The sequence below is a fragment of the Kitasatospora sp. NPDC127116 genome, from assembly GCF_042677365.1.
In the GTDB taxonomy this organism is placed as follows: Bacteria; Actinomycetota; Actinomycetes; order Streptomycetales; family Streptomycetaceae; genus Kitasatospora; species Kitasatospora lactacystinica.
The window spans coordinates 1-41,062 of sequence record NZ_JBHXTL010000093.1 but is presented as its reverse complement, the minus strand read 5'-3'; the positions used below and the strand labels follow the sequence as shown (position 1 = coordinate 41,062).

21 protein-coding genes are annotated in these 41,062 nt (G+C 74.8%); 20 read left to right on the top strand and 1 reads right to left on the bottom strand.

Annotation, left to right across the window (positions count from 1 at the left end):
* Positions 1-348, top strand: a 348-nt coding sequence (locus ACFVHV_RS30390; RefSeq protein WP_380355229.1) for an ABC transporter permease, incomplete at its 5' end; no start/stop codon positions are given.
* Positions 349-496: 148 nt separating this feature from the next.
* Here the strand turns inward: ACFVHV_RS30390 and ACFVHV_RS30385 are convergent.
* Positions 497-1,480, bottom strand: coding sequence for a helix-turn-helix transcriptional regulator (locus ACFVHV_RS30385; protein ID WP_359909584.1), 984 nt, complete (start codon positions 1,478-1,480; stop codon positions 497-499).
* Between the two features lie 333 nt (positions 1,481-1,813).
* Between ACFVHV_RS30385 and ACFVHV_RS30380 the strand changes: the two genes are divergently transcribed.
* The 19 genes from ACFVHV_RS30380 to ACFVHV_RS30290 all read left to right on the top strand — a co-directional run bounded on the left by ACFVHV_RS30380 (position 1,814) and on the right by ACFVHV_RS30290 (position 40,850).
* Positions 1,814-3,109 (top strand): IS256 family transposase, encoded by a 1,296-nt coding sequence (locus tag ACFVHV_RS30380; protein WP_359909581.1) that lies wholly within the window; start codon positions 1,814-1,816, stop codon positions 3,107-3,109.
* A 185-nt stretch (positions 3,110-3,294) separates the two neighbouring features.
* On the top strand, positions 3,295-3,453 hold the full coding sequence (locus tag ACFVHV_RS30375) for a hypothetical protein (protein ID WP_359909578.1): 159 nt from the start codon (positions 3,295-3,297) through the stop codon (positions 3,451-3,453).
* Positions 3,454-3,561: 108 nt separating this feature from the next.
* Positions 3,562-3,774 carry an MbtH family protein gene (locus tag ACFVHV_RS30370; RefSeq protein WP_359909576.1) on the top strand — a complete coding sequence of 71 codons (213 nt, stop codon included), beginning with the start codon at positions 3,562-3,564 and terminating at the stop codon, positions 3,772-3,774.
* A gap of 545 nt (positions 3,775-4,319) precedes the next feature.
* Positions 4,320-14,081: an amino acid adenylation domain-containing protein gene (locus ACFVHV_RS30365; RefSeq protein WP_380355225.1), complete on the top strand. Its 9,762-nt coding sequence runs from the start codon at positions 4,320-4,322 to the stop codon at positions 14,079-14,081.
* A gap of 124 nt (positions 14,082-14,205) precedes the next feature.
* Positions 14,206-21,276: an amino acid adenylation domain-containing protein gene (locus tag ACFVHV_RS30360; protein WP_380355222.1), complete on the top strand. Its 7,071-nt coding sequence runs from the start codon at positions 14,206-14,208 to the stop codon at positions 21,274-21,276.
* Between the two features lie 104 nt (positions 21,277-21,380).
* The gene (locus ACFVHV_RS30355; RefSeq protein ID WP_359909568.1) at positions 21,381-22,427 is read left to right on the top strand and encodes a class I SAM-dependent methyltransferase; all 1,047 of its coding nucleotides are present in this window, start codon (positions 21,381-21,383) and stop codon (positions 22,425-22,427) included.
* Positions 22,427-23,458, top strand: a complete 1,032-nt coding sequence (locus ACFVHV_RS30350) for a pyridoxal phosphate-dependent aminotransferase (RefSeq protein ID WP_380355219.1) — start codon at positions 22,427-22,429, stop codon at positions 23,456-23,458. The genes ACFVHV_RS30355 and ACFVHV_RS30350 overlap by 1 nt, the downstream gene beginning before the upstream one ends.
* Positions 23,459-23,673: 215 nt before the next feature.
* On the top strand, positions 23,674-24,933 hold the full coding sequence (locus tag ACFVHV_RS30345; RefSeq protein ID WP_380355216.1) for an MFS transporter: 1,260 nt from the start codon (positions 23,674-23,676) through the stop codon (positions 24,931-24,933).
* A gap of 149 nt (positions 24,934-25,082) precedes the next feature.
* On the top strand, positions 25,083-26,180 hold the full coding sequence (gene hppD, locus ACFVHV_RS30340; RefSeq protein ID WP_359909560.1) for a 4-hydroxyphenylpyruvate dioxygenase: 1,098 nt from the start codon (positions 25,083-25,085) through the stop codon (positions 26,178-26,180).
* Positions 26,177-27,328, top strand: coding sequence for an alpha-hydroxy acid oxidase (locus tag ACFVHV_RS30335; protein ID WP_380355213.1), 1,152 nt, complete (start codon positions 26,177-26,179; stop codon positions 27,326-27,328). The genes hppD and ACFVHV_RS30335 overlap by 4 nt, the downstream gene beginning before the upstream one ends.
* 65 nt (positions 27,329-27,393) lie before the next feature.
* Positions 27,394-28,623, top strand: coding sequence for a PLP-dependent aminotransferase family protein (locus tag ACFVHV_RS30330; RefSeq protein ID WP_359909586.1), 1,230 nt, complete (start codon positions 27,394-27,396; stop codon positions 28,621-28,623).
* Positions 28,624-28,911: 288 nt separating this feature from the next.
* The gene (locus ACFVHV_RS30325) at positions 28,912-31,482 is read left to right on the top strand and encodes a lantibiotic dehydratase (protein WP_380355210.1); all 2,571 of its coding nucleotides are present in this window, start codon (positions 28,912-28,914) and stop codon (positions 31,480-31,482) included.
* Positions 31,483-31,530: 48 nt separating this feature from the next.
* The gene (locus ACFVHV_RS30320) at positions 31,531-32,925 is read left to right on the top strand and encodes a radical SAM protein (protein ID WP_359909551.1); all 1,395 of its coding nucleotides are present in this window, start codon (positions 31,531-31,533) and stop codon (positions 32,923-32,925) included.
* A 1-nt stretch (position 32,926) separates the two neighbouring features.
* Complete coding sequence (locus tag ACFVHV_RS30315; RefSeq protein ID WP_359909548.1) at positions 32,927-34,021, top strand: arginase family protein; 1,095 nt, start codon at positions 32,927-32,929, stop codon at positions 34,019-34,021.
* Positions 34,018-35,070 carry a hypothetical protein gene (locus ACFVHV_RS30310; protein WP_380355205.1) on the top strand — a complete coding sequence of 351 codons (1,053 nt, stop codon included), beginning with the start codon at positions 34,018-34,020 and terminating at the stop codon, positions 35,068-35,070. Before ACFVHV_RS30315 ends, ACFVHV_RS30310 begins: the two co-directional genes overlap by 4 nt.
* Positions 35,071-35,118: 48 nt before the next feature.
* Positions 35,119-36,054, top strand: a complete 936-nt coding sequence (locus ACFVHV_RS30305) for a PHP domain-containing protein (protein WP_359909542.1) — start codon at positions 35,119-35,121, stop codon at positions 36,052-36,054.
* A 4-nt stretch (positions 36,055-36,058) separates the two neighbouring features.
* A complete protein-coding gene (locus ACFVHV_RS30300) occupies positions 36,059-38,692 on the top strand; it encodes a lantibiotic dehydratase (RefSeq protein ID WP_380355203.1) in 2,634 nt (877 codons plus the stop codon).
* On the top strand, positions 38,689-39,951 hold the full coding sequence (locus ACFVHV_RS30295; RefSeq protein ID WP_380355200.1) for an MFS transporter: 1,263 nt from the start codon (positions 38,689-38,691) through the stop codon (positions 39,949-39,951). The genes ACFVHV_RS30300 and ACFVHV_RS30295 overlap by 4 nt, the downstream gene beginning before the upstream one ends.
* Positions 39,948-40,850, top strand: a complete 903-nt coding sequence (locus ACFVHV_RS30290) for an aminoglycoside phosphotransferase family protein (protein ID WP_359909533.1) — start codon at positions 39,948-39,950, stop codon at positions 40,848-40,850. The genes ACFVHV_RS30295 and ACFVHV_RS30290 overlap by 4 nt, the downstream gene beginning before the upstream one ends.
* Positions 40,851-41,062 lie beyond the last annotated feature (212 nt).

Below are 41,062 nucleotides of genomic sequence, written 5' to 3'. Positions count from 1 at the left end.
CCCCCGCTGTTCCTGCGCGCCGGACGCACCCTCGGCGCCACCGGCCTCAACGGCGCCCGCCACGTCCTGGTCCCCGCCGCCCTGCCCGGCTACCTCGCCGGCCTCAAACAGGGCTGGGCCTTCTCCTGGCGCTCCCTGATGGCCGCCGAACTCGTCGCCTCCTCCCCCGACCTCGGCCGCGGCCTCGGCCGCTACCTGGAGGACCAGCGCGAGTTCTCCGACATGTCCGGCGTCCTCCTCGGCATCATCCTCATCCTCTTCGTCGGCATCGCCATCGAACTCCTCGTCTTCACCCCCGTCGAACGCCGCGTCCTGCGCAACCGCGGCCTCCTCACCACGAGCAAGTGAGGCAGCACCGGGGTCCCCGACCGGGCGGACGGGCCACCGTCCTGCGGCCACCCGACCAAGGGTCCTCCCCCGGCAATCGCCGAGCGGGCCCGGCGGGGATTCCGCCGGGCCCGCTCTTTCGTCTTCTCGTCAGTTCTCCTCTATGCCCTCAGAGTTCGTCGAGCGGCTCGTCGAGGACGCCCTGGCGGGCGATGATGTAGCCGAGGTGGCCACGGCTGCGGCTGCCGAGGAGTTCGCTGGCCTTCTGGATGTGGCTGGAGACCGTCCGGGTGCTCATGCCGAGGCGGGAGGCGATGGCCTCGTCGGTGTAGCCGTTGACCATCAGGCGCAGGACGTTCTGCCGGGTGCGGGCGGTCAGCAGCCGGGGGCGGTGGTGGCCCTGCTGGTAGGTGACGGGTTCGGCGCGCTCCCACATCAGCTCGAAGATCTTGAGCAGGTACTCGACCAGCGGCGGGAGCTGGATGAGCATCGCCGCGGCGGCGCGGTCGGCGCCGGCCGGGATGAAGGCGGTGGAGCGGTCGCAGATGATCACCCGGTCGAAGACCTCGTTCAGGGTGCGCACTTGGGCGCCCTGGGCGGTGACCTGCTCGATGTAGGCCAGCGTCGGGCCGTGCGAGCGCACGGTGTGCTGGTAGAGGGTGCGCTGGCGCACGCCGCGGCCGGCCAGGGCGAGGTCGCGCGGGAGCGCGTCGGCCAGTTGCTCGGTGGCGCGGCCGCCGCCCGGCTGGGCGGTGAGCAGTTCCTCGGAGCAGCCGGCGACGGCCTTCTCCAGCGCGGGGCTGATCTCGTCGCCCGCCAGCAGCCGGATCGGCAACTTGGCCCGCCGCATGACGTCCTTGTAGGCGTGCTCGGCGGCGTGGAAGGAGGTGTGCAGCTCGGCGAGCCGTTCCTGGTGGGCCAGTACGGCGAGTTCGAGCGGCCGGGTCAATCCGGTGACGGCGATGTCGGGCGGGACGGGGGCCAGCCGCTGGCCGGAGCCGGGCAGCGGGCGCAGCAGACCCATCGCGAGCAGGCACTCGGGGGCCTCGCCGGTGGCCTCCCCCTCGACCAGTGCCGTGCGGTAGAACTCGATGCCCCGGTCGCAGAGCTGGGGCGTTCCCCTTTCCATGCTCTTGTCCTGGGTTGGGCACATCTGGGCATCCTTCCGGCTTCGGCATTGCGGTTTCACGAATGCCCGAACCGGCTTCCACCAGGCATCAGAACCGGCAAGATGAGAAGTGACTGCCGTTCGGAAGCCGCCCCCCGGGCTCCGACAGCCGTGAGTGTACGCCCAAAGGGCGCGGAAATCATCGGCTGACGGTAGTCGGGCGTGCACGCAAGCGGGGGAGCCGCCGGGCACGAGTACGACCGCACCCGGCAGCGGTGACCGGGGGATTGCCGGCCCATCGCACCTGACGTCCCGTCGGGGCGTCCGGAGCGGGGCGGTCGGTGAATGGAACGGCCTACAGACGGAAGGCACCCCCAGTTGCGAGCTGACTCCGATCCGGCGACACCGCCCGCCGCCCTCGCCGGCCTGGTGGACCAGCGCCTGGTGCGACAGTTGGCGGAGGCCGCCGCCGCACAGGTCGGCTCCGGCGCCGTCCGGTTGCTGGGCGACGGCGGGATCCTCCAGGCCTTCGCCAAGCAGTTGATCGAGGGCGCCCTGGAGCTCGAACTCCAGGAGCATCTGCGCGGTTCCGGCACCGGCACGGGCACCAACGGCCGCAACGGCGCCCGGGCCAGACGGCTGCTCACCGAGATCGGTCCGGTCGAGGTGCGGGTGCCCCGGGACCGCGAGGGCAGTTTCGCCCCGAAGTCCGTCCTCCCCCGGGCCCGGCGGCTGCCCGGGCTCGACCGGCTGGTGATCTCGCTGACCGCGCGCGGCCTCAGTTCGGGCGAACTGGTGGCGCACCTGGCCGAGGTGTACGGCGTGGAGCTCAGCCGGGAGACCGTCTCGGCCATCACCGACCAGGTGCTCGACGAGCTCGCCGAGCGGCGCGGGCGGCGGCTCGACCCGGTCTACCCGGTGGTCTTCGTGGACTCGGTGCGCAGCGGCCGCTCGGGCGGTCCGCTGGTGCACCTGGCGCTCGGGATCTCGGTCGAGGGCCGGCGCGAGGTGCTGGGCCTGTGGCCGGCCGCGGACGGGGAGCAGTGGCCCCAGGTGCTGGCCGGGCTGGCCGGGCGCGGGGTGCGGGAGGTCTGGGTGCTGGTCGGCGGCACCGGCGCGGTGCTGGCCGAGGCGGCGGCCGAGCAGTGGCCCCGTACCGTGGTGCACGGTTCGGTGGCCCATCTGCTGCACGGGGCGCTGCGGCACGCGCCCGGCGAGGACTGGAGTGCGCTCTCCCGGGCGCTGCGCGAGACCTGTACGGCGCCGACAGAGGCGGCCGCGCTGGAGCGGCTGTCCCTGGCCGAGCGGGAGTGGGGGCCGAGCCACCGCGAGGTGTTCCGGGCGTGGCGGGCGGCCTGGCCGCTGCTGGCGCCCGGCTTCCGTTTCGGGCCCGAGGCGCGGCGGCTGCTGACGGGCGGGGGCGCGCTGGAGCGGTTGCACGCGCGGCTGCGCCGGATCGAGCAGTCCGCGGGCCGGGTGCAGGACGAACGGGCCGCGCTCAAGCGCGCGTACCTGGCGACGCTCGCCCTGGAGTCGCCGGCCGGGACGGGCCGGCCGTGGGTCGAGGACTGGCCGGCCGTCCGGGAGGAACTGCGCCGGGGCTCACTGAGGCGCGCCGGGGTGCCCGCCTCCGCGCTGCGATGTCCCCCGCGCCATCGGAGTTCCCACCACTGATCTGACAGTGCCGGGTGTGATTTGGATCATGTCTGTCTGTTTTTGACACGATCTGCCCGGGCTTCCGGTTCCCGCATTGCGTGTTCACGATCACAGTCAGAGCTTCCACGCACGTTTGGGCCTTCGGCAGGATGCGTTTCAGAGCGAAGAGGGCAGACCGCCCTCCTCAGGAAGAGGAATTCGCGATGCCAAGCCTTGCCGTCCGCGTCCACAAGATGCTCGGGACACTCGCCGTTCTGCTGGCCGCCGTGGTGGGCCTCCAGCTCCACGCCCAGCCGCACCTGCCCGCCGTCTCCATCGCCGCCGTCGCCGGCCCCAGCGAGGACTCCGGCTGGGGTGCGTGAGCCGCGGCTCCGTTCGACCGCCCCGCTCCGCACCGCCCCGCACAGCTCCGCACCGTTCCGCACAGTTCCGAACAGCTCCAGACAGCTCCGAACAGAGAGGAACCGACGATGGCGAACCCGTTCGAGGATGCCGAGGCCAGCTACCTCGTCCTGGTGAACGACGAGGGCCAGCACTCGCTGTGGCCGGCCTTCAGCCCGGTGCCCGCCGGCTGGCAGCAGGCGTTCGGTGCCGCCGGACGGCAGGACTGCCTCGACTACGTCGAGCAGAACTGGCAGGATCTGCGGCCGAAGAGCCTGATCGCGCACCTGTCCGAGAACTGATCGCGGCCTCCGCGCACCGACCGTCGGACGGCTGAACGACCACACGGCCTCCGCACGGGGATCCCACGCCGAGCAGCCGCTCCCCCGGCCGCACCGCCCCGGCGACGAGCGCAGAGCGCAGAGCACAGAGCACTGAGCACTGAGCACTGAGCACTGAGCACAGCGCGCACCACCCGCTCACCCGGCGCGGTACCGCGCCCGAGCCGCCGCCCGTCCGGCCGCTCCCCCGGCCGTCGGCCCACCGCCCCGCCGGAACCCGCCGACACCGCCCCGCCCCACCACCGCAGCACTCCACCGCCGCGCGGCGCACCCTCACGCCGCCGGCGCGGTCCCGTGTCCGACGTCTACGCGCGTGCACCGAAACGGCCCCGGCACACTCCCACCCTCCGCACCGCCGCGCCGCACGGCCGTCGCACCAAGCACACCCCAGCACCGCGAGACGACCGCAACATCGCTCCGCCGACCCCCGGGCCGACCGCCCCGGGGTCAACCCAGCTCGCCGCTCCCGCCACCGCGGGGGCCAGCCGCACAAGGGAGAGAGTCACATGTCCGGGGTCCAGCAGACGCACAGATCCGAGCAGCGGCCGGAAGCGGCCGAGGTCCTGTGCCGACTGTTCGCGGAGGTGCTCGGCCGGGAGTCGGTCGACCCCGCGGCGGGCTTCTACGACCTGGGCGGCGACCGGCCCGCCGCCGAGCGGCTGCTGGCCCGGGTGCACGCCGAGTTCGGCGTCCGCCTGGCGCTGCCCGTCCTGGCGGACGCCCCCACCCCCACCGCGCTGGCCGGCCGGCTGGCCGAAGGGGCACCCGCCCGACCGACCCTCACCGAGCTGGTCGACGCCCAGGTCGCCCGCACCCCGGACGCCCCCGCCCTGTACGCCGAGGGCACCACCCTCACCTACGCCGAACTGGACGCCCGCGCCAACCGGCTGGCCCGGGTGCTGGCCGCCCGCGGCCTGGGCACCGAGGACGTCGTCGCGCTGGCGCTGCCGAAGTCCCCCGAGGCGGTCGCCGCGATCCTCGCCGTCGCCAAGACCGGCGCCGCCTGGCTGCCCGCCGACCCGGCCTACCCGGCCGAGCGGCTGCGCCACATGCTGACCGACTCCCGCGCCGCCCTGGTGCTCACCACCGCCGGGGCCGCCGGGCAGCTGCCCGCGACCGACGCCCCCCGGCTGCTGCTCGACTCCGCCGAGCACCGGGCCGACCTCGACGCCCGGCCCGGCACGCCGTTCACCGCCGCCGAGCGGGTCCGGCCGGTGAGCGCCCTGAACACCGCGTACGTCATCTACACCTCCGGCTCCACCGGCGTGCCCAAGGGCGTGGCCGTCACCCACACCGGGCTGCCCAGCATGATCGGCACCCAGGTCGCCGCCACCGGGGTCGGCCCCGGCAGTCGGGTGCTCCAGGCGTCCTCGCTCAGCTTCGACGTCTCGGTCTCCGACCTGTCCGTGGCGCTCACCACCGGCGCCGCCCTGGTGCTGCCGCGGGAGCAGAGCCAGCTGGTCGGCGAGCCGCTGGCCGCCCTGATCGACCAGTACGGCGTCACCCACGCCGACATCGCCACCGCGATGATCTCCACCCTGCCCGACCTCCCGATGCCCTCGCTGCGCACCCTGATCGGCGGCGGCGAGGCGGTCTCCCGCGAGCTGGCCGCCCGCTGCGGCCGCGGCCGGCTGATGCTCAACAGCTACGGACCGACCGAGGCCACCGTCATCGTCAGCATGAGCGAGCCGCTGACCGGCGACGAGCTGCCCCCGATCGGCCGGCCCTGCCAGGACGTGCGCATCCACGTGCTGGACGAGCGGCTGCGCCGGGTCGAGCCGGGCACCGTGGGCGAGCTGTACCTCGCCGGCCCGCACCTGGCCCGCGGCTACCTGAACCGCCCCGGCCTGACCGCCGAGCGCTTCGTGGCCGACCCGTACGGCGGGCCCGGCGAGCGGATGTACCGCACCGGCGACCTCGGCAGCTACCGCCCGGACGGCCAGCTGGACTTCCTCGGCCGGGCCGACGACCAGGTGAAGATCCGCGGCTTCCGGGTGGAGCTCGGCGAGATCGAGCAGACCCTCTCCGCCCACCCCGAGGTCCGCCAGGCCGTCGTGCTGGTCCGCGAGGACCGCCCGGGCGAGCGCCGCCTGGTCGGCTACACCGTCGGCGCCGCCGACCCGGCCGAGCTGCGCGCGTACTGCGCCGAGCGGCTGCCCGACCACATGGTGCCCACCGTCGTGGTGCTCGACCGGCTGCCGCTCACGCCCAACGGCAAGGTCGACAAGCGCGCCCTGCCCGCGCCGGTGTTCGGCGCCGGCGAGGAGGACGGCCGCGCCCCCGCCGGGGAGCTGGAGCACACCCTGGTCCGGCTGTTCGGCGAGGTGCTGGGGCTGCCCCGGGTGGGCGTCACCGACTCCTTCTTCGAGCTCGGCGGCGACTCCATCGTGGCCATCCAGCTGGTCTCCCGGGCCCGGCACGCGGGCCTCCAGCTCACCCCGCGCGAGGTGTTCCTCGCCCCGACCGTCGAGGCGCTGGCGCGGATCGCCCGTCCGCTGGAGGGCCCGGTCGTCGTCGAGCCCGCCGGCGCCGGCCTCGGCGAGGTGCCGCCGACGCCCATCGTGCACTGGCTGGCCGCCCAGCACGGCGCGGTCGAGAGCTTCTACCAGTCCACCGTGCTCACCCTGCCCGCCGGCACCCCGCAGGAGCACCTGACCGCCGCCGTCCAGGCCCTGCTCGACCACCACGACCTGTTCCGCGCCCGCACCTCCCCGCTCGCCGAGCGCCCCTGGACGCTGCACGTCCCCGAGGCCGGCGCCGTCCCCGCCGACGCCGTGCTGCGCCGGGTCGAGGGCCCGGCCACCGCCGAGGCGCTGCGCGCCGAGACCGGGGCCGCCCGCGAGCGCCTGTCCCCCGAGGACGGGCGGATGGTCCAGGCCGTGCGCTTCGACGCCGGTCCGCAGGCGCCCTCGCAGCTGCTGCTGGTGATCCACCACCTGGTGGTGGACGGCGTCACCTGGCGCATCGTCGAGGAGGACCTGCTCGGCGCGCTCGCCGCGCTCCGCGAGGGCCGCGCCGTCGAGCTCGCGCCGGTGCCCACCTCCTTCCGCCGCTGGGCCCAGCGGCTCACCGCCGAGGCGAACACCGACCGCCGGGCCGCCGAACTCCCGCTCTGGCAGGCCGCGTTGGCCACCCCGGACCCGCTGCTCGGCGACCGCCCGCTGGACCCGGCCACGGACACCTACGCCACCGAGGGCCTGCTGCGGCTCGTGCTGCCCGCCGAGACCACCCGGGCGCTGCTCACCAAGGTCACCGCCGCCTACCACGCCCAGGTCAACGACGTGCTGCTGACCGGCCTGGCGCTGGCCCTCGGCCACTGGCGCGGCCGGGAGACCACCGGACCCGACGGCGCCGTGCTGGTCACCGTGGAGGGCCACGGCCGCGAGGAGATCGTCGACGGCGTCGACCTGCACCGCACCGCCGGCTGGTTCACCTCCGTCTACCCCGTCCGGCTCGCCCCCGGGGCGCTGGACTGGTCCGAGGTCACCGCGGCCGGCCCCGGGCTCGGCCGGGCCCTCGGCCGGGTGAAGGAGCAGCTGCGCGCCGTGCCGGACAACGGCATCGGCTTCGGCCTGCTGCGCCACCTCAACCCGGACACCGCCGCCGTCCTGGCCGGCTGCGCCGACCCGCAGATCGAGTTCAACTACCTGGGCCGCTTCGCGCCCGAGGGCGTCACCGCCGAGGACGTGCTCGCCGGCACCGAGGCGATGTCCGAGGGCGCCGCGACCGGCCTCGCGCTCGGCCGGGTGCTCGGCCTGGACGCCACCACCGTGGACACCCCGCAGGGCCCGCTGCTGGTCGCCCAGTGGTCCTACGCCACCGGGCTGCTCTCCGAGGAGCGGGTGCGCGCCTTCGCCGAGGCCTGGTTCGCCGCGCTGGGCGCGCTCGCCGAGCACGCCGATCGGCCGGACGCGGGCGGGCACACCCCCTCCGACTTCCCGCTGGTCGCCGTCACCCAGAGCGAGGTGGACGAGCTCGCCGCCCACCACGCCCCCGCCCGCCTGGTCGACGTCTGGCCCACCTCGCCGCTCCAGCAGGGCATGGCCTTCCACTCGGCGTACGACGCCGACGGCGCGGACGTCTACACCTCGGTCGTGACCTTCGACCTCACCGGCCCGGTGGACGCCGACCGCCTGCGCACCGCCGCCGAGGCGCTGCTGACCCGCCAGCCGAACCTCAAGGCCGCGTTCCACCAGCGGCACGACGGCCCGCCCGTGCAGGTCGTCCCGGACGGCGTCGAGCTGCCCTTCACCGTCGTCGACCTGAGCGCCCACGCCGACCCGGCGGCGGAGGCCGCCCGGATCGCCGCCGCCGAGTACGGCCGCCGCTTCGACCTCGACCGCCCCCCGCTGCTGCGCTACACCCTGATCCGGCTCGCGCCCGGGCGCCACCAGCTGATCGCCTCCGCCCACCACATCCTGCTGGACGGCTGGTCCACCCCGCTGTTCGCCGAGGAGCTGTGGGCCCTGTACTTCGAGCAGCCGCTCGCCCCGGCCGCCCCGTACCGCGAGTACCTGCGCTGGATCACCCTGCGCGACGGCGAGGCCGCCCGCGCCGCGTGGGCGCAGGCCCTGGCCGGCGCCGACGAGCCCACCCTGCTCGCCCCCGGCCGCTCCGCCGCCACCCCGCAGCTGCCGCTGCGCCTGCACACCGGGCTCACCCCGGAGACCACCGAGGCCCTCGCCCGCACCGCCCGCCGTTACGGCGTCACCCTCAACACCCTGGTCCAGGCGGCCTGGGGCGTGCTGCTGGCCCGGCTCACCGGGCGCGAGGACGTGCTGTTCGGCACCACCGTCTCCGGCCGGCCGCACGACCTGCCGGGCGTGGAGCGGATGATGGGCCTGCTCATCAACACCGTGCCGGTACGGGTGCGCCTGAACCAGTCCGAGAGCTGGGGCCAGCTGCTGCTGCGCCTCCAGCACGAGCAGTCCGCCCTGCTGGACCACCAGCACCTCAGCCTCACCGAGATCCAGCAACTCGCGGGCATGGGCAGCCTGTTCGACACCGTCACGGTGTACGGCAACTACCCGGACCCGTCCGCCCTGGACGACGCCGACCCGAGCGGCGCCACCCGCGTCCACCTGGTCGAGGACGTCGACAGCGCCCACTACCCGCTGGCGCTCGCCCTCACCCCCGGCGACGGCCTGCAGCTGCGGCTGGACCACCAGCCGGACGCCTTCACCTCCGACGAGGCCCGCGCCCTGCTGGACCGCTTCCTCGCCCTGCTCGACCGGATCGTCGCCGACCCGGCCGAACTCGTCGGCACCGTCGAGGTGTTGACCTCGGCCGAGCGCGCCGAGCTGATCACCGGATGGAGCGGCACCAGCACCCCGCTGCCGGAGGGCTCGCTGCCCGAGCTGTTCGAGGCGCGGGTCGCCGCGACCCCGGACGCGATCGCGCTCACCGCCGAGGACGCCGAGCTGACCTACGCCCAGCTCAACGCCCGGGCCAACGGCCTGGCGCTGCGGCTGGTCGAGGCCGGGGTCGTCCGGGAGACGCCGGTCGCGCTGATGATCGACCGCTCGGCCGCCCAGGTGGTGGCGATCCTGGCGGTGCTCAAGGCCGGCGGCCTCTACGTGCCGCTGGACGACGCCCAGCCGACGGACCGGCTGCGGACCGTCCTCGCGGACGCCGGGGCCGGGCTGGTGCTGGCCGACGCCGCGCACCGCGAGCACCCCGCGCTGGCCGGCCTGACGGTGCTCGACCCGCACGCCGGGGAGCACCCCGAGAACCTCGGACTGCCGCAGTACGCCGACCAGTTGGTGTACGTGATGCACACCTCCGGCTCGACCGGCGTGCCCAAGGGCATCGCCATCACCCACCGCGCGGTGGTGGACCTCGCGCTCGGCGGGCAGTTCACCGGCGGCGGCCACGAGCGGCTGCCGGTGCACGCCCCCTCCGCCTTCGACGCCTCCACCTACGAGATCTGGACCCCGCTGCTCTCCGGCGGCCAGCTGGTGATCGCCCCGGCCGGCCGGCTCGGCATCGCCGAGCTGGCGGCGGTGATCGGCCACGAGCGGACCACCTCCGCCTGGATCAGCGTCGGCCTGTTCAACGTGCTGGCCGCCGAGGCCCCGGAGACCTTCGCCGGGCTGCACGAGGTGTGGACGGGCGGGGACATCGCCTCGCCGGTCGCCATGCGGCGGGTCCTGGACACCTGCCCCGGGCTGCGGCTGGTCAACGTCTACGGGCCGACCGAGACGACCACCTTCGCGACGCACTTCCCGATGACCTCGGCCGCCGAGGTGCCCGCCGTCGTGCCGATCGGCCGGCCGCTGCCCAACAACCGGCTGTACGTGCTGGACGCCGGGCTGCGCCCGGTGCCGGTCGGCGTGGCCGGCGAGCTGTACATCGGCGGCACCGGCATGGCCCGCGGCTACGTCGGGCGCCCCGGCCTGACCTCCGAGCGCTTCACGGCCTGCCCGTTCGGCGAGCCCGGCAGCCGGATGTACCGCACCGGCGACGTGGTGCGCTGGACGCCCGCCGGCGAACTGGAGTTCGTCGGTCGAGCGGACGACCAGGTCAAGCTGCGCGGCTTCCGGATCGAACTCGGCGAGGTGGAGGCCGCGTTCACCGCCCACCCGGCCGTCGGCCAGGTCTGCGTGGCGGTCCGCCAGGACCAGCCGGGCGACAAGCGCCTGGTCGCCTACGTCACCGGCGAGGTGCGGGCCGACGAGCTGCGCGACTTCGTCACCGAGCGGCTGCCCGGCTACATGCTGCCCGCCGCGATCGTCGTCCTCGACGAGCTGCCGGTGAACCCCAACGGCAAGGTGGACCGCAAGGCCCTGCCCGCGCCCGACTACAACGGCGCCGACGGCGGGCGCGAGCCGCGCAACGCCACCGAGCAGGCCCTGTGCGGGCTGTTCGCCGAGGTCCTCGGGCTGGCCCGGATCAGCATCGACGACAACTTCTTCGACCGCGGCGGCCACTCGCTGCTCGCCACCAAGCTGGTCAGCCGCATCCGCGCCGGCCTCGGCGCCGAACTGCCGATCCGCACGCTCTTCGACAACCCGACGGTGGCCCTGCTGGCCGCCGCGCTGCCCGACTCCGCGACGGCCCGTCCGGCCCTGCGGCCGGCCGAGCGCCCCGAGCGCGTGCCGCTCTCCTCCGCCCAGCAACGCCTGTGGTTCATCGAGCAGTTCGAGGGACCGAGCGCGCTCTACAACACCCCCGTCGCGGTCCGGCTCACCGGCGCCGTCGACCTGCCCGCCCTGGAGCGGGCGGTCCGGGACGTGGTGCGGCGGCACGAGGTCATGCGCACCGTCCTCCCGACCGTCGACGGCCAGCCCCACCAGCTCGTCACCGAGGCCGCCGAACTCGCCCTGCGGCACGCCACGGTGGCCGACGAGGCGGAGCTGCGGGCCGCGCTGTCCGCGGCCGGCGAGGAGGTCTTCGACCTCGCCCGCGACCTGCCGGTGCGCGCCACCCTGCTGTCGCTGCCGCACGACGAGCACGTCCTGCTGGTGCTGATGCACCACATCGCCAGCGACGGCTGGTCGGTCGGCCCGCTCTTCCGCGACCTCGCCGAGGCGTACCGGGCCCGGACGGCCGGCACCGAGCCGCAGTGGGAGCCGCTGCCGGTGCAGTACGCCGACTACACCCTCTGGCAGCGCGAGCTGCTCGGCACCGACGAGCGGCCCAGCGCCCTGCTGACCGAGCAACTCTCCTACTGGCAGCGGGCCCTGGCCGACGCCCCGGAGGAGCTGGCGCTCCCCTACGACCGTCCGCGCCCGGCCGTGCCGGGGCACCGCGGCGGCCTGGTGGAGGTCACCGTCGACGCCGAACTGCACAGCGCGCTCGGCGAGTTGGCGGCAGCGCAGCACGCCAGCCTGTTCATGGCGCTGCAGGCCGTGGTCGCCGTCCTCTACACCCGTCTCGGCGCGGGCACCGACCTGCCGATCGGCACCGTGGTGGCCGGGCGCACCGACGAGGCGCTCGACGACCTGGTCGGGTTCTTCGTCAACACCCTGCTGCTGCGCACCGACACCTCCGGCGACCCGAGCTTCCGGGAGCTGCTGGACCGGGTCCGCCGCACCGACCTGGACGCCTACGACCACCAGGACATCCCCTTCGAGCGGCTGGTCGAACAGCTCAACCCCACCCGCACCCCCGCCCGCCACCCGCTCTTCCAGACCCTGGTGGCGCTGGAGGGCCGGGTCACGGTGCCGGACGCCTTCGGCGACCTGGGCTGCGCGGAGCACCCCTTCGAGCTGGACGTGGCCAAGTTCGACCTGTCCTTCCGCTTCACCGAGCAGGGCCCGCAGGCGGGCCTGACGGTGGCGGTCGAGTACGCCGTCGACCTCTTCGACCACGCCACCGTGGCCGCCCTCGGCGAGCGGCTGCTGCGCGTCCTGCGCGCCGCCGTGGCCGCCCCGGACGCGCCGATCGGCGGCATCGAGATCCTCGACCCGGCCGAGCGCGAGCAGCTGCTCACCGGCTGGAACGACACCGCCGCGCCCGTCCCGGACGCGACCCTGCCGGAACTGTTCGAGGCCCGGGCCGCCGCCACCCCCGACGCGCCGGCCGTGGTCTCGCAGGACGGCACCCTCAGCTACGCCGAGCTGGACTCCCGGGCCGAGCACCTGGCGGCCCACCTGGCCGACGCCGGGGTCGGCGCCGAGACGCCGGTGGTCCTGCTGATGGACCGCTCCGCCGACCTGCTGACGGCGATCCTCGCGGTGGCCAAGGCGGGCGGCACCTACGTCCCGCTGGACGACCGCCACCCGGCCGAGCGGCTGCGCGGGATCACCGCCGAGACGGCCGCGGCCCTCGTCCTGGTCGACCCGGCCCACCGCGACCACCCGCTGGCCGCCGACGCCCCCTGCCCCGTCCTGCCGCTCACCGCGGGCTGGTTCGACGGTCCGCGCGAGCGGCGCGCCCACCGGGCCGCGCCCCACCCGGAGCAGCTCGCGTACGTGATGTTCACCTCGGGCTCCACCGGGGAGCCCAAGGGCATCGCGATCAGCCACCGGGACGTGGTGCAGCTCGCCACCGACCCGTGCTGGCGGCACGACGAGGGCCTGCGGGTGCTGTTCCACGCGCCGCACGCCTTCGACGCCTCGACCTACGAGATCTGGGTGCCGCTGCTCTCCGGCGGCCAGGTGGTCGTCGCGCCGCAGGGCGACCTGGACGCGGCCGCCATCCGGGAGCTGGTCCGGGTCCACGCGCTCACCCACGTGCACGTCACCGCCGGTCTCTTCCGGGTCATCGCGGAGGAGGACCCGGACATCTTCGCCGGCGTGCGCGAGGTGCTGACCGGCGGGGACGTGGTCTCCGCCCCGGCCGTGCGCCGGGTGCTGGAGGCCGTCCCGGGCATCGCGGTGCGGGCCCTGTACGGACCGACCGAGACCACCCTGTGCGCCACCCAGTACCCGATGCCCGACGCCGCCGCGGTGCCGAGCACGGTGCCGATCGGGCGTCCGCTGGCCAACACCCGGCTGTACGTGCTGGACGCCGGTCTGCAGCCGGTGCCGGCCGGCGTGGCGGGCGAGCTGTACATCGCCGGGGCCGGCCTGGCCCGCGGCTACGTCGGCCGCCCGGCACTCAGCGCCGAGCGTTTCGTCGCCTGTCCCTTCGACGGGCCGGGCAGCCGCATGTACCGCACCGGCGACCTCGCCCGGTGGACCGCGGAAGGCGTCCTGGAGTTCCTCGGCCGGGCCGACGACCAGGTCAAGATCCGCGGCTTCCGGATCGAACTCGGCGAGGTGGAGGCCGCGTTCACCGCCCACGAGGGCGTCGGCCAGGCGCTCGCGGTGGTCCGCGAGGACCAGCCGGGCGACAAGCGCCTGGTGGTGTACGCCACCGGCAAGGCCACCGACGGCGAACTGCGCGCCTTCGTCGCGGACCGCCTCGCCGGCTACATGCTCCCGGCCGCCGTGGTCGTCCTGGACAGCCTGCCGGTGACGGCCAACGGCAAGGTCGACCGCCGGGCCCTGCCCGCGCCCGAGTACGCCGGGGCGGCCGAGGGCCGCGCCCCGCGCACCGAGCGCGAGCGGGAGCTCTGCGCGCTGTTCGCCGAGGTGCTGGGCGTGCCGACGGTCAGCATCGACGACCGGTTCTTCGACCTCGGCGGCCACTCGCTGCTCGCCACCCGGCTGGTCAGCCGCATCCGCGCCACCCTCGGCGCGGAGCTGCCGATCCGCACCCTGTTCGACGCACCCACGGTGGCGGCCCTCGCCGCCGTCCTGCCCGGCGGCGAAGCGGCGCCGGCACCGAAGAAGGCCCGCCCGGCCCTGCGGCCGATGCGGCGCCCCGGAAGCCAGGCCTGACCGGCGGCGGGACGCGGGCCGCGCCACTGGCGCGGCCCGCCCCGGCCGCACGACCGCTCCGCCCCACCGGACGGAGCAGCCCCACCAGCCACAACAGCCGTACGTCGCCAGTCGGAGGCAGACCTTGATCCCGTTGTCGTTCGCCCAGCAGCGGCTCTGGTTCATCGAACAGTTCGAGGGACCGAGCGCCCTCTACAACACTCCGTTCGCCCTCCGGCTGACCGGCGGGCTCGACGCCGCCGCCCTCGAAGGGGCGCTCGGCGACGTGGTGGACCGGCACGAGGTGCTGCGCACCGTCTTCCCCACCACCGACGGCCAGCCCCACCAGCACATCCTCGCCGAGGGTCGCCCGCCGCTGCACCGGGTGCCGGTCGCCGACGAGGCCGAGCTGCACGCGCTGATGCACGAGGCCGCCGGGCAGGTCTTCGACCTCGCGGCCGACCTGCCGGTCCGGGCCTGGCTGTACGCCCTGCCCGCGCCGGACGAGCACGTCCTGCTGCTGCTGACGCACCACATCGCCAGCGACGGCTGGTCGGTCGGCCCGCTCTTCCGCGACCTCGCCGAGGCGTACCGGGCCCGCCTGGCCGGCACCGGGCCGCAGTGGGAGCCGCTGCCGGTGCAGTACGCCGACTACACCCTCTGGCAGCGCGAGCTGCTCGGCGAGGAGGACGATCCGGAGAGCGTCGTCTCCCTTCAACTCGCCCACTGGCAGCAGGAGTTGTCCGGCCTGCCGGAGGAGCTGGCACTCCCGTACGACCGTCCGCGCCCGGGCCGGCCGAGCCGCCGCGGCGGCGCCGCCGACTTCGAGCTCGACGCCGAACTGCACGGCGCGCTCACCGAGTTGGCCTCGGGTCGGCACGCCAGCCTGTTCATGGCACTGCAGGCCGCGGTCGCCACCCTCTACACCCGTCTCGGCGCCGGCACCGACCTGCCGCTCGGCACCCCCGTCGCCGGCCGCACCGACGAGGCCCTCGACGACCTGGTCGGCTTCTTCGTCAACACCCTGCTGCTGCGCACCGACACCTCCGGCGACCCGAGCTTCCACGAGCTGCTCGACCGGGTCCGGCGCGCCAACCTCGACGCCTACGACCACCAGGACATCCCCTTCGAGCGCCTGGTCGAACACCTCAACCCCACCCGCACCCCCGCCCGCCACCCGCTCTTCCAGACCGTCGTCACCCTGAACGCGGAGCGGGCCGACGACCTCGCCTTCGGCGCCGCGACGGGCACCCCGGTCGAGGTCGGCGAGGCGCAGGCCCAGTTCGACCTCAACTTCAACTTCGTCGAGCGGCTCGCCCCCGACGGCACCTGCCTGGGCGTGCGCGCCGCCGTCGACTACGCCGCCGACCTCTTCGACCACTCCACCGCCGTCTCCCTCGCCGAACGGCTGGTGCGCGTGCTGCGCGCCGCCGCGGCCGCCCCGGACGCGCCGATCGGCGGCATCGAGATCCTCGACCCGGCCGAGCGCGAGCAGCTGCTCACCGGCTGGAACGGGCCGGCCGCGCCGGTCGACGAGCGGAGCCTGCCCCGGCTGTTCGAGGCCCGGGCCGCCGCCACCCCCGACGCCCTCGCCCTGGTCTCCGACACCGAGCGGCTCGACTACACCGAGCTGAACGACCGCGCCAACCGGCTCGCCGCCCTGCTGCTGGAGCGCGGCCTGACCACCGAACAGCCGGTCGCGGTCCTGATGGAGCGCTCCGCCGGACTGCTCACCGCCGTCCTCGCCATCGCCAAGGCCGGCGGCACCTACGTCCCGCTGGACGACCGCTACCCGCTGGACCGCCTCCAGCACATCCTCGCCGACACCCGTACCGGCCTGCTCCTCGTCGACCCCGCCCACCAGGGCCACCCGGTGCTCGCCACCGAGGGCTTCGCCACCGTCGAGGTCACCGCGGCGCTGCTCGCCGAGGCCCCCGCGGCGGGCAACCCGACCGTGCCGGTCCTGCCCGGCCAGCTGGTCTACGTGATGTACACCTCGGGCTCGACCGGGGTGCCCAAGGGCGTCGCCGTCACCCACCGCAACGTGGTCGACCTGCTGGGCAACCCGCACTTCCGCGCCGGGCACCACGAGCGCGTGCTGCTGCACTCGCCCACCGCCTTCGACGCCTCCACCACCGAGATCTGGGCGCCGCTGGTCACCGGCGGGGCGATCGTCCTCGCCGACCCCGGCGAGCTGGACATCCGCCGCCTCGCCGAGACCATCACCACCCACGAGGTGACCCTGGTCCAGGCCCCGTCCGGCCTGCTGCGGCTGATGGCCGACGAGAACCCGGCCGCCTTCCGCAACGTCCGGCAGGTGTGGACCGGCGGCGACGTCGTCCCGCCGGAGTCCGTGCGCCGGCTCCACCGGGCCTGCCCGGACACCGACGTGGTCGCGGTGTACGCGCCCACCGAGACCACCGCCATCAAGACCACCTTCACCATGAGCCCGGGCGGGCCCGTCCCCGCCGTGGTCCCGATCGGTCGCCCGCTGAACAACACCCGGCCGTACGTGCTGGACACCGCGCTGCGGCCGGTGCCGGCCGGCGTGGCCGGCGAGCTGTACCTCGCCGGGGCCGGCCTGGCCCGCGGCTACGTCGGCCGCCCCGGCCTGACCTCCGAGCGCTTCACGGCCTGCCCGTTCGGCGAGCCCGGCAGCCGGATGTACCGCACCGGCGACCTGGTCCGCTGGACCGCCGACGGCGTCCTGGAGTTCCTCGGCCGGGCCGACGACCAGGTGAAGATCCGCGGCTTCCGGATCGAACTCGGCGAGGTGGAGGGCGCGTTCACCGCCCTCCCGGCCGTCGGCCAGGCCTTCGCCGTGGTCCGCGAGGACCAGCCGGGCGACAAGCGCCTGGTGGTGTACGCCACCGGCGAGGGCGATCCCGCCGAGCTGCGCGCCGCCGTCGCCGACAGCCTGCCCAGCTACATGCTCCCGGCCGCCGTGGTCGTCCTCGACGCCCTCCCGGTGACCGCCAACGGCAAGGTCGACCGCCGCGCGCTGCCCGCCCCCGACTGGACCGGGACCGGCGAGGGCCGCGCCCCGCGCACCGACACCGAGCGGGCGCTGTGCGAACTGTTCACCGACGTCCTCGGGTTGGACCGGATCGGGATCGACGACAGCTTCTTCGACCTGGGCGGCCACTCGCTGCTCGCCACCAAGCTGGTCAGCCGCGTCCGTACCGCGCTCGGCGCCGAACTGCCCGTCCGGGCCCTGTTCGACGCCCCCAGCGTGGCCGCGCTGGCCGCCGTCCTGCCCGCCCCGGGCGCCGCCCGTCCGGCCCTGCGGCCGGTCGAGCGGCCCGAGCGCGTCCCGCTCTCCCCGGCGCAGCGACGCCTCTGGTTCATCGACCAGTTCGAGGGCCCGAGCGCGCTCTACAACACCCCGTGCGCGGTCCGGCTGACCGGCCCGGTCGACGCCGACGCGCTCCGCACGGCCCTGGCGGACGTGCTCGACCGCCACGAGGTGCTGCGCACCGTCTACCCGACCACCGACGGGCAGCCGTACCAGCTGCTCCTGGACGCCCCCGAACTCCCGCTGCACACCGTGCCGGTGGACGGCGAGGAGGAGCTCGCGCGGGCGCTGGCCGAGGCCGGGTCGCAGGTCTTCGACCTCGCCCGCGACCTGCCGGTGCGCGCCACCCTGCTCTCGCTGCCCGGCGAGGAGCACGTCCTGCTGGTGCTGATGCACCACATCGCCACCGACGGCTGGTCCGTGGTCCCGCTGCTGCGCGACCTCGCCGAGGCGTACGGGGCCCGCCTCGCCGGCACCGCCCCCGACTGGCGGCCGCTCGCGGTCCAGTACGCCGACTACACCCTGTGGCAGCACGAGCTGCTCGGCACCGACGAGCGGCCCAGCGCCCTGCTGACCGAGCAACTCGCCTACTGGCAGAGCACGTTGGCCGACCTCCCGGAGGAGCTGACGCTCCCCTTCGACCGCCACCGCCCCGCTGCCCCCAGCCGCCGGGGCGCCGCGGTGGAACTCCGGACGGACGCCGCACTGCACGCCTCCCTGGCCGAGTTGGCGCAGCGGAGCCGGGCCAGCGTGTTCATGGTGATGCAGGCCGCGCTGGCCACCACCCTCAGCCGGATCGGCGCGGGCACCGACCTGCCGATCGGCACCGTGGTGGCCGGGCGCACCGACGAGGCGCTGGAGGACCTGGTCGGGTTCTTCGTCAACACCCTGGTGCTGCGCACCGACACCTCCGGCGACCCGAGCTTCCGGGAACTGGTGGAGCGCGTCCGGGTCGCCACCCTGGACGCCTTCGAGCACCAGGACGTGCCCTTCGAGCGGCTGGTCGAGCTGCTCAACCCGGTGCGCTCGACCGCCCGCCACCCGCTGTGCCAGGTGATGCTGACCTCCGGCGGCGAGGCCGGGGGGATCAGCCTCGGCGGCCTGCCCGGCCGGGTCGAGCAACTGGACTCCGACCTCGCCAAGTTCGACCTGACCCTCGCCTTCAGCGAGAGCTTCGACGCGGACGGCGCGCCCGCCGGGCTGGGCCTGACGCTGGAGTACGCCGTCGACCTGTTCGACCGGTCCACCGCCGAGGCGACGGCCGCCCGCTTCGAGCGCGTCCTGCGCGCGGTGCTGGCCGACCCGGAGCAGTCCGTGGGCCGGGTCGAGGTGCTGGCGCCCGAGGAGCGCGAGCAGCTGCTCACCGGCTGGAACGACACCCGGGAGGACCTCCCGCCCGGCACCTTCCCGGCGCTCTTCGAGGCGCGGGCCGCCGCCCGCCCGGACGCCGTCGCGCTCTCCTTCGGCACCGAGCAGGTCACGTACGGCGAACTCAACGAGCGCGCCAACCGCTTCGCCCGGCTGCTGATCGAGCACGGCGCGGGCCCCGAGCGGTTCGTCGCGATCGCCCTGGAACGCTCGATCGAGCTGATCGTCGCCCAGCTCGCCGTGCTCAAGGCCGGCGCGGTCTTCCAGCCGCTGGACCCGCGCTACCCGGCCGACCGGATCGCCTACATGCTGGACGACGCCCGGCCCGCGCTGGTCCTCACCAGCAAGGCGCTGGCCGACGGCCTGCTCGCCGACAGCACCGTCCCGCGGCTGCTGATCGAGGACCTGGACGCCTCCGGCCACCCGGCGCACGACCTCACCGGCACCGCGATCACCCCGCACTCGGCCGCGTACGTCATCTACACCTCGGGCTCCACCGGCCGCCCCAAGGGCGTGGTGGTCACCCACACCGGCCTCGCCGCCATGGTGGAGGGCCAGCGCCGGGGCCTGGCCGTCACCCCCGACAGCCGGGTGCTGCTGTTCGCCTCGCCGTCCTTCGACGCGGCCGTCTGGGAGCTGGGCATGGCCCTGCTCACCGGCGCCCGGGCCGTCCTCGGCGACGCCGACCAACTGCTGCCCGGCCCCTCGCTGACCGACCTGATCGCCGAACAGGGCGTCACCCACCTGACCCTGCCGCCGACCGCGCTCGCCGTGCTGGCCCCGGACGCGCTGCCGCGGGGCGGAACCCTGGTGGTCGCCGGCGAGGCCTGCCCGCCCGACCTGGTCGAGCACTGGTCGGCCCGGCTGCGGATGGTCAACGCCTACGGCCCGACCGAGTCGACCGTCTGCGCCAGCATGAGCAGCCCGCTCAGCGGCCGGACCGCCCCGCCGATGGGCCGGCCCGTGCCGGACACCCGGCTCTACGTCCTGGACGCGGCGCTCCAGCCCGTCCCGGCCGGGGTCGAGGGCGAGCTGTACATCGCGGGCGCCGGCCTGGCCCGCGGCTACCTCAACCGGCCGGGCCAGAGCGCCGAGCGCTTCGTCGCCGACCCGTACGGCACCCCCGGCAGCCGGATGTACCGCTCGGGCGACCTGGTCCGCCGCCAGGCCGACGGCACCCTGGAGTACCTGGGCCGCACCGACCACCAGGTCAAGATCCGCGGCTTCCGGATCGAGCCCGGCGAGATCGAGGCCGTGCTCGCCCGGCACCCCTCCCTCGCCCAGGCGTTCGTGCTGGTCCGGGAGGACCGCCCGGGCGACCGCCGGCTGGTCGGCTACGCCGTCGCCCGCCCCGGGCACGCGGTCGACCAGGCCGCCCTGCGGGCCCACGTCGGCGCGACCCTGCCGGACTACATGGTGCCCTCGGCGATCGTCGCCCTGGACGCCCTGCCGCTGACCGCCAACGGCAAGGTCGACCGCAAGGCCCTGCCGGCCCCCGACACCGCCTGGCTCGGCTCCGGGCGGGCGCCCGCGACGCCCCGGGAGGAACTGCTCTGCGGCCTGTTCGCCGATCTGCTCGGGCTGGAGAAGGTCGGCGTGGACGACAACTTCTTCGAGCTGGGCGGGCACTCGCTGCTGGCCAGCCGGCTGGTCGCGGGCCTGCGCGAACTGGTCGGCGAGGGCGAGGAGATCGGCGTCCGCACACTGTTCGAGGCACCGACCGTCGCCCGGCTGGCCGAGCGGCTCGCCCAGGGCCCGGCCGCCGAGAGCTTCCCCGTCCTGCTGCCGATCCGCACCCGCGGCTCGCGCCCGCCGCTGTTCTGCGTCCACCCGGCCGCCGGCATCAGCTGGGTCTACACCGGCCTGCTGCGCCACCTCGACGCCGAGCAGCCGATCTACGGACTCCAGGCCCCCGGCCTGGCCGACCCGACCGCGCACCCGGCCTCGGTCGAGGAGCTGGCCCGCACCTACCTGGCGCAGATCCGCTCCGTGCGCCCCGAGGGCCCGTACGCCCTGCTCGGCTGGTCCTTCGGCGGGGCCGTCGCCCACGCGATCGCCGCGCTGCTGCGCGAACAGGGCGAGGAGGTCCGGCTGCTGGCCCTGCTGGACGCCTACCCGGGCACCGGCGAGCCGGGGCCCGAGCAGTGGCGGGACGACCCGGCGCAGCTCGCGGTGATCCTCGACTCGCTCGGCCACCCGGCCGGGGAGATCACCGCCTGGCCCGCGGACGAGGACGGCTACGCCGCGCTCGTCCGGGGCGACGAGGGCCCGCTCGCCGGCCTCAGCGGCGCCGGGGTGGCCCGGGTGGTCTCGGTCTTCCAGTCCAACGCCGAGCTGTCCCACGAACTCCCGCTGCCCGGCTACGACGGCGACGCGGTGTTCTTCACCGCCGCCAAGGACCGGCCGGCCGACGCCCCCGACCCGGAGAGCTGGCGCCCGCACCTGGGCGGTCGGCTCGACGTCCACGAGGTGCCGAGCACCCACGGCGCGATGACGGGCTCCGAAGCGCTCGCCGTCATCGGCCCGGTGCTCGCCGCCCACCTGACTCCCTGACCCGCCCGCACCACCGACTCGACACCCCTACCGACCGCAGGCGACCGACCTGCGCACACCACGCGGGCCGCACCCGGCCCGCCCACGGAGAAACGGACACCACCATGACCACTGCGGCCATCCCCGACACCTGGCGTGGCATCACCCCGTCGCCGATCACCTCGACCGACGCCTACAACGGCTTCATCGCCGCCAACGTGATCTTCGCGCTGGACCGGATCGGCCTGCTGGAGACGATCGGGCGCGGCGAGCCGCTCTCGGCCGCCGAGGCCACCGCCCGGGCCGGCGACACCGCCCGCACCGAGGCCGTGCTGCGCGCCGCCGCCGACTACGGCTACCTCAAGGCCGACGGCGACGCCTACCTGCCCACCGAGGCGGGCCTGGAGATCGCCGCCGCGCGCGGCTACTTCACCTGGGCCGTCGGCGGCTACCACGACGTGTTCGGCCGCGCCGGCCACCTGAGCGCCGGCACCCACCGCTACGACCAGGACGTCTTCCGCGACGAGGCGATGGTCGCCCTCGGCTCCGCCCAGTGCGACCAGTCGCTGTTCGCCGCGCAGCTGACCGACGTGCTCAGCGGGATCGACTTCCGCACCATCGCCGACCTGGGCTCCGGCACCTCCGCCCGGGTGCGCCGCGTGGTCTCGCAGCGCGAGGGCACCCGGGGCCTGGGCATCGACATCAGCCGCCCGGCCACCGACATCGCCCGCCGCGACATCATCGAGGCCGGCATGCAGGACCGGGTCACCGCCGTCCGCGCGGACGTCCTGGGCCTGCTCGGCACCCAGATCGACAACGACGCCGAGGCCGCCGAGGTGGCCGAGGTCGACACCGTGATCAGCTTCTTCCTGCTGCACGACCTGCTGGCCGACCCGGCCACCCGCTCCTCGATCTTCACCCGGATGCGGGAGGCCTTCCCGAAGGCCCGCACCTTCGTCCTCGGCGACACCATGCTGCGCGACCCGGGCACCTCCGACGGCGCCCAGCCGGTCTTCTCGGTCGGCTTCGAGCTGGCGCACGCGATGATGGGCGTCCCGCTGCACACCAAGGCCACCTACGAGACCCTCTTCACCGACGCCGGCCTGCGGATCGACCGCGTCGAGGCGCTGGCCACCCCGCACTCCTGGCTCTACGTCCTCCAGGCCGACTGATGGCCGCCCCGTCGACCGCCAGACACCTGCTGGCACAGAACGAGCACCCGTACCCGCCGCTGCCGTCGGTGCTGGCCGCGCTGGCCGAGGCCAGTGCCGACCTGCACCGCTACCCGGACTTCCGGCCGGAGCGGATCGCCGGGATCGTCGCCGACTGGCAGGGCGTCCCGGCCGGCCAGGTCGTGGTCGGCCACGGCTCGGCGGGCGTGGCGCTGGACCTCTTCCACACGGTGGTCGAGCCCGGCGACAACGTGGTGCACTCGGATCCCTGCTTCGACGCGTACCCGCTGTTCTGCGAGATCGCCCGGGCCGAGGCCCGGCCGGTCCCGCTCGGCCCCGACGCCCGGCACGACCTGGCGGCGATGGCCGAGCGGATGGACGAGCGCACCCGGATCGTCGTGCTGTGCAACCCGCACAACCCGACCGGCACGGTCTACTCCTGGGCCGAGCTGACGGAGTTCTTCCGCCGGGTGCCGTCCACCGCGCTGATCCTGCTCGACGAGGCCTACGTCGACTTCGCCCGGGACTGGCAGGCCCCGGAGGTGCCGGCCCGGATCGCCGAGTGGCCGAACCTGGTGGTGCTGCGCACCCTGTCCAAGTCCCACGGCATCGCCGCGCTGCGGATCGGCTACGCGCTGTTGGAGGAGTCGGTGGCCCGGCGGGTGCGGGACCACCAGGTGCCGTACGCGGTGAACCGGCTCCAGGAGGCGGGCCTGCTCGCGGCCGTCGCCGCCGAGGACGAGATGGCGCGCCGGATCGCCGAGATCGCCGCGGAGCGGGAGCGCACCGAGGCCGAACTGCTGCGGCTCGGCTGGACGGTGGCGCCCAGCGTCACCAACTTCCTGTGGGTCGACGCCCCCGGCGACCAGCTCCCGCTGCGCGCGGAGCTGGAGCGCCTGGGCGTCGCCGTCCGGTACTACCCCGGCCGGGGCATCCGGGTCGCCATCGGCGAGAAGGACGCCAACGACGCGGTGATCGAGGGTTTCGCCGCCGTCGCACCGCTCGCCCCGGCCCACCCCGTCGCACCCTGAACCACCCGGCGCCCTGAGCACCCCGCGTGCGTCAGGGCGCACCCCGGGCACCCGGGGCGCCGGCGGGCGCCCCGGCACCGGCGCACCACCGCACGGCCCTGTTCCACCGCACCACCGCACAGCCCCCGCACCACCCCGTTCCACCGCACACCCCCGCGCACCCCCGCACACCCCCGCACACCCCGAAGCGCCGTCGGCGCAGCGAAGGAACCGCCATGCACCCGCTGTTGGCCCGCCCGGAGTTCCGGCGCTACCTCGCCGGGCAGACCCTGTCCGTCCTCGGTGACAGCGCCCTCTCCATCGCCCTCGGCATCTGGGCCAAGGTGCTGACCGGCAGCAACTCCGCCGCCGGTCTGGTGCTGTTCTGCTTCTCCGCGCCCCTGCTGCTGCTGCCGCTCGGCGGCCTGCTCGCCGACCGGGTCCGGCGCAAGCCGCTGCTGGTCGGGGTCAACCTGGCGGTGGCGGTGTCACTGCTGCCGCTGCTGCTGGTCGACGGCCGGGACACGGTCTGGATCATCTACTGCACCGCCACGGTCTGCGGTCTGGCCGGGGCCGTCCTGGCCCCGGCGCAGAGCGCGCTGCTGCGCAGCATCCTGACGGAGCGCCAGGACTTCGGGGCGGCGGCCGGACTGACCCAGAGCGCCCGGGCCGGCACCACGCTGGTGGCGCCGCTGCTCGGCTCCGGGCTCTACGGCTGGTTCGGCGGGCACGTGGTGGCCGTGGCCGACCTCGCCGTGCTGCTGCTGGCGGCACTGAGCTTCCTCACCCTGCGGGTGGCGGAGGTCAAGCCGGAGCCCTCGGGCCTGCGTTGGCGCACCGAGGTGCTGGCGGGCTTCGTCCACCTGCGCGGCTCGGTCGGACTGCGGCCGCTGGTGGTGGCCACCGCCGGCGCCGGCTTCGTGCTGAGCCTGCTCCAGCCGGTGCTGTTCGCGCTGACCCAGCACGGGCTGCACCGCTCGCCGCAGTTCCTCGGCGTCCTGGAGACCACCGAGGCGGTCGGCGCGCTGGTCGGCTCGGTGGTCGGCGGCCTGCTGATCGGCCGGCTCGGACCGCGCCGGACGGTCATGGCGGGATCGGCGGTGTTCGGCCTCGGCATCGTCCTGCTGCTGGCCCCGTCGCTGTACGTGGTGTCGGCCGGCCTGGTGATCGCGGGCGCGGGCATCCCGGCCGCCCTGGTCGGGCTCGCCACCGCCGCCCAGGCGTCCACCCCGCCGCAGCTGATGGGGCGCGCCCAGGCGGCCGTCAACCTCTCGCTCACCGCGCCGCAGGCGCTGGCCGTGGGCGTCGGCTCCGGTCTGGTGGCCGCCCTGGACTTCCGGGTGGTGCTGGGCGTGATGGTGGTCGGCGCGCTGCTCGCGGCCGCCCACCTGATCGGCAAGCCGGAGGCCCCGACGGAGCCGCCGGAGCCCGAGGACGCGTCCGAGGGCGACGGCCCGGCCGAGCCGGAGGACGCCAAGGACCTCCAGCCCACCTGACCGGCCCCGGCCGGCCCACCGGCCCGCCCGCCCGGACTCCGCACCACGTGAACGTCCGCACCACCCGGACACCCGCACCGCCGAGCACGTCCGCCCGCCCGATCGCCCCTCAGCACCCTCCCGTTCCTCCTCACGAGAGAGCTCCTCAGATGACCGACCGTTCCTCGCCCGCCGTCACCCCGATCCCCGTCGAGCTGGACCACGTCGAGTTCTACGTGGCCGACCTGGGCGCCGAGACCGCCAAGCTGACCACGGAGTACGGTTTCGAGCTGCTCGTCCCGCCGACCGAGCGCGGCGACGGCGCCGAGCGCTGCCTGTCCGCGCTGGTCGGCCAGTCCGGCATCCGGCTGCTGATCACCCAGCCGCTGGCCGCCGGCCACCCCGCCACCGGCTACCTGGAGCGCCACGGCGACGGCGTGGGCGCCCTCGGCCTGCGGGTGCCGGACGCCACCGACGCGTTCCGCACGCTGACCGCCCGCGGCGCCGTCGCCCTGCGCGAGCCGCAGGCCGCGGACGGCTGCGTCACCGCGGTGGTCGACGCCTTCGGCGACGTGGTGCACACCCTGGTCGAGCGCGGCCCCGAGGTCCCCGCCGGCCGCATCCCCGGCCTGCCGGACCCGGCCGCGCTCACCGGCGAGGGCGAGGTCGGCCTGCGCTCCGTCGACCACTTCGCGGTCCTGATCCCGTTCGGCGAGCTGCGCAAGACCGAGCACCGCTACCGCGAGGTCTTCGGCTTCCGGACGATCTTCGAGGAGCGGGTCGAGGTCGGCACGCTCGGCATGGACTCGGCCGTCGTGCAGAGCGCCGACCGCAGCGTCACCCTCACCCTGATCGAGCCGCTCACCGCGGACGCGGGCGGCCAGATCGCCTCCTTCCTGGCCGGCCACGGCGGCGCCGGGGTCCAGCACGTCGCCTTCGCCGCCGAGGACGCGGTGCACTCCGTCGCCACCATGGCCGAGCGCGGCGTGCCGTTCCTGCGCACCCCGCAGACCTACTACGACGCGCTGCCCGACCGCCTGACGCCGCTGCGGCACTCCTTCGAGCAGCTGCGCGAGCTGAACCTGCTGGTCGACCAGGACCACGACGGCCAGCTGTTCCAGATCTTCACCCGCTCCCAGCACCCGCGGAACACCTACTTCTTCGAGGTGATCGAGCGCATCCGGGCCCGCAACTTCGGCAGCAACAACATCCGCGCCCTCTACGAGGCCGTGGAGCTGCAGCGCAACGCCGGCGAAGTGGCCGGATGAGCGCGTCCGTCCGAAGCGTTCCACCGGCCGGCCCGGCCGCCGGGCGCCCGGTGCTGTCCGTCGCGGAGTACGCCGACCGGGCCCGGGCCGCGCTCGCGCCCGAGGTCTGGGAGTGGCTGGAGGGCGGCGCGGAACGCGAACTGACCCTCGCCGCCAACCGGGCCGCCTTCGACCGGGTGGGCCTGGTGCCCCGGGTGCTGACCGACGTCAGCACCCGGGACACCGCCGCCACCCTGGTGCGCAGCCGGGCGGCCCTGCCGGTGGCGGTGGCGCCCGTCGCCTACCACCGGCTGTTCCACCCGGAGGGCGAGCTGGCCTCGGCCCGCGCCTGCGCGGCCGCGGGCGTGCCGTTCACCGTCGGCACGCTCAGCAGCGTCGGCTTCGAGGAGCTGGCGGGGACCGGCGCCACGCTCTGGTTCCAGCTGTACTGGCTGCGCGACCGCGGCCGGCTGCTCGACCTGGTCAGGGCCGCCGAGGAGGCCGGCAGCGAGGCGCTGGTGGTCACCGCCGACGTCCCGTACATGGGCCGCCGGCTGCGCGACGCCAGGAACGCCTTCGCGCTGCCCGCCGACGTCCGCGCGGCGCTGCTGGAGGGCGGCGCGGCCGGGCGGGCGCACGAGTCCACCACCGCCGTCTCGGCGGTGGCCGCGCACACCGCCGAACTGCTCTCCCCCGGCGTCACCTGGGCCGACCTCGAATGGCTGCGCGGGGAGACCGAACTGCCGCTGGTGGTCAAGGGCGTGCTCGACCCGGCCGACGCCCGGCGGGCCGCCGGGATCGGCGCCGCGGCCGTGGTGGTCTCCAACCACGGCGGCCGCCAGCTCGACCGGGCCGTGCCCGCGGTGACGGTCCTGCCGGCCGTCGCCGAGGCGCTGGCCGGCGAGGACTGCCAGGTGCTGATGGACAGCGGGGTGCGCGGCGGCTCGGACGTGCTCACCGCGCTGGCCCTCGGCGCCTCCGGGGTCCTGCTCGGGCGCCCGCTGATCTGGGGCCTGGCGGCCGGCGGCGAGGCGGGCTGCACCGAGGTCCTCGACCTGCTCGCCGCCGAGCTGCGGCACGCGCTCGGCCTCGCGGGCTGCGCCGACCTGCGGGCCGCCGCCGAACTGCGCACCACCACCCTGCCCGGCACCACCTGGAGCACCCCGTGACCACCATCGCCGCACCGCACGACCTGCTGCTCGCGGGCCTGCACTCCTCCCTCGCCGACCCGGCGATGACCTCGATGAACCTGCTCAACGAGATCTCCATCCGCTACCCGGAGGCGGTCTCCTTCGCGGCCGGGCGCCCGGCCGAGCAGTTCTTCGAGCTGGACGCCGTCCACCGCCACCTGGACCGCTACCTCGACCACCTGCGCACCGAGCGCGGGCTGAGCGAGGAGGCGGCCCGCCGCCAGGTGCTCCAGTACGGGCGGACCAAGGGGATCATCCACGACCTGATCGCCACCCACCTCGCGACGGACGAGGGCATCGAGGTGCCCGCCGAGTCGATCGTGGTGACGGTGGGCTGCCAGGAGGCGATGTTCCTGGTGCTGCGGGCGCTGCGCCGCGGCCCCGAGGACGTGGTGCTGGCCGTCTCCCCCACCTACGTGGGCCTGACCGGCGCGGCGCTGCTCGCCGACCTGCCGGTGCGGGCGGTGGCCGACGGCCCGGACGGCGTGGACCTCGCCGACCTGCGCCGCCGGCTGGCCGCCGCCCGCGCCGAGGGCCTGCGGCCGCGGGCGCTGTACCTGGTGCCGGACGTGGCCAACCCGAGCGGGGCCAGCCTGCCGCTGGAGCTGCGCCGGGAGCTGCTGGCGCTGGCCGCCGAGGAGGACTTCCTGCTGCTGGAGGACAACCCGTACTGCGTCTTCGCCGGTGACGAGCGGCTGCCCTCGCTCAAGGCGCTGGACACCGAGCGGCGGGTGGTCCACCTCGGCTCCTTCGCCAAGACGGCCCTGCCCGGCGCCCGGGTCGGCTACGTGGTGGCGGACCAGCTGGTGGCGGACGGGCGGGGAGGCACCGAGCTGTTCGCCGACCTGCTCGGCATGATCAAGAGCATGACCACGGTGAACACCTCGCCGATCGCCCAGGCCGTGATCGGCGGCGCGCTGCTGGAGCACGGCCACAGCCTGCGGGCCGCCAACACCGAGGTGGCCGCGCTCTACCGGCGCAACCTCTCGCTGGTGCTGGAGGGCCTGGCCGAGCGCTTCCCGCCCGGCAGCGGGGTGACCTGGAACGAGCCGCGCGGCGGGTTCTTCCTGGTGCTCACGGTGCCGTGCGTGGTGGACGACGCGCTGCTGGAACGCTCGGCCTCGGAGTACGGGGTGATCTGGACCCCGATGTCGCACTTCTATCCGGGCGCGGGCGGGGAGCACCAGCTGCGGCTCTCCGTCAGCCAGGTCGACCCGGCCACGCTCGACCGGGGGCTGGACGGGCTGGCCGCGCTGCTCGCCGCGCAGTCCTGACCCACCCGGAGGGGCGCCCCGCCCGGGGCGCCCCTCCGGCGCGTCCGGCCCCGACGGCTCGTGCCACGACCGGCCCGACACCTGATCCGTCGTCAATTTCCGGACGAATGAGCCCCACTGAAGCCATCCCAATGGCCCAGCCCCGCTGCACGACCTCGGAGTTTCGGCTGTCGACCGGCCAGTTCCGGCCGGAACCCGACGGGTTGACCACATCGTTATTGAAAGACCTCTCGACGTCTGGGTATGGTCACGAACTGTCGTGATCAAGTCAGCCATGAGGGGACGATCATGGACGAACCGAGGCAGCGCCCCGACACCGTGCAACCCGCACAGGGCGGCGGCCGGGGGTGGTCGCTCGCCCCGGTCGCGATGCTGCGCCACGCGGGCTACCCGCTCTCGCTACTGGACCGCGTCGTCGACCGTCCGACCGCCCGGGCCGCCGACACCGTCCTCGCCCTGCAGGACGAAGCCGTAGGACTGGGGCGGGAGTTGAAGGCCGCCCTGCGCGCGGAGCAGGCCGGCACCCGGGGCGACCTCGCCTCCGGCGTCGGCATGCTCCGCCCCTTCCCGCCCGCCGACCTCGCCCGGCTCGAAGCCGAACTCGGCCCCGCCGCCCTGGACTCGGCCAAGCGCTACCAGGATGCGGTGCAGGCCCTGGACGGCCACTGGAAGGCCTTCGAACAGGAGCACGGCACCGCCCTCGCCCGGGCCCGCCGGACCGTCGTGGACCTGTTCCGCGAGCCCTCCCTCCAACAGGTCCTGCTGCTGTCCAACGACGCCCGCTTCGAGGAGTTCACCGCCTGGATCGCCGCCGGCGGCACCGGGTCGGACGGACACGTCAAGCGGATGACCGACCTGCTCGCCATGTACCTCCAGCGGGTCACCACCAAGAACGAGACCCACTCGCACTTCGGCCCCCTCGCCGTCGCCCGGGCGGCCCCCGAGGGCACCGCCGCCACCGGCATCACCTGGTCCACCGGCCCGCTGCGCCGGATCGCCCTGCTCAGCCACTGGGCGGGCGAGGCGATGGCCGAGGTCTTCAGCGCCCGGCCGGAGGCCTTCGAGACGGTGCGCCCCCGCCGGCGCCCGCTCGCCTTCGCCGACGGCCCCCTGGTCCGGCTGTACGCGTTCGAGTCCACCACCGGCATGCCGGACGGCTGGCGCTTCGTCGCGGTGAAGTCCGACACCTTCGACACCCACCGCTCCTGGCTCTGGGAGCACTGCGACGGGGAGCGCACGGTGGCGCGGCTGCGCGCCGCCTGGGCCGAACGCCCGGACCGCCCGGCCGACCTCGACTTCGACCACGTGCTCGCCGAACTCGTCGACCAGGACTGGCTGATCGGACGCTGGGAGATCCCGATCGGGTCCACCGACGTGCTGCGCTCGCTCGCCGGGCACCTCGCCGAGGACTCCCCCGACCTCGCCGTGGTGCGCCGCTTCGAGGACGGGCTGCGCCGCTTCGCCGAGGGCCCGACGGCGCGGCGCGCGGCCCTGCTCGGCGAGCTCAAGGAGGCCTTCGAGGAGGTCACCGGGTCGGCGGCCAACCGCTCCGAGGGCCGGCACTACGCCGACCGGAGCATCCTCTACGAGGAGGCGTACAGCCCGGTCGAGGACGTCGTCCTCGGCCCGGACGTCACCGGGCTGATCGGCCGCGAGCTGTCCGCGGTCTACGACCTGACCCTGCTCGTCCCCCGGCTGCGGATCCGCCGCGAACTGGAGGTCCTGCGGCACTGGACGGCACGGCGCTTCGGCCTCGGCACGCCCGTACCGCTGCCGGACTTCTACGCCGCCTTCTTCGCCGACAAGCCGCGCCTCGCCGCGCGGTGCGAGGAGGTGGACCGGGAGATCGAGGCGCTCGACCGCGAGGTCGTCGCCCTGCTGCTGGACGGCGCCGAGGACGGCCGGCCCGAGAGCGTCGTCGACCGGGCCCGGCTGGAGGAGCTCCTCGCCCGCCACCCGGACACCCCGCCCGCGCTGTGCAACCCGGACGTGATGCTCGCCGCACCGGACGCCGCCGCGATCGCGCGCGGCGACTTCCTCGCCGTCGTCGGCGACTGCCACGCCGTGCGCGAGGCGCTCACCCACTCCAGCTTCGCCCCGATGCTCCAGGCCGAGGCGCCGGAGCTGCTGGACGAGATCCACACCCGGTACCGGGAACTGCTCGACGAGGACGAGGTGCTGGTCGACCTCTCCCGCTCGCACCCCGACAAGACCGGCGCCCAACTCACCTACCCCTGCCCGGACCTGGAGGTGTACGGGCTCTCCCCGAAGGCCCGCGGCGACGTCCTGCGGCCCGACCGGCTGTACCTGGTGGCCACCGCCGACCGGATGGAGCTGCGCGCCCACGGCCTCGCGGGCCGGCTGAAGCTGCTCGCCCCGCTGGCCGGCGGCCCCAGCATCCGCCAGGACCCGCTCTCCCCGTTCGCCTTCCCCCGGCACTTCGGCGGGGTCGGCATCCGCGACCGGGACCGCGACCACGTGCCCCGCATCCGCTGCGGCCGGATCGTGCTGCACCGGGAGCGCTGGCGCATCCCCGCCGAGGCGCTGCGCGGCTGGAGCCCCGGCGTCCACCGGTCCAAGGGCGACGCCCCCGAGTTCGCCGCCGCCCGCAGGCTCTGCCGCGACCTCGGCCTGCCGCGCCACGGCTTCCTGAAGATCCCCGGCGAGCCGAAACCGGTCTACGTCGACTGGGAGTCCCCCCTCATCGTCCGGCAGGTCCTCCGGCTCGCCCGGAGGACGGCCGCCCCCCTGGAGTTCAGCGAAATGCTCCCCGCCCCGGAGCACCTCTGGCTCGACATCGACGGAGAACGTCACACCAGCGAGCTGCGTTGTGCGGTCTTCTCGCGCCGGTCCCACTGAGTGCTCCACGTCGAGGACCCACGCCCTCACCGACCGAAGGCACCGCTCATGACCAAGAGCTGCATCGTCCAGTTGCCCTTCCCCTCCAGCCACGACCCCGACCCGAACCTGTCGCGCTACTACGACGACTACGACCGGCGCTTCCGGGCCCTGCTGCCCGAGTACTTCATCCCGACCGACGGCCTGTGGGAGATGCCGCTGTGGGTCGCCCACCTGACCGCCCTGCTGAACACCGCGGGGCTCGACTCCGTCTTCCGCGACCTGTCCAGGACCCCGGCCGAGCCGGAGGACTGCGCCGAACCGCTGCTGGACGCGACCGCCCCCGGTGACCTGGTCCTGATGTCCCCGCTCGCCCAGAACCTCCGCCTCGCCCTGGAGGTGGCCAAGCGGCTGGAGCACGCCGGCCGGCGCGTCGTCCTCGGCGGGAACATGGCCCCGCTCGCCCCGGACGGCGCCGTGCACGCCGTGCACCGCGGCCAGCTCGACGCCGGCTTCGTGCGCCGCCTCGTCGAACTCGCCTCCGGCTCCGGCGGCAGCCTGGAGAAGCCCCTGCTGCCCGGCCTGGTCTCCGACCGGATCACCTGGGCCCCGGACTACCGCCACCTCGGCGGCTACCACGGCCGGGTGCCGCTGCTGCGGCTCAACGCCAGCCACGGCTGCCTGTACCAGTGCTCGTTCTGCGGCGACGCCTGGAGCAAGCAGCTCACCCTGGTCGCCAAGGACGCGCTCGCCCAGGAAGTGGACGAGCTGACCACCCGGTTCCCCGACACCCGGCTCTTCTACATCGGCGACAAGACCTTCGGCCAGTCCCGCGAGGCCGTCGGCAACCTGCTGGACGTCTTCCGCGACCGCCCCGGCTACCGCTTCATCGTGCAGACCCACGTGATGCAGGTGAAGGAGTGGATCGTCGAGGCCATGCTCGAACTCGGCGTCGTCGCCGTGGAGCTCGGCTTCGAGTCGGCCGACTCGCAGATGCTGAAGCGGCTCAACAAGCTCTCCCGCGGCCTGGACGACTACACTTCGAAGATCCGTCAACTCAGCGACGCCGGGCTGAAGATCGTCCTCAACATGATGGGCGGCCTCGACGAGGAGACGGAGGCCGCGCACGGCCAGACCGTCGCCTGGATGCGGGAGAACGAATCGGCGCTGTGGCTCTTCAACCTGTACAACTTCGTGCCGTACCCGCTCACCCCGGACTTCCCCAGGCTGCGCGAGCGCATCTTCAACTGGGACTTCGCCGACTGGCGGGAGGACGCCCCGGTCGTCTACCAGCCCCGGCACCTGTCACCCGAGGCCAGCTGGGACCTGTTCCAGGAGAAGATCGCCGCCGCGCACGACGTCATCCGGGCCCCGCTGCCCGTCGCCGCGCCCACCCCGCCCGCCGCGCCCACCGCACCCACGGCGCCCGGCGTGCCCGCCGCGTCCGCCGTGCAGGAGGACTGACATGACCGAGCTCCCCGACTTCGAAGCGCTCCGGAACAGCGTCAAGCCCGAGGACTTCGAGCAGGACCCGCTGCCGGGCTGGGCCGGCGTCGGCACCCTGTTCGGCGCCCCCACCACCACCGCCGACCAGGTGGACGTGGGCGAGACGGGCTGGGTGGTGTCCGGCGTGCCCTACGACGCCACCGCCAGCTCCCGCCCGGGCGCCGCGGAGGGGCCGCGGGCGATCCGCCAGGCCAGCCTGGTCTTCTCCAGCTACCTCACCAGCCTCGGCCAGTGGCGGATGCTGGACACCCGCACCGGGCAGACCTTCCGCTACCACGCGCCCAGCGTCGCGGACGCCGGAGACCTGCACATCTACCCGACCGACACGGTGAAGACCTTCCAGGCCGTCGCCGCCGAGAGCCGCCGCCTGAGCTGCAACGCCCCGCGCCTGATCTTCCTCAACGGCGACCACTCCTGCACCTTCCCCACCTTCGCCGGCTTCCGCGCCGGACGGCTCGACCGCGGCGCCGGCCGGGTGGGGTTCATCAACATCGACCACCACTTCGACTTCGGCAACTGGAGCACCCTGCACGGTCCGCTGTACCACGGCTCCAACTCCCGCCGGATCAGCGAGATCCCGGGGATGCGCCCGGAGGACATCGCCTTCGTCGGCGTCGGGGACGTCACCAAGTACGACCAGTTCCGCGGCCTGCTCGACAGCGGCTTCCACGTCGTACCCGGCTCCTCCATCACCCGGGACGGCGCCGCCGCGGCCCTGCGCCCGGTGATCGAGGAGCTCGGCTCGCGCTGCGACACCGTCTACGTCTCCCTCGACATCGACGTGCTCGACAGCGCCGCGGCGACCGGCACCGGACACGTCACCATGGGCGGCATCGGCATCGGCGACCTCCTCGACGTCTACGAGGAGCTGCGGGCGCTGCCCGTCGGCGCCGTCGACATCGCCGAGATCGCGCCCCGCTACGACCCGTCCGGCGGCACCGCGCAGATCGCCGCCCGACTGCTCTTCGAGTTCCTGTTCCGCACCGACGTGGCCCCGGCCGAACTCGCGCCCTGGGCCCCCGGCACCCCCTCCGCACCCCAGGAGCACCGGTGAGATTCACCCCCCACGAAGCGCGGTTCGACTGCACCCCGCTGCTCTCCGACGCCCCCGCCGAGCGCGAGCGGGCACTGGACGCCCTCGCCGCCGAGGCCGTCGAGGTCATCCACCGGACCGGCTGGGCGGTCTTCCGGATCGGCCGGCTGCGGCTCGGGGTCGAGGACAGCCGCCGGCTGTCCACCTCCATCGTCGAACGCGTCCGCACCACGCTGATCGCCCGCGGCGCCCCCGCCCGGATGCGGCTGGAGGTCGACCGGGCGCAGCAGACCTACGTGCCCGAGGGCTGCGCCACCCGGACCCTGCTGCCCCACCACGACGGCCAGCACTGCTCGTACCTGACGCCCAGCCTCCAGGACTTCCCCGACTGGGACCCGGCCCGGCGCACCTACGGCGACTCCGGGTACACCACCACCCCCGCGCACAAGATGTACCAGGGCATCTTCCTGCCCGAGGTCGGCGAGGGGCTGAGCGTCACCACGTACTACGACTGGCTCGGCGTGATCGACGACGTGCTGGAGCGGCGCGGCATCGACCGGGGGCCGGACGCCGCGGCCACCGCGGCGCGCTGGCTCGGCGACAACCTGGCCCGCGGCCTGGAGCGCCAGCCGGAGCACGGCTGCGCCTACCCCTCGGTGGGCGCCATGCTCGGACTGGAGGAGCCGCTCTGGCACGGCCTGTCCTTCCACCACGGCGAGGCCGTGCTGACCAAGGAGGAGCGCCGGCGCTTCCCCGCCGCCGTGCCGCTGGCCCACGGCTGTCCGTGCGGCGAGTGCCGGGGCGAGGCGGCCCGGCTCTTCTGCCACCAGGTGCTCATGGCCACCGGCCTGACCTGGGCGCGGTTCCGCCGCCGCTGGGAGGTGCTCGCCCCGGGCGAGCACTGCGACCTGCTGCTCGGCCACAACCTGACCATGCTGCACGGCGGCCTGGCCGGCGGCGCGGGGCGGATCATCGAGCCGCTCTGCCTGGTCGTGGACGACCCGTCCGGCCCCGAGTACGAGCGCTGGCTGGCCGCCTCCTGGCGGCGCACCCTGCCCGGAGCCCGCTGATGCGGGGGGCCTGCTGATGCGGATCCAGCCGATGCGGGGGACCTGCTGATGCGGGGCGCGCCCGCCACCCTGGCCACCCCGGTCGACCTGCACCTGCACACCCGGCACTCGGACGGCGACGAGGCGCCGGCCGAACTGGCCCGGCGGTGCGTCGAGGCCGGCCTGCGGGTGGCAGCCGTGACGGACCACAACACCCTCGCGGGCGTCGCCGCCTTCGACCGGGCCGCCGGCGGGCGCCTCACCGTGGTACCGGCCTGCGAGATCACCACCAGCTGGCACGGCGAGGAGACCCACTGCCTGGCCTACTTCGTCGACCCCGGCGACGAACCGTTCCGGCAGCGGATCGGGCGCGTCCACGACGCCGAACTGGCCTGGTGGCGCACCTGGACCGACCGGGTGCAGGCCCTCGGGGTGCCGCTCGCCAGGGCCGACGTCGAACGGCGCCTCGGCGGCGACCGGGTCGCCTACGTCAACGACTACCTTGCCCTGCTGCTGGAGGCCGCCGAGGACGACCCCCGGTTCGCGCCGTACCGCGAGGGCGACGACCGCTTCGCCCGCCTCGTCGCCGACTGGTGCCGGCCCGGCCGGCCGCTGCACGTCGAACACCCGGTCAACCCCGACCTGGTGGAGGTGCTGTCCTGGATCGAACAGGCGGGCGGGGTCGCCGTCCTCGCCCACCCCGGCCCGCTCACCGCCGACCTGGACGCCCCGCAGTGCGCGGCGCTGCTGGAGCCGCTGCGCGCGGCCGGCCTGGCCGGGCTGGAGGTGTGGACCAGCTGGCACACCCCGGCCGACAGCGCCCGGCTCGCCGCGGCGGCCGGGCGGCTCGGCCTGGTCGCCACCGCCGGGTCCGACTACCACGGGGTGCGGGTCAAGCCCTGGGCGACCGGCCCCGGCCTGCTGCCCGCGCTCCCCACCGACCCGCTCGCCGTCCTGGACGCCCTGCACGACCGGCGTCCGCCCGTCCACTCGATTCCCAGGTGAGGCTGTGACCACCGTCAACGACCCCCGGACCACCACCGCCGAGCCCGGTGCGCGCGTCGCCTGGCAGCTCGCGCCGGTCGTCGTGCTCCGCCAGGCCGGCTTCCCGATGGAGCTGCTCGCACCCCTGGCGGACCCGGCCGCCGCCGAGGAGGCCCGCGAACTCGTCGCCCACGGGCAGCGGTTGAAGGCGCTGGCCGAGGAGTTCAAGGCCGCCCTGCGCCGGCACCCGGTGCCCGGCGCCGCCCGGCTCTCCTCCCCGGCCGGCTTCCTGCTGCCCGTCCCCGAGCCCGCGCTCGCCGCCGCGGCCGCCGCCGTACCCGCCGAGGCGGCCGCCACCCTGCGCGGCTACCAGGACGCCGCCCGGCACTTCGCCGAGGAGCAGACCCGCTTCGCGGCCCGGCACCAGGACCGCCTCGACCGGGCCGGGGCCGCCGTGGTCGAGGCCTTCGGCGACGAACGCCTGCGGCAGGTCCTGCTGCTCTCCAACGACTCCGCCTACCCCACCTTCGCCGCCTGGCTCGACGGCCACGACGGCACGACCGGCCGGCGCACCCGCAAGATGACCGACCTGCTCACCATGTACCTCCAACGGGTCACCACCAAGAACGAGACCCACTCGCACTTCGGCCCCTTCACCCCCGGCCGCCTCGGCACCGCCCCCGGCATCACCTGGACCGGCGAGCGGGAGCTGGAACGGCACGCGCTGTTCAGCCACTGGGCCGCCGAGAAGCTCGCCCAGAGCGCCGCCGCCGTCCCCGGCCTGCTCGACCACGCCCGGCCCCGGCGCCGCCCGCTGTCCTTCCTGCGCGACGGCCGGATCGACCTGTACGCCTTCACCACCCGCGACGGCCTGGACACCGACTGGGACTTCCAGCACCTCGGCGGGCGGCCGGTGGAACCGTACGAGGCCTGGCTGTGGCAGCACTGCGACGGCGAACGCACCCTGCGCGAACTGCGGCAGGCCTGGCAGGACGAGCTGCCCGGCCCGGTCCCCTTCGACACGGCCCTCGCCGAACTCGCCGACCGCGAATGGGTGGTCGTCGAGTTCGAGATCCCGATCGGCGACCACCGGCCGCTGGCCGCCCTGCGCGAGCAGTTGCTCGCCGCCCCCGCCGAACCGGCCGCCCCGCTGCTCGCCGCGATCGACGGCTTCGAGGCGGACCTGACCCGCTTCGCCCGGCTGCCGCTGCCCGACCGCGCGGCCGCGCTCGCCGCCGGCAAGGCCCGGTTCGAGCAGCTGACCGGCGGCCCCGCCAACCGCAACAGCGGCCTGCACTACGCCGACCGCAGCATCCTGTTCGAGGAGGCCCGCGGCCGGCCCGCCGACCTGACCGTCGGCCCGGACCTCGCCCGCTTCATCACCGACGAACTGTCCATCGTGTACGAGACCGTGCTGGCCGGCCCGCGCCTGCGGATGCGGCGCGAACTGGTCATCCTCACCCGGTGGGTGGCCGAGCGCTTCGGCCCCGGGGTGGAGATCCCGCTGGACGTGCTCTACGCCGAGTTCTTCCGCGACCGGGACGCCATCGCCCGCGAGTGCCTCGCCGTCGAGGCCGAACTCGCCGAACTGGACCGGGCGATCGGCGCCGCCCTGCTCGGCGGGGCCGCGACCGACCCGGACCGCTCCGAGGTCGTGGTGGACCGGGACCGGATGGCGGCCGTCCTCGCCGGCCGGCCCAGCAGCCCGCCGGCCGTCTGCGACCCGGACGTCCTGTTCGCCGCCGCGAGCCGGGAGGACCTGGCCGAGGGCCGGTTCACCGCCGTCATCGGCGACTGCCACGCGGTGCGGGAGGTCATCACCCACACCAGCTTCGGCCCGCTGATCCAGGAGCACACCCCCGAACTGCTCTCCGAGGTGTACCGCGGCTACCAGTCCCTGCTCGCGGACGACGAGGTCCTCGCCAACCTGTCCCGCGGCCACCCCGACAAGTCCTCCACCCAACTCGTCTACCCCTGCCACGACCTGGAGGTCTACGGCCGCTCCGCACAGACCCGCGACCGGGTCCTGCAGCCCTCCCAGCTGTACCTGGTGCTGCGCGGCGACCGGCTGGAACTGCGCGCCCGCGGCGTCGAGGGCCGGCTGCGGCTGATGGCGCCCCCGGCCGGCGGCCCGAGCATCCGGCAGGACCCGCTCTCCCCGTTCGCCTTCCCCCGCCACTTCGGCGGCGCCGGACTGAACGCCCCCCACCTCGCGCACATCCCGCGCATCCGCTGCGGCCGCGTCGTACTGCAGCGCGAGACCTGGCGCATCCCCGCCGAGCGGCTGCGCGACACCACCGCCCTCGGCCGGCCGACCGGCCGGGACGACGCCGCCCGGTTCGTCGCCGCCTGCCGGCTGCGCGCCGAACTCCGGCTGCCCCGGCACGTCTTCGTCAAGGTCCCCGGCGAACCGAAGCCGGTCTACGTCGACTGGGATTCCCCCCTGCTGGTACGGCAGTTGGGCCGGCTGGCCGCCAGGGCCGAAGGCACCCTGGAGATCTCCGAGATGCTGCCCGCCCCCGACCAGCGCTGGCTGGAGGTGGACGGCCACCGGTACACCAGCGAACTGCGCTGCGCCGTCTTCTCTGCGGGGGACGGCGCCGGCGCCTGGGACAGCGCGCCCACCGGGCCGGAATCCCTCCCGGAGCCGCGCGGGTGAGCACCGACACCGCCGTCCGTCCCGCCTCCGGCTACCACCGGGTCATCGGCGCCGCGGCCTCCTCCGCGATCGGCGACGGCATGCGCTTCGCCGCGCTGCCGCTGCTGTCCACCGCGGTGCTGCACGACGCCTTCCAGGTGTCCGCCGTCACCGCCGCGACCACGCTGCCCTGGCTGCTGTTCGCCCTGCCCGCCGGGGCCTACGCCGACCGCTTCGAACGCCGCCTGCTGATGGTCCTCGCCGACCTGCTGCGCGCGGCGGTGCTGGTCCTCACCGTCGTGCTGCTCGCCGCCGACCGGCTGACCTTCTGGCCCCTGCTCACCGCCGCCTTCCTGCTGGGCGTCGGCGAAGTGCTGTTCGACTGCGCGTCCTTCGCCCTGCTGCCGAGCGTCGTCCCCGAGGAACGCCTGGAGTCGGCGAACGGCCGGCTCTTCGCCGTCCAGACGATCGGCCGCGACCTGCTCGGGCAGGTCGTCGGCGGCGTGCTGTTCACCGTGGGCCGGACCGTTCCGCTGCTGATCGACGCGGTCTCCTTCCTGGTCTCCGCGGTGCTGCTGCGCGGCATCCGCGGCCCCGCCCCGGACCCCGAACCCGAACCCGGATCGCTTGCGGAGACGCCCCGCCCCCGCCTGCTGGCGGACATCCGCGAGGGCGTCGCCTTCGTCCTGCGCGATCCACTGCTGCGCGCCCTGACCGTCTCCGCCGGTGTCATCAACGCCGTCTACCTGGGCCAGATCGCCGTCTTCGTCATCCTGGTGCACGACGTGCTGGGGCTTCCGGACTCCGCGTACGGGGCGCTGCTCGCCGCCGGGGCCGTCGGCGGCGTGATCGGCAGCACGGTCGCGAGCCGGCTGACCACGGCGATCGGCCGGGTCCCCGCACTGGTCGGCGGCCTGGCCACGATGGGCGTCGCCGGCCTGGCGGTGGGCGCGACCGACCGGGTGTGGGTGGTGTCCGCCGCCTACTGCGCCACCGGCTTCGCCCTGATGGTCTGGAACGTCGTCGCCGTCTCGCTGCGCCAGACGATCATCCCGGACCGGATGCTCGGCCGGGCCACCGGCGTCTACCGGCTCTTCGCCTGGGGCACGATGCCCCTCGGCGCGCTGGTCTTCGGCCGGGTGAGCGCCTCCGCCGGGCCGCGCGCCGCCTTCGCCCTCGGCGGCGTGGTCACCCTGCTGACCTGCCTGCCGATCGCCTACGCCCTGCTGAAGGACAGCAGGGTGACCGACCGTCGCAAGACTCCCGAGGATGCGCAATGAGCGAGCGTTTCGCCGTACTGGACCGACTGGCCGAACAGTGGGGCCTGAGCGGCCTCGAACTCGTCGGCAAGGGACTGGAGTTCACCGTCTTCCGGGCCCGGGGCCGGGACGGCGCACCGGTCGCCGTACGGCTCGCGCACCGGCGGTTCGACTCCAACGCCAACGACCCGTACGTGGACACCCGCGCCCTGCTCGTCCAGGAGCACGCCATCGCCCGGCACCTCGCCGAGCACGGCCTGCCCGTCGCCCGGGCCCGGGACCTGGTCCTCGCCGACGACCCGAACTCCCCCGACGTGCTGCTCTCCGACTACGTCGACGACGACGGCTCCCCGCTCGACTCCCACGCCCTCGGACAACTCCTCGCCCGGCTCCACCAGGTGCCCCCGCCGCGGCTGCGTCCCGTCGCCGCCGAGGGCGGCAGCACGACCGACGTCCTCACCACCCGGATAGGCCGCCGCTGGGCCGAACTCGCCCGCCGCGTCGACGACCTGCCCGAGCCCCCGGCCGCCGACCTCCTGGCCCGCCACCTCTCCTCCCTCACCGGGACCAGCCTGCTCCACCTCGACGTCCGCAGCTCCAACATCCGCCGCAGCCGGGGCCGCACCACCGCCCTCCTCGACTGGTCGAACGCCCTGCTCGGCACCCCCGCCCTGGAGTTCGGCCGCCTCGCCGAGTACGCCCGCTACCCGGAGAACGACCTCGACCCGGCCGCCCTGCGCGCCGGCTACGCCACCGTCGCCCCCGTCCCCGACGAGGACGACCCCTGCCTCCTCGCCTGCCGCCTGGACGCCGCCCTGATGCTCGCCCTGGTCTTCCTCTCCGAAGCCCCCGACGCCACCCGCGGCCCCACCGCCGCCACCCACGCCCGCGACCTGGCGCTGCGCCTCACCGCCCTGTAGCGGCCGAACGGGGCCCCGAACACCCGGATCACCCGCTCGCACCCGCCTGTCGGGGTCGTCCACGACCACAGCCGCAGTAACGCCGCGCGGTGCACCGACCCCATGGTAGTGGGGGAGCCAGAGGCGGGGGACGGTCCAACGGCGCGCGTGGTCGGGAAAGACAGGATCATAATAAAAAAAAACAACCCACCAAAAACAAAACCAACACGGAA

What these genes read in the sequence shown, in the direction of transcription:
- ACFVHV_RS30385 (WP_359909584.1), bottom strand. Translation starts at nt 1,480, where the DNA reads ATGTGCCCAACCCAGGACAAGAGCATGGAAAGGGGAACGCCCCAGCTC.
- ACFVHV_RS30375 (WP_359909578.1), top strand. Translation starts at nt 3,295, where the DNA reads ATGCCAAGCCTTGCCGTCCGCGTCCACAAGATGCTCGGGACACTCGCC.
- ACFVHV_RS30370 (WP_359909576.1), top strand. Translation starts at nt 3,562, where the DNA reads ATGGCGAACCCGTTCGAGGATGCCGAGGCCAGCTACCTCGTCCTGGTG.
- ACFVHV_RS30365 (WP_380355225.1), top strand. Translation starts at nt 4,320, where the DNA reads ATGTCCGGGGTCCAGCAGACGCACAGATCCGAGCAGCGGCCGGAAGCG.
- ACFVHV_RS30355 (WP_359909568.1), top strand. Translation starts at nt 21,381, where the DNA reads ATGACCACTGCGGCCATCCCCGACACCTGGCGTGGCATCACCCCGTCG.
- ACFVHV_RS30350 (WP_380355219.1), top strand. Translation starts at nt 22,427, where the DNA reads ATGGCCGCCCCGTCGACCGCCAGACACCTGCTGGCACAGAACGAGCAC.
- ACFVHV_RS30345 (WP_380355216.1), top strand. Translation starts at nt 23,674, where the DNA reads ATGCACCCGCTGTTGGCCCGCCCGGAGTTCCGGCGCTACCTCGCCGGG.
- hppD (WP_359909560.1), top strand. Translation starts at nt 25,083, where the DNA reads ATGACCGACCGTTCCTCGCCCGCCGTCACCCCGATCCCCGTCGAGCTG.
- ACFVHV_RS30335 (WP_380355213.1), top strand. Translation starts at nt 26,177, where the DNA reads ATGAGCGCGTCCGTCCGAAGCGTTCCACCGGCCGGCCCGGCCGCCGGG.
- ACFVHV_RS30330 (WP_359909586.1), top strand. Translation starts at nt 27,394, where the DNA reads ATGACCTCGATGAACCTGCTCAACGAGATCTCCATCCGCTACCCGGAG.
- ACFVHV_RS30325 (WP_380355210.1), top strand. Translation starts at nt 28,912, where the DNA reads ATGGACGAACCGAGGCAGCGCCCCGACACCGTGCAACCCGCACAGGGC.
- ACFVHV_RS30320 (WP_359909551.1), top strand. Translation starts at nt 31,531, where the DNA reads ATGACCAAGAGCTGCATCGTCCAGTTGCCCTTCCCCTCCAGCCACGAC.
- ACFVHV_RS30315 (WP_359909548.1), top strand. Translation starts at nt 32,927, where the DNA reads ATGACCGAGCTCCCCGACTTCGAAGCGCTCCGGAACAGCGTCAAGCCC.
- ACFVHV_RS30305 (WP_359909542.1), top strand. Translation starts at nt 35,119, where the DNA reads ATGCGGGGCGCGCCCGCCACCCTGGCCACCCCGGTCGACCTGCACCTG.
- ACFVHV_RS30290 (WP_359909533.1), top strand. Translation starts at nt 39,948, where the DNA reads ATGAGCGAGCGTTTCGCCGTACTGGACCGACTGGCCGAACAGTGGGGC.